The sequence below is a fragment of the Bacillus sp. BK450 genome, assembly GCF_004364885.1.
In the GTDB taxonomy this organism is placed as follows: domain Bacteria; phylum Bacillota; class Bacilli; order Bacillales; family Bacillaceae; genus Bacillus; species Bacillus safensis.
The window spans coordinates 1-45,544 of record NZ_SOBQ01000009.1; the positions used below are offsets into that span (position 1 = coordinate 1).

Consider the following 45,544-nt stretch of genomic DNA (forward strand, 5'->3'; position numbering starts at 1 on the left):
CAGCGCCGATGGTAGTTGGGGGTTTCCCCCTGTGAGAGTAGGACGCCGCCAAGCTTCTATAAAGATCAGTTCCAGTCGGAACTGGTCTTTTTTGTGTTTTTGAGAGGTTTGATACCATATAAATGTGGAAATAATATTGTTAGTTGAGCGATTATCTTGAAAAATCGATCGAAAAAATTTATAGTAAGATTAAAGTCAAATATAGTCAAAGTCAATGGAGGAGGAGGCGGAGTGGCACAAAATATTTCTGATATCATCGAGCAGTATTTGAAGGAAGTCTTGGATCAGAACGGTCGAGAAATATTAGAAATTAAGCGCAATGAAATTGCAGATAAATTTCAATGCGTACCTTCACAAATTAACTATGTTATCAATACACGCTTTACGAGCGAGAGAGGCTATATCGTTGAAAGTAAGCGTGGCGGCGGTGGCTATATCCGCATCATTAAAGTCAAAATGAATGATGAAGTCGACTTATTGAACAACATTATTTCCCAAATATATCATCGTTTATCACAGGCTGCATCTGATCATATCATCATGCGTCTTGTTGAAAATAACATTTTATCTGAAAGAGAAGCTAAGATGATGATTAGTGTCATGGACCGTTCTGTATTGCATATTGATTTACCTGAACGTGATGAACTGCGTGCTCGGATGATGAAAGCGATGTTAAATGCTTTGAAATTAAAGTAAAGCGGGTGAAAAGATTGATTTGTCAAGAATGTAATGAGAGACCAGCCACTTTTCACTTTACGAAAGTTATAAATGGAGAAAAACAAGAAATGCACATATGTGAACAATGTGCAAAAGAAAACAGTGATTCATATGCTATGAGTGGAAACCAAGGTTTCTCGATTCACAACTTATTATCAGGCTTATTGAATATTGATCCTAGCTTCACCACAAGTGCTAACAAGGGCTCGTCTATTTTTCAAGAAGCGAAAGAAGTGGATCAATGTCCTAAGTGTGGCTTAACCTTTCAGCAGTTCAGAAAAACAGGCCGATTTGGCTGTGCAGAATGCTATCGTACATTTGATCAGTATCTGAACCCTGTTTTACGGAAAGTCCATAGTGGAAATACAGTCCATAATGGGAAAGTCCCAAAACGAATTGCCGGCAGCCTGCATGTTCGCCGGAAACTTGAGTTAATGCAGCAAGAGCTGAAGCAGCTGATTGAACAGGAAGAGTTCGAAAAGGCAGCGGAAGTTCGAGATCAAATTCGTGCATTAGAGCATGAGCAATCTCAGCAGAGGGAGGGAGATTAACGACATGTCGCTCCAGCATTTTATTCAAGACGCTCTAAGTCAGTGGATGAAACAAAAAGGACCAGAAAGTGACATTGTTCTAAGCAGTCGCATCCGGCTAGCTCGCAATCTAGAGCATGTTCGTTTCCCAACTCAGTTTTCTCAAGCTGAAGCTGAAGCTGTTCTCCAGCAATTCGAGCAAAAGTTTGCTAGTCAGGAAGTGAAGGACATTGGAAACTTTGTTCTGATTCGAATGAATGAAACGCAGCCTTTAGCAAAGAGGGTACTTGTTGAAAAGCATTTGATTAGCCCCAATTTAGCTGAATCAAGATTTGGCGGCTGTTTGCTTTCTGAAAATGAAGAAATCAGTGTGATGCTGAATGAAGAAGACCATATTCGAATCCAATGCTTATTCCCAGGTTTTCAGCTAGCCAATGCACTAAAAGCGGCTAATCAGGTAGATGACTGGATTGAAGAGCAAGTGGATTATGCGTTTTCTGAAAAGCGAGGATACTTAACAAGCTGTCCGACCAATGTAGGTACAGGTATTAGGGCTTCGGTCATGATGCATTTACCAGCATTAGCGCTCACAAGACAAATGAATCGGATTATTCCGGCCATTAATCAATTAGGTCTTGTGGTCAGAGGAATTTATGGTGAGGGCAGCGAAGCAATAGGAAACATCTTTCAAATATCAAACCAAATGACACTTGGTCAATCAGAAGAGGACATTGTAGATGACTTGAATAGTGTGACCGCTCAGCTCATTGAACAAGAGCGATCTGCACGAAAAGCTTTATATCAAACATCTAAAATTGAACTTGAGGACAGAGTGTACCGTTCCTTAGGGATTTTGGCCAATTGTCGTATGATTGAATCAAAGGAAACAGCAAAGTGTTTGTCAGATGTGCGGCTTGGAATTGATTTAGGTATCATTAAGGGGCTTTCAAGTAATATACTGAATGAACTCATGATTTTGACTCAGCCTGGCTTCCTTCAACAATATTCAGGAGGAGCATTGAAGCCAAATGAACGAGATATAAAACGAGCAGCGATTATTAGAGAAAGGCTGCGCTTAGAAATGCATAGGAATGGACAGGAGGATGAAACGATATGATGTTTGGAAGATTTACTGAAAGAGCTCAAAAGGTATTAGCACTTGCACAAGAAGAAGCCATTCGCCTAGGCCATAAAAACATAGGTACTGAGCACATTTTACTTGGCCTTGTACGTGAAGGTGAGGGCATCGCTGCCAAAGCGTTAGAAGCACTGGGCCTTGTTTCAGATAAAATCCAAAAAGAAGTCGAAAGCTTGATTGGAAGAGGGCAAGAGGTGTCTCAAGCTATTCCTCATTATACGCCTAGAGCGAAGAAGGTCACTGAGCTTTCAATGGATGAAGCAAGAAAGCTAGGTCATTCCTATGTAGGGACAGAACATATTCTATTAGGTCTTATTCGTGAGGGAGAGGGTGTCGCTGCCCGTGTATTAAATAACCTTGGAGTGAGCTTAAATAAAGCACGTCAGCAAGTCCTGCAGCTGCTTGGAAGCAATGAAACAGGTGCATCTGCGGCAGGCTCTAATAGCAATGCCAATACACCAACACTAGATAGCTTGGCAAGAGATTTGACAGCTATTGCAAAAGAGGACAGCTTGGACCCTGTCATTGGCCGAAGCAAAGAAATCCAACGTGTCATTGAGGTTCTAAGTAGAAGAACAAAAAATAACCCTGTGCTGATTGGTGAGCCTGGTGTTGGTAAAACAGCCATCGCAGAAGGTCTTGCACAGCAAATTATTCATAACGAAGTGCCTGAAATCCTGCGCGATAAACGAGTGATGACACTGGATATGGGAACTGTTGTAGCTGGGACGAAATATCGTGGTGAATTCGAGGATCGTTTGAAAAAAGTGATGGATGAAATTCGTCAGGCAGGAAATATCATTCTCTTTATCGACGAGCTTCATACACTCATTGGTGCTGGTGGAGCAGAGGGCGCGATTGATGCGTCTAATATCTTGAAGCCATCCTTAGCACGTGGTGAGCTTCAATGTATTGGGGCAACAACGTTAGATGAGTACCGTAAATACATTGAAAAGGACGCTGCGCTTGAACGACGTTTCCAGCCAATTCAAGTAGATCAGCCGTCTGTTGATGAAAGTATTCAAATCTTAAGAGGGCTTAGAGACCGGTATGAAGCACATCACCGTGTGTCTATTACAGATGAAGCGATTGAGGCGGCGGTGAAGCTGTCTGACCGTTATATTTCTGACCGATTCCTTCCAGATAAGGCGATTGATTTAATTGATGAGGCAGGTTCGAAAGTCCGTTTACGTTCGTTCACAACACCGCCTAATCTAAAAGAATTAGAGCAAAAGTTGGATGAAGTACGCAAGGAAAAGGATGCGGCAGTTCAAAGTCAAGAATTTGAAAAAGCAGCTTCTCTTCGCGATACAGAACAGCGTTTGCGTGAAAAAGTAGAAGTGACAAAGAAATCATGGAAAGAAAAGCAGGGACAAGAGAATTCAGAGGTATCTGTAGATGATATCGCAATGGTTGTTTCCAGCTGGACGGGAGTGCCTGTTTCGAAAATTGCTCAAACGGAGACAGATAAGCTTCTGAACATGGAACAATTGCTCCACTCTCGCGTGATTGGACAGGATGAAGCGGTTGTCGCTGTAGCCAAAGCGGTGAGACGTGCGCGTGCTGGCCTGAAAGATCCGAAGCGTCCAATCGGCTCCTTTATCTTCTTGGGTCCAACAGGGGTTGGTAAAACAGAGCTTGCAAGAGCACTCGCTGAGTCTATTTTCGGTGATGAAGAAGCAATGATCCGTATTGATATGTCTGAATACATGGAGAAACACTCTACATCCAGACTTGTTGGGTCACCTCCAGGCTATGTGGGCTATGATGAAGGTGGACAGCTGACTGAAAAAGTGAGAAGAAAACCTTATTCTGTCGTTCTTTTAGACGAGATTGAAAAGGCTCATCCAGATGTATTTAATATCTTACTACAAGTGTTAGAAGATGGTCGTCTGACTGATTCTAAAGGGCGTACCGTTGACTTTAGAAATACGATTTTGATCATGACATCAAACGTTGGAGCTAGTGAGCTGAAGCGCAATAAATATGTTGGCTTTAACGTGCAGGATGAAAGTCAAAATTACAAGGATATGAAAGGCAAAGTGATGGGCGAGTTGAAACGTGCGTTTAGACCTGAGTTTATCAACCGTATTGATGAAATCATTGTCTTCCACTCGCTTGAGAAGAAACATCTCAAAGAGATCGTGTCTCTCATGTCTGATCAATTGACAAAACGATTAAAAGAACAAGACCTATCAATTGAATTGACGGAAGCAGCAAAAGCGAAAATTGCCGACGAAGGAGTAGATCTTGAGTACGGTGCGCGTCCGTTAAGAAGAGCGATTCAAAAGCATGTAGAAGATCGACTTTCTGAGGAGCTTCTGAAGGGGAATATTGAAAAAGGTCAACATATCGTATTAGATGTGGAAGATGGAGAAATTGTCGTAAAAGCGACGGCTGCTACGAACTAATATAGTAAGAAAAAAGTGTGAGGCATACCAGTAAGGTGTATGCCTCCCTTTACTTATTTTCTGACCAGTATAAGGAGTTGTATTCTTCAATCTATGGCTAAGACAAAATCAAAATTTATATGCCAATCGTGCGGTTATGAGTCAGCCAAATGGATGGGGAAATGTCCAGGCTGCGGCACGTGGAACAGTATGACAGAAGAGGTCGTTCGCAAAGAGCCGGCAAACCGTCGAAGTGCTTTTAATCATTCTGTTCAAACCATTCAAAAACCTTCACCTATATCTGCAATTGAAACATCCGAAGAACCCCGAATTAAAACAAATTTAGAAGAATTTAACCGAGTATTAGGAAGTGGAATTGTCAAAGGTTCTCTTGTTCTCATCGGCGGAGATCCTGGGATTGGGAAGTCCACATTGTTATTACAAGTATCAGCACAGCTCTCAGACAAAAATCAGAATGTGTTATACATATCTGGTGAGGAGTCCATTAAACAAACGAAGCTAAGAGCGGACCGCCTTGGCATTGAAAGCGCCTCTTTACATGTTTTGGCTGAAACCGATATGGAGTATATAACGTCTGCTATACAGGAGATGAAACCTGCTTTTGTTGTGGTGGATTCGATTCAAACCGTTTACCAAAGCGATATCACGTCAGCTCCCGGCTCTGTATCTCAAGTTAGAGAATGTACAGCGCAGCTGATGAAGATTGCCAAAACAAATGGTATTCCTATTTTTATCGTTGGTCACGTGACCAAAGAAGGCTCGATCGCAGGTCCACGCCTTTTAGAGCATATGGTGGACACAGTTCTTTATTTTGAAGGCGAGCGTCATCATACGTTTCGTATTTTACGGGCGGTCAAAAACCGATTTGGTTCAACGAATGAATTGGGAATTTTTGAAATGAGAGAAGAAGGGCTCACGGAAGTATTAAACCCATCAGAAATCTTTTTAGAAGAGCGGTCGGCAGGTGTATCTGGTTCGTGTGTTGTTGCCTCAATGGAAGGAACAAGACCCGTACTTGTCGAGATACAGGCGTTAATTTCCCCGACAAGCTTTGGGAATCCGCGAAGAATGGCCACTGGCCTTGATCATAATCGAGTATCGCTGCTCATGGCAGTTTTAGAAAAACGCGTGGGGCTGCTGCTGCAAAACCAAGATGCCTATTTAAAGGTCGCAGGCGGTGTGAAGCTTGACGAACCGGCGATTGACTTAGCTATTGCCGTCAGTATTGCATCAAGCTTTAAAGATGCAGCGCCGCATCAAGCGGATTGCTTTATAGGAGAGGTCGGTCTGACGGGAGAAGTCAGAAGAGTATCAAGAATTGAACAGCGAGTGCAGGAAGCTGCAAAACTAGGATTTAAGCGAATGTTTATTCCTCAGGCGAATATAGACGGATGGAAAAAGCCGAGAGGGATTGAGTTAGTTGGTGTAGAAAATGTAGCGGAGGCACTTCGAATTTCACTAGGGGGATCATAGAAATGGAAAAAGAGAAAAAAGGAGCGAGAGAACTCGATCTCTTAGATATTGTACAGTTTGTGGCACCAGGAACACCTCTGCGGGCAGGAATTGAAAACGTCCTGAGAGCCAATACTGGCGGGCTCATTGTTGTTGGTTATAATGACAAAGTAAAGAGTGTAGTAGATGGAGGATTTCACATTAATTCAGCCTTCTCCCCAGCACATTTATATGAATTGGCGAAGATGGATGGGGCCATTATTCTTAGCGATTCTGGTCAAAAAATCTTGTATGCGAATACACAGCTGATGCCAGATGCAACCATCCATTCATCGGAAACTGGCATGAGGCACCGGACGGCTGAACGTGTAGCAAAGCAGACAGGCTGCTTAATCATTGCTATTTCTGAACGGAGGAACGTCATTACCTTATACCAAGGGAATCGTCGTTATACGCTGAAAGATATTGGCTTTATTTTAACAAAGGCTAATCAAGCCATTCAAACACTTGAGAAATATAAAACGATTTTAGATCACGCCATTTCTGCATTAAGCGCCCTAGAATTCGAAGAACTTGTGACCTTTGGGGATGTATTATCCGTGCTGCACCGCTACGAAATGGTACTCAGAATCAAAAATGAGATCAATATGTATATCAAAGAGCTTGGAACAGAGGGACACTTGATCCGTCTGCAGGTCAATGAATTGATTACAGATATGGAGCAGGAAGCGGCTTTATTTATTAAAGATTACGTGAAAGAAAAGATCAAAGATCCGTATGTGCTGCTTAAACAACTTCAAGATATGTCGAGCTTTGAGCTGTTAGATGATTCCATTCTGTACAAGTTACTTGGATATCCCGCTTCTACAAATATTGACGAATATGTGTACACAAGAGGATACAGATTGCTCCATAAAATCCCTAGACTGCCAATGCCAATCGTCGAAAATGTGGTTGAAGCATTTGGTGTGCTAGATCGAATTATGGAAGCAGATGTACAAGAATTGGATGAAGTAGAAGGAATTGGAGAAGTAAGAGCGAAAAAGATAAAAAAAGGATTAAAAAGGTTACAAGAAAAACATTATATCGACCGTCAGCTTTAAGAAGAGAAATTTTCCTCTACTACGGTTAAAAATGGATGAATATGGGTATATTAATGATGGTTTTGTTTTCTGTTGTTCATGATAGGAAACTTAAACATATATCAATGTCAGATGAAGGTGGATTGACAGATGAAAAATAAAGGAGGTGAAGGTATGTTAAAAAGAATCGTTCAGGCGTTTTTTATCATTTTGGGTGCAGTTGTGGGGATTTTTATCATTCCAGAGTTATTTCTGCTTTTAAATGTAAAGGACATACCTTTCATAACAAATGCTTACTCTTCAGCACTAATAGGAGCCGTTGTGTTCTTCATCATTGGTAAATGGTGCACAGGTTATGTGGTAAATTGGGTGAAATGGATCGAGGATTCTCTATTGAAGGCGCCTCTTCCTGATCTTATATCTGGAAGTTTCGGATTAGTATTTGGACTTATTCTAGCATATCTTATTGTAAACGTGATCCCGCTAAACAATATCCCATATCATATTTTTGGTACCATTATTCCGATTTTCCTGGCTTTCTTTTTAGGATACCTTGGGTTTCAGGTAGGCTTTAAGAAGAAGGATGAAATGATAGGGCTGTTCTCCCGATCTGCAAAGGTCACAAAGAAAAAAGGAGCAGCTGATGATGAACCTGAAATAGAAGATAAAAAGCTGAAAATTTTAGACACAAGTGTTATCATTGATGGAAGAATCGCAGATATTTGCCAAACTGGATTCTTAGAAGGTGTCATGGTCATTCCTCAATTTGTACTCGAGGAATTACAGCATATTGCAGACTCTTCAGATGTATTAAAGAGAAATAGAGGCCGAAGAGGTCTTGATATTTTAAATCGTATTCAAAAAGAATTGGATATCAAAGTTGAAATTTACGAAGGTGACTTCGAAGACATTCAAGAGGTTGATAGCAAGCTTGTGAAGCTGGCGAAATTAACTTCAGGTGTAGTTGTGACCAATGATTTTAATTTAAATAAAGTATGCGAACTTCAAAAAGTAGCAGTGTTAAACATCAATGATCTAGCCAATGCCGTTAAGCCGGTTGTACTGCCTGGGGAAGAAATGAAGGTACAGGTCATCAAAGATGGGAAAGAGCATAACCAAGGTGTTGCTTACTTAGATGACGGGACGATGATTGTGGTCGAGGAAGGACGCAATTACATTGGAAAAGACATTGACGTGCTCGTCACAAGTGTGCTGCAGACTGCTGCTGGAAGAATGATTTTTGCGAAGCCAAAACTTCTGGAGAAGGCGCTCTAAAGGGAGAACGAACATGTATTATGAAGTAGTTATTCCGGCTGCGGGGCAGGGGAAACGAATGAAGGCCGGCCGCAATAAGCTTTTTATTGAGCTGAAAAGAATGCCGGTCATCATTCATACACTAAAGGTGTTTGACGCTCATGCGCAATGCAAACGAATGATCCTAGCGATCAATGAAGAGGAGCGTCAAGACTTTGAAAGGCTACTCAAGGTACACGCTTTTCAAACGCCTGTTTCACTTGTCACTGGCGGTGAAGAACGTCAGCAAAGTGTATACGAAGGATTAAAGGCTGTGAAAGATGCGGACATCGTGCTTGTTCATGATGGGGCAAGGCCTTTTATTAAGCATACACAGATTGACTTGCTCGTTAAAGCGGCGATTGAAAAAGGCTCCGCAGTTGTAGCGGTACCAGTGAAAGACACAATCAAACGCGTTCAAGAAGGCAAAGTGGAACAAACCATTGAACGTCAGAGCTTGTGGGCAGTCCAGACCCCACAAGCTTTTCGTCATTCTATTTTAAAAGAGGCGCATGAATATGCGGAGCGGACAGGCTTCCTTGGAACAGACGACGCCAGTCTTGTTGAACAATTACAAGGTGAGAATGTGTATATTGTCCAAGGAGACTATACCAATATTAAGCTGACAACACCGGATGATTTATTGGTTGCCAAGGCAATTATGGATGCGGAAAGAGGGTACTAGATCATGTTGAGAATAGGACAAGGTTTTGATGTACATCAATTAACAGAGGGAAGACCTCTAATTATCGGCGGGGTCACCATCCCTTATGAAAAGGGACTGCTAGGGCATTCAGATGCTGACGTACTGCTTCACACAGTGGCAGATGCATGCCTGGGTGCGATTGCTGAAGGAGATATCGGCAGACATTTCCCAGACACAGATCCTGAGTTTAAGGATGCAGATTCTTTTAAATTATTGCAGCATGTGTGGGCACTTGTGAAAGAAAAGGGCTACACTCTTGTGAATATTGACTGCACCATCATGGCGCAAAAGCCAAAAATGGCACCTTACATACAACCGATGTGTGAGAAAATTGCAGAAGCGCTTGAGGCAGATGTCACACAGGTGAATGTCAAAGCAACAACGACAGAGAAACTCGGATTTACAGGAAGAGGAGAAGGAATTGCCTCTCAGGCAACAGTGCTTCTTCAGAAAAAGTAAAATCCATTTTGATGAGAATAGGTTTTGATGATAAAATACGTTTATAAAAAATTGGTGTCAGACAACATGATGCAGATGAAAGGAAGTTAAACTCATGGGAAATGAAGTGCGTGTTCGTTATGCACCGAGTCCAACTGGTCATTTACATATTGGGAATGCTAGAACGGCTCTTTTCAACTATTTGTTCGCACGCAGCCAAGGCGGCAAATTTATTATTCGAATCGAGGATACGGACCAAAAGCGTAATGTAGAAGGCGGGGAGGAAAGCCAGCTTCGCCACCTGCAATGGCTCGGTATTGATTGGGATGAGAGCATTGATAAAGATGGCGGTTACGGTCCTTACAGACAATCAGAGCGTAATGATATTTACAAAAAATATTATGACGAACTGTTAGAGAAGGACTTGGCGTATAAGTGCTATTGTACGGCTGAAGAGCTAGAGGCAGAGCGTGAAGCACAAATCGCCCGCAGTGAAATGCCTCGATATTCTGGTAAATGCAGTCATTTATCAAAAGAAGAAGAGGACAAACTGATTGCTGAAGGAAGAGAGCCAAGCATCCGCTTCCGAGTGCCAAAAGGAGAAATCATCAAATTTGACGACATGGTCAAAGGTGAAATTTCATTTGAAACAGACGGCATTGGTGACTTTGTTATTGTGAAAAAAGATGGCACGCCAACTTATAACTTTGCCGTAGCCGTGGATGATCATTTGATGAAAATGACTCACGTTCTTCGCGGAGAAGATCATATTTCAAATACCCCTAAACAAATCATGATTTTTCATGCATTTGGCTGGGATGTTCCGCTATTCGGACATATGACGTTGATTGTGAACGAGAACCGCAAGAAATTAAGTAAACGTGATGAATCAATTATTCAATTCATCGAGCAATATAAGAATTTAGGCTATTTACCTGAAGCCCTGTTTAACTTCATTGCATTACTTGGATGGTCTCCAGTAGGCGAAGAAGAACTGTTTACAAAAGAGCAATTCATCGACATTTTCGATGTAAACCGACTTTCTAAGTCACCAGCTCTATTCGATATGCATAAACTAAAATGGGTGAACAACCAATACGTGAAAGCACTTGATCTTGATCAGGTAGTGGCACTAACACTTCCGCATCTTCAAAAAGCAGGCAAGGTAAGTGAGCAGCTGACTGAAGAAGAAAACACGTGGGTACGCAAGCTTATTTCTCTGTATCACGAACAATTAAGCTACGGAGCAGAAATTGTTGAGTTAACAGAGTTGTTCTTTAAGGAGCAAATTGAGTATAATCAAGAGGCAAAGGAAGTTCTAGCAGAGGAGCAAGTACCAGAAGTGATGGCATCCTTTGCACGTCAGCTTGAACAGCTTGAGTCTTTCACACCTGATGAAATCAAGGCTGCCATTAAAGCGGTACAAAAAGAAACAGGGCATAAAGGCAAGAAACTATTCATGCCGATTCGTGTGGCTGTCACAGGACAAACGCATGGCCCAGAACTTCCGCAAAGTATTGAATTACTAGGTAAAGAAACGGTATTAAACCGCATTAAACAAATATAAGGAAATCGTTGCGAGGGAGAAGTACAATGTACTCGTCCATCACAGAAAGAGTCTCCACCGGCTGAAAGAGACTTATGGACAGACATTGGAAATGCACCCTCAAGACCCTTGAGGAACACGTACGTTAGTATGCAAGGGCGGTACCCTCCGTTATGGGATTAAGTTGAGAAGGCTGAAAGATAAGTAGCTTTCTAAACAGAGTGGAACCGCGTTTTCAAAACGTCTCTGTCATTTGGCAGAGGCGTTTTTTATTTGTCCAAAAAAAGAGAGCAAGTCCTAAGAGAGATTCATGGGGAAGAACGGGGGGAGCATGTGTTTTTCAAAATGCTGAAAGAAGATATTGATACTGTGTTTGATCAAGATCCTGCTGCTAGAAGCTATATTGAAGTAGTGCTTACCTATTCAGGGCTTCATGCGATTTGGGCTCACCGTATTGCGCACGCATTTTATAAACGGAAGCTGTATTTTATTGCGCGGATCATTTCTCAGGTCAGCCGCTTTTTCACAGGGGTGGAAATTCATCCGGCGGCAACCATTGGCAGGCGGTTCTTCATTGATCACGGCATGGGCGTCGTGATCGGGGAAACATGTGAAATTGGAGACAACGTCACTGTTTTCCAAGGCGTGACATTAGGGGGAACAGGGAAAGAAAAGGGAAAGCGGCATCCGACCATTTTAGATGATGCCCTCATTGCGACAGGTGCCAAGGTGCTTGGTTCTATCACGGTTGGAAAAGGGTCCAAGATTGGTGCAGGGTCGGTCGTGTTAAAAGACGTCCCAGACCATTCCACTGTTGTAGGTATACCTGGGCGAGTGGTCGTTCAAAATGGAAAGAAAATCAATCGTGATCTCAACCATCAAGATTTGCCAGATCCAGTTTCCGATCGTTTTAAAGAATTGGAACGAGAAATGGAAAAGCTAAAAGGTGAGCTGGCTTCATTGAGCAGAAAGGAAGAACAATCATGACAATCAATATTTATAATACATTGACACGTAAGAAGGAAGAATTTGTCCCGCTTGAGCCAGGAAAGGTCAAGATGTATGTGTGCGGACCAACCGTTTATAACTACATTCATATCGGGAATGCTAGACCTGCTATTGTTTATGACACTGTACGTAAGTATTTAGAATACAGCGGTTACGATGTGAACTTTGTATCAAACTTTACAGATGTGGATGATAAACTCATCAAAGCAGCCAATGAACTCGGAGAAGATGTGCCGACAATTGCTGATCGTTTTATCCAAGCTTACTTCGAAGACGTCAGTGCGCTCGGCTGCAAAAAAGCAGACCTTCACCCGCGAGTGACGGAAAACATGGATGATATCATTGCGTTTATTGCGACATTGATTGAAAAAGGCTACGCCTATGAAGCAGATGGTGACGTGTATTACAGCACACGATCATTTGAAGGTTATGGAAAGCTTTCTCACCAATCAATTGATGAACTGAAGACGGGTGCTCGTATTCGTGTAGGTGAAAAGAAACGAGATGCGCTGGACTTTGCTCTTTGGAAGACTGCAAAGGATCAGGAAATCTCTTGGGATAGCCCGTGGGGCAAAGGACGCCCAGGATGGCACATCGAATGCTCGGCAATGGTCAAAAAATATTTAGGTGATACGATCGACATTCATGCTGGCGGACAGGATTTAACATTCCCTCACCATGAGAATGAAATTGCCCAATCTGAGGCTTTGACAGGGAAGCCTTTTGCGAAGTATTGGATGCATAACGGGTATATTAATATCGATAATGAAAAAATGTCAAAATCACTTGGCAACTTTGTGCTGGTGCATGACATTGTGAAAGAACAAGATCCTGATGTGCTCCGCTTCTTTATGTTGTCGGTTCACTATCGCCACCCAATTAACTACTCAATGGATTTATTAGAAAGTACAAAGAGTGCGTTTAACCGACTCAAGACATCGTATGCGAATTTACATCACCGTCTTGAGAGCAGTACGAATATTACGGAAGATAATGCTGAATGGCTGGAAAAAATTGAAGAGCAGCGTGCGACATTTGTTTCTGAAATGAATGATGACTTCAATACGGCAAATGCGATCTCTGTTTTATTCGAATTAGCAAAACAGGCGAATTATTATATGGAAAATGATCATACTTCGGAGGAAGTGATCAAGGCATTTATCGGCTTGTTCCAAGAAATTACGTCTGTTCTCGGCTTCTCATTAGAAGAAAAGCACACGCTTGACGAAGAGGTAGAAGCGTTAATTGAAAAACGCAATGAAGCTAGAAGAAATCGTGACTTTGCTCTATCTGATCAAATTCGTGATCAATTAAAGAACATGAATATTGTGTTGGAGGACACTCCTCAAGGTACTCGCTGGAAAAGAGGAGAATAGGCAATGTTGAATTTTGAAAAGCTGAAAGACGGTAAACAGCTGAACGGACTTGCGCTGGCTTATATGGGTGATGCCATTTTTGAAGTATATGTGAGGCATCACCTCCTCCAAACGGGGGCGACAAAACCCAATGAGCTGCACAAACGAGCAAGCAAAATTGTTTCAGCTAAATCACAGGCTGCTATTTTATTTACGCTTCAGCAGCAAGGCTTTTTCACTGAAGCAGAAGAAGCGGTGCTGAAAAGAGGAAGAAACGCAAAATCAGGCACAGTGCCTAAAAACACAGACGTTCAAACGTATCGTTATAGTACAGCGTTTGAAGCGCTTATGGGTTATTTATTTATCGAAAAGCAGGACGAACGCTTAGAAGAGCTGATTGGTCAGGCGATTGAAATCGGAACGTCAGGGAGGAAGACAAATGAGTCAGCAACATGATTATGTCATTGGGAAAAATGCAGTGATTGAGACACTGAAGTCAGATCGGGAGTTATACAAGCTCTGGATGGCGGAAAACACTGTAAAAGGACAAGCCCAGCAGGTCATTGAACTCGCTAAAAAGCAAAATATCACCATTCAGTATGTTCCGAGGAAAAAGCTTGATCAAATGGTTACAGGTCAGCACCAGGGAATCGTTGCACAAGTAGCAGCATATGAATATGCAGAATTGGACGATCTGTATCAAATCGCTGAAAAGCGGAATGAGCAGCCTTTCTTTCTGATTTTAGATGAAATTGAAGACCCGCATAATTTAGGATCTATTATGCGTACGGCAGATGCTGTAGGTGCACACGGGATTGTCATTCCGAAAAGGAGAGCGGTCGGTCTAACAACAACAGTTGCTAAGGCATCCACTGGAGCAATTGAGCATATCCCTGTTGCAAAAGTGACCAATCTTTCAAGAGCCCTTGATGAAATGAAAGAAAGAGGAATCTGGGTTGCGGGAACAGATGCGTCTGCTAAACAGGATTACAGACAATTTGATGGCACAATGCCGCTGGCTCTTGTGATTGGCAGTGAAGGAAAAGGAATTGGCCGATTGATTAAGGAAAAGTGTGATTTTCTGATTAAACTGCCTATGGCCGGGAAGGTTACTTCGTTAAACGCATCAGTTGCTGCTGGTCTATTGATGTATGAAGTGTATCGAAAACGTTATCCGTTAGGAGAATAGAGATGGATATCCTCTTAGTCGATGGATACAACATGATAGGTGCATGGCCTCAGCTGCAGCACTTAAAGGAAAACAGCTTTGAAGAAGCCAGAGACGTGCTGATTCAACATTTAGCAGAATATCAAGCCTACACTGGGTATCGAGTCATTGTCGTATTCGATGCCCATATGGTCAAAGGAATTGAAAAGAAGCGGACTAACCACCGAGTAGAGGTCATCTTTACGAGAGAGAATGAAACGGCAGATGAGCGGATTGAAAAGCTGGCGCAGGATTTGAATAATATTCGGACGCAAATTCATGTGGCAACCTCAGATTTTACGGAACAATGGGCTATTTTTGGACAAGGAGCTCTTCGGAAGTCGGCTCGTGAGCTTTTAAGAGAGATTGAAGTGATAGAACGAAAGATTGAAACGAGGGTCAAAAAGATTACGTCTGATAAACCAGCATCTAAGATTGAATTGTCAGAAGATGTATTGAAAACGTTTGAAAAATGGCGGCGCGGGAATCTGGAATAGCTTGACGATATTTCAACCATTAATGTATAATATTTCTATCTAGGTGCGGTCGGGGGGATCGAAGTGAATCTAAACAACAGCAAGGGTAAGTCCATCAGAGAGCAATTTTGCCAGTTGGAAGATGAACAAGTCATTGAAAGGGTTCATGTCGGAGATAGTGATGCGCTAGATTATTTAATAACGAAATACCGCAATTTTGTACGTGCGAAAGCAAGATCTTATTTCTTGATAGGAGCGGATCGAGAGGACATTGTCCAAGAGGGAATGATCGGACTTTATAAGTCTATCCGCGATTTCAGAGAGGACAAGCTTACTTCATTTAAGGCTTTTGCAGAATTATGTATTACCCGCCAAATTATCACCGCAATTAAAACAGCTACTCGCCAAAAACATATCCCGTTAAATTCCTATGTATCATTAGACAAGCCGATCTACGATGAAGAATCGGACAGAACATTATTGGATGTCATTTCCGGTGCTAAAGCGCTTAACCCAGAAGACTTAATCATTAGCAAAGAAGAATTTGATGATATCGAAATGAAGATGGGTGAACTGCTAAGCGAGCTGGAAAGAAAGGTACTTGTGCTTTATCTCGATGGCAGATCCTATCAAGAGATTTCGGAAGATTTAAACCGTCATGTGAAATCAATTGATAACGCACTCCAAAGAGTAAAGAGAAAATTAGAGAAATATTTAGAGCTTCGCGAGATTAGTCTCTAATCAAACCTATATTGACAGCTTTTTCGACACTGTGATAAGGTACTAATGAAATGATGTCGAGAAAATAGGTGTAAATATGAGGAAAAAGATTACTCTAGCCTGTAAAGACTGCGGAAGCCGCAATTATACGACAATGAAAAGTGTTGCTTCAGCAGCTGAAAGATTAGAAGTTAAGAAATATTGCAAGACTTGTAATTCACATAAAACACATTTAGAAACGAAGTAAGATTTGCGTTCTTTAATCTGTGGAGGTCTTTTACATGCGTATTATCAGTTTCTTAAAAAGTGTCGGAAAAGAAATGAAAAAGGTCAGCTGGCCAAAGAAGAACGAAATGGTCCGCTACACAATCACTGTTATTTTAACAGTCGTATTCTTTGCCATCTTTTTCTCTTTTCTTGATATAGGAATCTCACAATTAATCGAATTAATTCATTAATACTTGAATAATGGTCTGCTGAACGTGCTATAATAGATCATAATATGACTTGCCAAAAAACCCGTTTTACGGGTTTTTTCAATTGCTTGAAAATATTTACCGTTACTCGAGATTCGTCAAATAGACATTATGAAATGTGGGGAGGGAAGGACTAAATAGTCCTGAACGAAAATGGAAAAGAATTGGTATGTTGTGCATACGTACTCTGGCTATGAAAACAAAGTAAAAGCGAATTTGGAAAAGCGTGTTGAATCAATGGGCATGCAGGATAAAATCTTCCGCGTCGTCGTACCAGAAGAAGAAGAAACGGATATTAAAAATGGTAAGAAAAAAGTCGTCAAAAAGAAGGTATTCCCTGGCTATGTTCTAGTGGAAATTGTGATGACTGACGACTCTTGGTATGTTGTTCGTAATACACCAGGTGTCACTGGATTCGTTGGATCAGCTGGATCAGGCTCAAAGCCGACTGCACTGCTGCCAGGCGAAGCCGAAACCATTCTGAAGAGAATGGGTCTTGAAGAACGCAAAACAGAAATCGACTTTGAACTGAAAGAAACAGTTAAGGTCATTGATGGACCATTTGCTAACTTCACTGGATCGATTGAAGAAATTGATTACGATAAAAGCAAAGTCAAAGTATTCGTTAATATGTTTGGTAGAGAAACACCTGTTGAACTTGAGTTCACGCAGATCGATAAATTGTAATTTAAAAGAGCTTGAAATGAGTGTATAGAAGTGGTAATATAGCAAAGGTACGTCTTGAGTTCACTCAAGATCGCTAGCTAGTTATTTCGTCATTCATATAAAGAATGAAGTTGTTGAGTGGGAGGGGGATTCCCCTATTACCACATCACGGACTTTAAGGAGGTGTGTCTCGTGGCTAAAAAAGTAGTTAAAGTTGTTAAATTGCAAATTCCTGCTGGAAAAGCTAACCCAGCTCCACCAGTTGGACCTGCACTAGGTCAAGCCGGTGTTAATATCATGGGATTCTGTAAGGAGTTTAACGCTCGTACAGCTGACCAAGCTGGTCTTATCATTCCTGTTGAAATTTCGGTTTTTGAAGACCGTTCATTTACATTTATTACTAAAACTCCACCTGCTGCAGTTTTACTTAAAAAAGCAGCTGGTATTGAGTCTGGTTCTGGTGAACCTAACCGTAATAAAGTGGCAACTGTTAAGCGTGATAAAGTACGCGAAATCGCGGAAACAAAAATGCCTGACTTAAACGCTGCTAGCGTTGAATCAGCTATGCGCATGGTTGAAGGTACTGCACGCAGTATGGGTATTGTCATCGAAGATTAATTTTTTGTCTTGTTGGGTTGCGAGTTTGGTTTTGACAAGTTCGCAACCCTTATTCGTGGGAGGTTATTCCGCTAAAACCACATAAGGAGGATTTTTATAATGGCTAAAAAAGGTAAAAAGTATGTAGAAGCTGCTAAGCTGATCGATCGTACAAAAGCGTATGATGTAGCTGAAGCTGTTTCTCTTACAAAAAAAGCAAATACAGCTAAATTTGATGCGACTGTAGAAGTTGCTTTTCGTTTGGGCGTAGACCCTCGTAAAAACGATCAACAAATCCGCGGTGCAGTTGTACTTCCTAACGGAACTGGTAAAACTCAACGCGTTCTTGTGTTCGCTAAAGGCGAAAAAGCAAAAGAAGCAGAAGCTGCTGGAGCAGACTACGTTGGAGATTCTGATTACATCACTAAAATCCAACAAGGCTGGTTCGAATTCGATGTAATCGTTGCGACACCTGACATGATGGGTGAAGTTGGTAAGATCGGTCGTGTACTTGGACCAAAAGGTCTTATGCCAAACCCTAAAACAGGAACTGTAACGTTCGAAGTTGAAAAAGCAATCAATGAAATCAAAGCTGGTAAAGTAGAGTACCGCGTTGATAAAGCTGGTAACATCCACGCGCCAATCGGAAAGGTTTCTTTCGAGGACGAAAAGCTTGTTGAGAACTTTGCAACAATCTATGACACAATCCTTAAAGCAAAACCTGCAGCGGCTAAAGGTGTATACGTGAAAAACGTTTCTGTTACATCTACTATGGGCCCAGGCGTGAAAGTGGATCCATCTTCTTTCTCTGCAAAATAATTCTTGACTTATGACAACCATTTTGATAATATCAAAATGTTGTAAAATAGAATAATGTCCATTTATACCGTAGACAGCAGGGGCCTTATGGCTTAATTAACCCGCCGAGGTGTATATGTCACAGTCTTACGTTAACGTATGCTTGTATATACAGCCTCCATGTCTTAATGGAGGCTTTTTATATGGAGAACCGTTCGTTAGGAACGTGATGGCCTGATCGGTATAAGTGTTACACAAAGAATGTACAGGAGGTGTAACCATGAGCAATGCAATCGATACTAAAAAAGTTGTCGTTGATGAAATTACTTCTAAATTTAAAGATAGTATGTCTACTGTCATTGTAGATTACCGCGGTCTTTCAGTTTCTGAAGTGACTGAACTTCGTAAACAGCTTCGTGAAGCTGGCGTAGAATTCAAAGTTTACAAAAACACTTTGACTCGCCGTGCAGTTGAACAAGTTGAACTAACGGGTTTAAACGATTTCTTAACAGGTCCAAACGCTATCGCATTCAGTAACGAAGATGTTATCGCACCTGCGAAAATCATCAACGAATTTGCGAAAAGCCACGAAGCTTTAGAAATCAAAGCTGGTGTCATCGAAGGAAACGTAGCGACTGTAGAAGAAGTGAAGGCTCTTGCGGAACTTCCGTCTCGCGAAGGCTTACTTTCTATGTTGCTTAGCGTTCTTCAAGCTCCAGTTCGTAATCTTGCTCTTGCTACTAAAGCAGTTGCAGATCAAAAAGAAGAACAAGGCGCTTAATGCGTACTTTACGTTTACGTAAAAAAACTTAAAATGGAGGAATTACAAATGGCTTTAAATATCGAAGAAATCATTGCTTCAGTTAAAGAAGCAACTGTACTTGAGTTAAACGACTTAGTAAAAGCAATCGAAGAAGAATTTGGCGTAACTGCTGCTGCTCCTGTAGCTGTAGCTGCTGGTGGCGGTGCTGCTGCTGAAGAAAAAACTGATTTTGATCTAGTACTTGCTGGTGCTGGAGACCAAAAAATCAAAGTTATCAAAGTGGTTCGTGAAATCACTGGTCTTGGCTTGAAAGAAGCTAAAGAACTTGTTGACAACACTCCAAAACCACTTAAAGAAGGTATTGCTAAAGAAGAAGCTGAAGAACTTAAAGCTAAGCTTGAAGAAGTTGGCGCTTCTGTAGAAGTTAAGTAATCTTCGCCTAATCTTTTGGGAAAGCTCGCTTTTACTGGCGGGCTTTTTCTTTTCTAATCTCCTGAAACGATTGAATCCAGAGGAGGTCCATTCACCATGAGTGACCACTATTATACGGAAAAGCCATCAGTGAAAAGCAATAAACAGACATGGGACTTCACCTTGAGAAACCGTACCTTTACTTTTACAAGTGACAGTGGAGTGTTTTCTAAGAAAGAAGTCGACTTTGGTTCAAGGCTTTTAATTGAAGCTTTCGAAGAACCTGACTTGGATGGCGATGTCTTAGATGTCGGTTGCGGTTATGGACCGATCGGCTTATCGTTAGCAAACGAAATGACTAGCCGTACCATTCATATGATTGATGTGAACGAAAGAGCAGTCGAACTTTCAAAGGAAAACGCTAAACATAATCGCATTGATAATGTTCGCATCTATCAAAGTGATTTGTTCTCGAATGTTCATTCCTCAGCTGCTTTTGCCTCTATACTGACCAATCCCCCAATACGGGCAGGGAAGAAAGTTGTACATGCGATCTTTGAAAAAAGTGCTGATCATTTATTGCCGGAAGGTGAGTTGTGGGTGGTTATTCAGAAAAAGCAAGGTGGACCATCTGCGATTGAAAAATTAGAGCAGCTCTTTGGAGAAGTCGAGGTTGTGCTGAAAAAAAAGGGCTACTATATCATCAAAGCTAAAAAAGTTTGACGCAGTTTCCTAGCTGTGTTAACATTATAAAATGCCAATGTGTATATTTTGCTTGATAGGCTTAAAAAACAACTATTTTGTATAAATTATGCATACTTGGGAAAACTAATAAAATCGGTATTTGTTTTTGGATGTGGTTTTCTTATTTTAGAAACCCTTTTTTCTTTTGTCTTGTAAAAGTATTTCTTTACTGACATTTGAAAGACAGAAATACTTTTTACACATATAATACGCATGATTTGAGGGGTGAATCAGTTGACAGGTCAACTAGTTCAGTATGGACGACACCGCCAGCGCAGAAGCTACGCACGCATAAGCGAAGTGTTAGAATTACCAAATCTCATTGAAATTCAAACCTCTTCTTATCAGTGGTTTCTTGATGAGGGTCTTAGAGAGATGTTTCAAGATATATCCCCAATTGAGGATTTTACTGGTAACCTTTCTCTTGAATTCATTGATTACAGCCTAGGGGATCCTAAGTATCCTGTAGCAGAATCAAAAGAACGTGATGTAACTTACTCTGCTCCACTAAGAGTAAAAGTTCGTTTAATTAACAAAGAAACTGGAGAAGTAAAAGACCAAGATGTGTTCATGGGGGATTTCCCAATCATGACAGACACAGGTACTTTTATCATTAATGGTGCGGAACGTGTAATCGTTTCTCAGTTAGTGCGTTCTCCAAGTGTATATTTCAGTGGTAAAGTAGACAAAAACGGTAAAAAAGGTTTTACTGCGACTGTCATTCCAAACCGTGGCGCATGGTTAGAATACGAAACTGATGCGAAGGATGTAGTCTATGTACGCATCGATCGCACACGTAAGTTGCCGGTTACGGTTCTTTTGCGTGCTCTCGGCTTCAGCTCTGATCAAGAGATTCTTGACCTCATTGGCGAGAATGAATACTTACGCAACACACTGGAAAAAGACAATACAGAGAATGCGGATAAAGCACTTCTCGAAATCTACGAGCGCCTCCGTCCTGGAGAACCGCCAACTGTTGAAAATGCGAAAAGCTTGCTAGACTCTCGCTTCTTCGATCCGAAGAGATATGACCTAGCAAATGTTGGACGCTACAAGATTAATAAGAAGCTTCATATTAAAAATAGACTGTTCAATCAAAAATTGGCTGAAACGCTAGTTGATCCTGAAACAGGTGAAATTCTAGCAGAAAAAGGTCAAATTTTAGACAGAAGAGTTCTTGATAAAGTTCTTCCATACTTAGAAAACGGCATCGGATTTAGAAAGCTTTATCCTAATGGTGGCGTAGTAGAAGATGAAGTAGAACTTCAATCTATTAAGATTTATGCACCGACTGATCAAGAAGGCGAGCAAGTGATCAACGTGATTGGTAATGCATATGTAGAGGAAGCTGTGAAAAACATCACGCCTTCTGACATCATTGCGTCAATCAGTTACTTCTTCAACCTTCTTCATGGTGTAGGTGACACAGATGATATCGACCACCTTGGTAACCGTCGTCTGCGTTCTGTAGGTGAACTTCTGCAAAACCAATTCCGTATTGGTCTAAGCAGAATGGAGCGTGTTGTCCGTGAAAGAATGTCAATTCAAGACACAAACACGATCACACCTCAGCAGCTGATCAACATTCGTCCTGTGATCGCTTCTATCAAAGAGTTCTTTGGTAGTTCTCAGCTTTCTCAGTTCATGGATCAAACAAACCCGCTTGCTGAATTGACGCACAAACGTCGTCTGTCAGCGCTTGGACCGGGTGGTTTGACACGTGAGCGTGCAGGAATGGAAGTTCGTGACGTTCACTACTCTCACTATGGACGTATGTGTCCGATTGAAACACCAGAGGGTCCAAACATTGGTTTGATCAACTCTCTATCTTCATTTGCAAAAGTGAATCGCTTCGGATTTATCGAAACACCTTACCGCCGGGTTGATCCTGAAACTGGTAAAGTGACACCGAGAATCGATTACTTAACTGCTGATGAAGAGGATAACTACGTAGTAGCACAAGCGAACGCTCAGTTAGCTGATGATGGTTCGTTTATCGATGATAATATCATTGCTCGTTTCAGAGGGGAAAACACCGTTGTTCCTCGAAACCGCGTTGACTACATGGACGTTTCGCCAAAGCAGGTTGTTTCTGCAGCGACAGCATGTATCCCATTCTTAGAAAACGATGACTCTAACCGTGCTCTAATGGGAGCGAACATGCAGCGTCAGGCTGTGCCTTTGATGCAGCCAGAATCACCGATTGTTGGTACAGGTATGGAGTACGTATCAGGTAAAGACTCTGGTGCTGCTGTCATCTGCCGCTACCCAGGTGTTGTAGAACGTGTAGAAGCAAAAAATATTTGGGTTCGCCGTTATGAAGACGTTGACGGACAACAAGTCAAAGGAAACCTAGACAAATACAGCCTGCTGAAATTTGTTCGCTCTAACCAAGGGACTTGCTACAACCAGCGTCCTATCGTAAGTGTTGGAGATGAAGTCGTTAAAGGGGAAATCCTTGCAGACGGTCCTTCTATGGAAAAAGGTGAATTGGCTCTAGGACGTAACGTCATGGTCGGCTTCATGACTTGGGACGGTTACAACTACGAGGATGCGATCATCATGAGTGAGCGCCTTGTAAAAGATGACGTCTACACGTCTATTCATATTGAAGAATATGAATCAGAAGCTCGTGATACAAAGCTTGGACCAGAAGAAATCACTCGTGATATTCCAAACGTTGGGGAAGATGCTTTACGCAACCTTGACGAGCGCGGAATCATCCGTATTGGTGCAGAAGTAAAAGACGGAGACCTTCTTGTAGGGAAAGTAACGCCTAAAGGTGTAACTGAACTAACAGCTGAAGAACGTCTATTACATGCAATCTTCGGTGAAAAGGCTCGTGAAGTTCGTGATACGTCACTTCGTGTTCCACACGGCGGCGGCGGAATTATCCACGATGTAAAAGTCTTCAACCGTGAAGATGGAGATGAATTACCTCCAGGTGTAAACCAGTTAGTCCGCGTATACATCGTTCAGAAGCGTAAGATTTCTGAAGGTGACAAAATGGCCGGACGACATGGTAACAAAGGGGTTATCTCTAAAATCCTTCCAGAAGAAGATATGCCGTATCTTCCAGACGGAACACCGATCGATATCATGTTAAACCCTCTAGGGGTACCATCTCGTATGAACATCGGTCAGGTACTTGAGCTTCATATGGGTATGGCTGCACGTTACCTTGGCATCCACATTGCGTCACCAGTATTTGATGGTGCGCGCGAGGAAGATGTTTGGGAAACGCTTGAAGAAGCAGGTATGTCCCGTGATGCGAAAACAGTCCTTTATGACGGTCGAACTGGTGAACCATTCGACAACCGTGTATCTGTCGGAATCATGTACATGATCAAACTGGCTCACATGGTTGACGATAAACTTCACGCTCGTTCAACTGGACCATACTCACTTGTTACGCAGCAGCCACTTGGCGGTAAAGCACAGTTTGGTGGTCAGCGTTTCGGAGAGATGGAAGTATGGGCACTTGAAGCTTACGGTGCAGCATATACACTTCAAGAGATCTTAACAGTTAAATCGGATGACGTTGTGGGTCGTGTGAAAACATACGAAGCCATCGTCAAAGGGGATAACGTACCTGAACCAGGTGTCCCTGAATCATTCAAAGTGTTAATCAAAGAACTTCAAAGTTTAGGTATGGATGTGAAAATCCTATCTGGCGATGAAGAAGAGATAGAAATGAGAGATTTAGAAGACGATGAGGAAACGAAGAAAGCAGACGGATTAGCGTTATCTAATGACGAAGATGCTGCAGACCTCGCACCTGTCGATCTTGAACGTGACGCAGTCACAAAAGAATAGCAGAAACGATTAGAGCAAGTGACTAGGGTATAACCCGAAGATTAAAAGGGAGGTAGGCCCCTTGCTAGATGTGAACAATTTTGAGTATATGAACATCGGTCTCGCATCACCTGATAAAATCCGTTCTTGGTCTTTTGGTGAAGTGAAAAAGCCTGAAACGATTAACTATCGTACACTGAAACCTGAAAAAGATGGTCTCTTTTGTGAACGTATCTTCGGACCGCAAAAAGACTGGGAATGTCATTGTGGGAAGTATAAACGCGTTCGGTATAAGGGTGTTGTATGTGACCGTTGTGGTGTAGAAGTAACACGGGCAAAAGTCCGTCGTGAGAGAATGGGGCATATCGAACTGGCTGCCCCAGTTTCCCACATTTGGTATTTCAAAGGTATCCCAAGCCGTATGGGTCTTGTTCTTGATATGTCACCACGTGCGTTAGAAGAAGTGATCTACTTCGCTTCTTACGTCGTGACAGATCCGGGCAACACACCGCTTGAGAAGAAACAACTTCTTTCTGAGAAAGAATTCCGTGCTTATTTAGATAAATACGGTAATACATTCCAAGCAGCTATGGGTGCAGAAGCAATCAACAAACTTCTTCAAGATATCGATCTTGTAAAAGAAGTAGATACACTGAAAGAAGAGCTGAAAACTGCTCAAGGACAGCGCCGTACACGTGCGATCAAACGCCTTGAAGTGTTAGAAGCCTTCCGTAACTCAGGAAACAAACCATCTTGGATGATTCTTGATGTACTTCCGGTTATTCCGCCAGAATTACGTCCAATGGTTCAGCTTGATGGTGGACGTTTTGCTACTTCTGACTTGAACGACCTTTATCGTCGTGTCATCAACCGTAACAATCGTCTGAAGCGTTTATTAGATCTTGGCGCGCCAAGCATCATCGTTCAGAACGAGAAGCGTATGCTTCAAGAAGCTGTCGATGCCTTGATTGATAATGGACGTAGAGGCCGACCAGTAACAGGACCAGGAAATCGACCATTGAAATCTCTTTCTCACATGCTGAAAGGGAAACAAGGACGTTTCCGTCAAAACTTGCTTGGTAAACGTGTTGACTATTCTGGACGTTCCGTTATCGTCGTAGGACCACATTTGAAAATGTATCAGTGTGGACTTCCGAAAGAAATGGCTCTTGAATTATTCAAACCATTCGTGATGAAGGAGCTTGTTGAAAAAGGATTAGCTCACAACATCAAGAGTGCGAAGCGTAAAATTGAGCGCGTGCAGCCGGAAGTATGGGATGTTTTAGAATCAGTTATTCGTGAGCATCCAGTCTTACTAAACCGTGCACCGACTCTTCACAGACTTGGTATTCAAGCGTTTGAACCTACACTTGTGGAAGGACGCGCAATTCGTCTGCATCCACTTGTATGTACAGCCTACAACGCTGACTTTGACGGTGACCAAATGGCGGTTCACGTACCATTATCTGCTGAAGCTCAAGCTGAAGCTCGTATCTTAATGCTTGCTGCTCAAAACATTTTGAATCCGAAAGATGGAAAACCAGTTGTTACGCCATCTCAGGATATGGTGCTTGGTAACTACTACCTTACACTTGAGCGCAAAGGTGCTATCGGAGAAGGTATGGTCTTCAAAGATACTGACGAAGCCCTTCTAGCTTATCAAAATGGTTATGTGCATCTTCATACACGTGTAGCTGTTGCAGCTAGCTCATTGAAGAATGTCACATTTACTGATGAACAGCGTTCTAAATTGTTGATTACAACAGTTGGAAAATTGATCTTTAACGAAATCTTACCGGAATCATTCCCATACATGAATGAGCCGACAAAGAGCAATATTGAAGAAAAAACGCCTGATCGTTTCTTCCTTGAAAAAGGTGAGGATGTAAAAGCTGCGATCGAGAAACAAGAAATCAATGCGCCGTTCAAAAAAGGTATTTTAGGTAAAATCATTGCTGAAATCTTTAAGAGATTCCATATCACTGAGACATCTAAAATGCTTGACCGCATGAAAAATCTTGGTTTCAGATACTCTACTAAAGCCGGTATTACGGTTGGTGTGTCTGATATCGTCGTATTAGATGATAAGCAGCAAATTCTTGAAGAAGCACAAGCAAAAGTAGATAACGTCATGAAGCAATTCAGACGTGGTTTGATTACTGAAGAAGAGCGTTATGAGAGAGTTATTTCAATCTGGAGTTCTTCTAAAGATGTGATCCAAGGTAAACTGATGAAGTCCCTTGATGAAGTCAACCCAATCTACATGATGAGTGACTCTGGAGCGCGTGGTAACGCATCTAACTTTACTCAGCTGGCTGGTATGCGTGGTCTGATGGCCAACCCGGCTGGACGTATTATCGAACTTCCGATTAAATCTAGTTTCCGTGAAGGTTTAACCGTATTGGAATACTTTATTTCCACTCACGGTGCGCGTAAAGGTCTTGCCGATACAGCCCTTAAAACAGCTGACTCAGGTTACCTCACACGTCGTCTCGTTGACGTTGCACAGGATGTCATCATCCGTGAAACAGATTGCGGTACAGACCGTGGAATCTTGGCGAAGTCTATTAAAGAAGGAAATGAAATTATTGAGAAACTTGAAGAACGTCTGATCGGACGTTTTGCAAGAAAACCAATTGTTCATCCTGAAACAGGCGAAGTCATTGTAGCCGAAAACGAACTAATTGATGAAGATAAAGCACTTGAAGTAGTTGAAGCAGGAATTGAGGAAGTATGGATCCGTTCTGCATTTACATGTAACACGCCTCATGGTGTATGTAAACGATGCTACGGCCGTAACCTTGCAACTGGTACTGACGTTGAAGTCGGTGAAGCAGTTGGAATCATCGCTGCACAATCAATCGGTGAGCCAGGAACACAGCTTACAATGCGTACGTTCCACACCGGTGGGGTAGCAGGAGACGATATCACTCAAGGTCTACCTCGTATCCAAGAGCTATTTGAAGCGCGTAATCCGAAAGGGCAAGCGACAATTTCTGAAATTGATGGTGTCGTTGCTGAAATTAACGATGTTCGTGACAAGCAGCAGGAAATTGTGGTTCAAGGCGAAGTTGAAACTCGCTCATACACAGCTCCTTACAATGCGCGTCTAAAAGTTGTTGAAGGTGACACAGTTACTCGTGGTCAAGTACTGACAGAAGGTTCGATCGATCCGAAAGAACTTCTTAAAGTGACTGACATGACAGCTGTTCAAGAATATCTGCTTCATGAAGTACAAAAAGTATACCGTATGCAAGGGGTAGAAATCGGAGATAAGCACGTAGAGGTAATGGTTCGCCAAATGCTTCGTAAAGTGCGTGTCGCTGATGCAGGGGATACAGACGTATTACCAGGCACACTTCTTGATGTACATCAATTCACTGAAGCGAACAAAAAAGTACTATTCGAAGGCAAACGTCCTGCAACAGGCCGTCCAGTTCTTCTTGGTATTACAAAAGCTTCGCTTGAAACAGACTCATTCTTGTCTGCGGCATCCTTCCAAGAAACGACTCGTGTCCTAACAGATGCGGCGATCAAAGGAAAACGTGATGAACTGCTTGGCTTGAAAGAGAATGTGATCATTGGTAAACTTGTTCCTGCTGGAACGGGAATGCCAAACTACCGTAAAGTTAAGCCGGTTTCGCAAGTGCAGCCGTCTGACGATATGGTTCCTGTAGAGTAATCTTTCTCGTGAGATTCCTATAAAATCATCAAAAATGGTGAAGGATGTCAAGATAATCTGTCATACGATATTGACATCCTTCTGCCATGATGATAATATAACCAAGGTGCTCAAAATAAAACCTGTTACTTTGGAGGATATTCGATGTCTTATGATAAAGTATCACAGGCTCAATCCATTATTATCGGTACGAAGCAAACAGTAAAAGCTCTGAAACGAGATTCAGTAAAGGAAGTCGTCGTAGCGAAAGATGCTGATCCTGCTTTAACTGCTAGTGTATTGAAACTAGCACAAGAGAAGGGTGTAGACATTTTAGTGGTAGATTCCATGAAAAAGCTCGGCAAGGCCTGCGGAATTGAAGTTGGGGCAGCAGCTGTTGCCATTATGTTATAACGTACTTGTTTTGTTTTTGCATGCTTAAAATGCAAAAGCATTGTTTTTTGCCTTTTGATGAACCACCTGGGTATGTGGGTTATAAAAAAAGTAATGAAGGGAGGAATAACAACATGCCTACAATTAATCAGCTAGTACGCAAAGGACGCGTGAGTAAAGTTGAAAACTCAAAGTCACCTGCACTTAACAAAGGATACAACAGTTTCAAAAAAGAGCACACTAACGTAACATCTCCACAGAAGCGCGGGGTTTGTACTCGTGTCGGTACAATGACACCGAAAAAACCAAACTCAGCACTACGTAAATATGCTCGTGTACGTTTGTCTAACCTGATTGAAGTAACAGCTTACATTCCTGGTATCGGACATAACCTACAAGAGCACAGTGTAGTACTTATCCGTGGCGGACGTGTAAAAGACTTACCGGGTGTACGTTACCACATCGTTCGTGGTGCGCTTGATACTGCCGGAGTTGACGGTCGTATGCAAGGACGTTCTAAATACGGAACAAAACGCCCTAAACAAAGCAAATAATACAAACAAACATAAGGGTTTTTAGAAGTTGATATCAGATCAGTGGAGTCAGGTAACTGACAATGATATTGAGATGAGAGACAGATAGAAATCCTTTTAAAAGAGAAGGGAGGCTATTCAGATGCCACGTAAAGGTCCTGTAGCAAAAAGAGACGTATTGCCAGATCCAATTTACAATTCTAAACTTGTATCTCGTTTGATCAACAAAATGATGATCGACGGTAAAAGAGGAAAAGCACAAACAATTCTCTACAAGTCATTTGATATCATCAAAGAACGTACTGGTAATGAAGCGATGGAGGTTTTCGAACAAGCCTTGAAAAACATCATGCCAGTTCTTGAAGTTAAAGCACGTCGTGTAGGTGGAGCTAACTACCAAGTTCCTGTAGAAGTTCGCCCAGACCGTCGTACTACTTTAGGTCTTCGCTGGTTAGTAAACTACGCTCGTCTTCGTGGAGAAAAAACGATGGAAGAGCGTCTTGCTAACGAAATTCTTGACGCAGCTAACAACACTGGTGCTGCTGTTAAGAAACGTGAAGATACACATAAAATGGCAGAAGCGAACAAAGCATTCGCTCACTACCGCTGGTAGGATTTATACCAAACTAAAAAAACTATTCCCTAATGAGGAAGGAGAAATTACCCAATGGCAAGAGAGTTCTCCTTAGACAAAACTCGTAATATTGGTATCATGGCTCACATCGATGCCGGTAAAACGACAACGACTGAGCGTATCTTATACTACACTGGTCGTATCCATAAAATTGGTGAAACTCACGAAGGAGCTTCACAAATGGACTGGATGGAGCAGGAGCAAGAACGTGGTATTACAATCACTTCTGCTGCTACTACAGCACAATGGAAAGGTTACCGTGTAAACATCATCGATACACCAGGACACGTAGACTTCACTGTTGAAGTTGAACGTTCTTTACGTGTACTTGATGGTGCGGTTGCTGTTCTTGATGCACAATCAGGTGTAGAGCCACAAACTGAAACAGTTTGGCGCCAAGCAACAACTTACGGAGTACCTCGTATCGTATTCGTTAACAAAATGGATAAAACCGGTGCGGACTTCCTTTACTCTGTAAGCACATTAAGAGATCGTCTTCAAGCGAACGCTCATGCAATACAATTGCCGATCGGCGCTGAAGATCAATTCGAAGGAATCATCGACCTTGTAGAAAACGTAGCATACTTCTACGAAGATGACCTTGGAACTCGCTCTGATGCTAAAGAAATCCCTGCTGAGTATAAAGACAAAGCTGAAGAGCTTCGCAGCAGCCTAATTGAAGCTGTCGCTGAGCTTGATGAAGAGCTTATGGAAAAATACCTTGAGGGTGAAGAAATCACAATTCCTGAATTGAAAGCTGCAATCCGTAAAGGAACATTGAATGTTGAATTCTACCCAGTTCTTGTTGGATCTGCTTTCAAAAACAAAGGTGTTCAGCTTGTACTTGACGCTGTGCTTGACTACCTTCCTGCACCAACTGATGTTGCTGCAATCAAAGGTATCCTGCCAGATTCAAATGAAGAGGTTGTTCGTGAGTCTACTGATGACGCACCATTCGCAGCTCTTGCATTTAAAGTTATGACTGACCCTTATGTTGGGAAACTAACTTTCTTCCGCGTATACTCTGGAACACTTGATTCTGGTTCATACGTGAAGAACTCTTCTAAGAACAAGCGTGAACGTGTTGGACGTATCCTTCAAATGCACGCAAACAGCCGTGAAGAAATCTCTACTGTATATGCAGGGGATATCGCAGCAGCTGTAGGTCTTAAAGATACTTCTACTGGTGACACTCTTTGTGACGAGAAAAATCTTGTTATCCTTGAGTCTATGGAATTCCCAGAGCCAGTAATCGATGTAGCTATTGAGCCTAAATCTAAGGCTGACCAAGATAAAATGAGTATCGCTTTAGCTAAACTAGCTGAAGAGGATCCAACATTCCGTACACAAACAAACCCTGAAACTGGTCAAACGATCATCTCTGGTATGGGTGAGCTTCACCTTGATATCATTGTTGACCGTATGAAGCGTGAGTTCAAGGTTGAAGCTAACGTAGGTGCTCCTCAGGTTGCGTACCGTGAAACATTCCGTTCTGGTGCAAAAGTTGAAGGTAAATTCGTACGTCAGTCTGGTGGACGCGGTCAGTTCGGACACGTTTGGATCGAGTTCGAACCAAACGAAGAAGGCGCAGGATTCGAGTTTGAAAATGCAATCGTCGGTGGGGTTGTTCCACGTGAATACATCCCAGCAATTCAAGCAGGTCTTGAAGATTCACTTGAAAATGGTGTATTAGCTGGATTCCCATTAATCGACATCAAAGCAAAATTATTTGATGGATCTTACCACGATGTTGACTCTAACGAAATGGCGTTCAAAATTGCTGCATCTATGGCATTGAAAAATGCTGTCAGCAAATGTAACCCAGTTCTACTTGAGCCAATGATGAAAGTGGAAGTTGTTATCCCAGAAGAATACATGGGAGACATCATGGGTGATATCACATCTCGTCGTGGACGTGTAGAAGGTATGGAAGCTCGCGGTAACGCTCAAGTTGTTCGCGCTATGGTTCCACTTTCTGAAATGTTCGGATATGCTACTGCACTCCGTTCTAACACACAAGGACGCGGTACTTTCACTATGCACATGGATCACTACGAAGAAGTGCCTAAGAGCATCAGTGAAGAAATCATCAAAAAAAATAAAGGTGAATAATTGATTTTGCCTTTAAACTAAAGTATAACTACTATTGAAGATCAGAAAGTGAGAGGTAACTCTTCACTTTCTATCACTCTATACCAAATACAATGAACCTTTAAGGAGGATTTTTAGAATGGCTAAAGAAAAATTCGACCGTTCCAAATCGCATGCTAACATTGGTACAATTGGACACGTTGACCATGGTAAAACAACTCTAACTGCTGCTATCTCAACAGTTCTTCATAAGAAATCTGGTAAAGGTACAGCTATGGCTTATGACCAAATCGATGGTGCTCCAGAAGAGCGCGAGCGTGGAATCACAATCTCAACTGCACACGTTGAGTATGAAACTGAAACTCGTCACTATGCACACGTAGACTGCCCAGGACACGCTGACTATGTTAAAAACATGATCACTGGTGCTGCTCAAATGGACGGCGCGATCTTAGTAGTATCTGCTGCTGATGGTCCAATGCCACAAACACGTGAGCACATCCTACTTTCTCGTAACGTAGGTGTACCATACATCGTAGTATTCCTTAACAAATGTGACATGGTTGACGATGAAGAGTTACTTGAACTTGTTGAAATGGAAGTTCGTGACCTTCTTTCTGACTATGACTTCCCAGGTGACGATGTACCAGTTATCAAAGGTTCTGCTCTTAAAGCTCTTGAAGGAGATGCTGATTACGAAGCAAAAATCTTTGAACTTATGGATGCGGTTGATGAGTACATCCCAACTCCAGAGCGTGACACTGAGAAGCCATTCATGATGCCAGTTGAGGACGTATTCTCAATCACTGGTCGTGGAACAGTTGCTACTGGTCGTGTTGAGCGTGGACAAGTTAAAGTCGGTGACGAAGTTGAAATCATCGGTCTTCAAGAAGAAAACGGTAAAACAACTGTTACAGGTGTTGAAATGTTCCGTAAACTTCTTGACTATGCTGAAGCTGGTGACAACATCGGTGCACTACTTCGTGGTGTATCTCGTGAAGATATCCAACGTGGTCAAGTACTTGCTAAACCAGGTACAATCACTCCACACAGCCGTTTCAAAGCTGAAGTTTATGTACTTTCTAAAGAAGAGGGTGGACGTCATACTCCATTCTTCGCTAACTACCGTCCGCAGTTCTACTTCCGTACAACTGACGTAACTGGTATCGTACATCTTCCAGAAGGTACTGAAATGGTAATGCCTGGCGATAACACTGAGATGGAAGTTGAACTTATCTCTACTATCGCTATCGAAGAAGGAACTCGTTTCTCTATCCGTGAGGGTGGACGTACTGTAGGTTCTGGTGTCGTTTCAACTATCATTAAGTAATAAACATATAAAAGAGACTCCTTGCAAAAGGGTCTCTTTTTTTGCTTTTCCAGATCAGAACGGCTACTATAAGCTATAGAATCTAAATGGAACCGAGAGGATCGCTGGAATGGCAAAGACATATTTGAAAAAATGGTCGATCGGTGGAATTGACCAATGGATTAGGATGAAAGAAGATCAGACGAGTGAAACGAAGCCTGTACTTTTATTTTTACACGGCGGGCCCGGCTCGGCTCAAATCAGTTATATCGATTCCTTTCACGAGGAACTTGATCAGGACTTTACAGTTGTGCATTGGGATCAGCGGGGCGCAGGACTTTCTTATCAAAAGAATCTTCCTGATGCATCGATGACCATTCAGCAATTTATTGAAGACACGATTGAATTGACAGAGAAGATCCTATCTTATCTAGGTCATTCAAAATTGTATATCGCAGGATACTCGTGGGGATCATTAATTGCCATACAAGCAGTACATAAGCGTCCGGATCTTTATCATGCTTATTATGGGATTAGTCAGGTAGTAGATGTGTTAAAGGAAGATATCGTATCGTACGAGCTCCTTTTGAAGAAATACCATCGCAATCGGCTGTTTGCTGGGTGTCTGCGATTACTGACGCCTCCTCCATGGAAACGGACATCAGCTCATGCCTTGTTTTCTCTATATAAAGAGTTTGCGAGCGTAGGTCTCACACATAGATGGAAGCCGGTTTTTCAAATACTAAAAGGGTTTCTTTTTAGTAAGCAATATCAGCTGAAAGATAAATGGAAGTTCATAAAAGGGCAGAAGTTTAGTCAAGACAAGTTATGGGATCAGCTCATGAATGAGAGTATTCAATACCGAGTTTCTACTATATTAATACCGTGCTACTTTCTCATTGGCGATCACGACATGATTACACCGGCTGCTGTATCAAAACCGTATGTTGATCAATTAAAAGCGCCAATCAAAGAATGGTTTACCTTTAAAGACTCTGCACATTCTCCGCATATCGAAGAGCCAGATGAATTTATACGTATCATAAGAAAGACTGCTATACATCATCTTCAGGGAAAGCTTGATTTATAGGCTGAATCCCTGTATAATATGAAAAGTGTGCAAATCATAAATTTATCCGATTTATTATTGCAACACGCAGGCCAATTTGGTACAATAGTGCATGTTGGTCTTTGACTGCGATGAAGTGAGAGGTTGCTGACACACCCGGCCGCTTTGCCATGGCGAGGTGATCAGGTTTTTCTCACGGAGAACTGTCTAACGTAAGTAGGCGAAAAGGAGGGAAAATAATGGCAAAACAAAAAATTCGTATTCGTTTAAAAGCATATGATCATAGAATTCTTGATCAATCTGCTGAGAAGATTGTTGAAACGGCTAAGCGTTCTGGTGCTAGTGTATCTGGTCCAATCCCGCTTCCAACTGAAAAATCAGTTTACACAATCCTTCGTGCGGTGCATAAGTACAAAGATTCTCGTGAGCAATTCGAGATGCGTACTCACAAACGTCTAATCGACATCGTGAATCCAACTCCGCAAACAGTTGATGCACTTATGCGTTTAGATTTACCATCTGGTGTAGATATCGAAATCAAACTTTAATTCAAATAGAAAACACATATTATAGGAGGTGTGACTAATGACCAAAGGAATCTTAGGTAGAAAAATTGGTATGACGCAAGTATTCGCAGAAAACGGTGATCTTATCCCTGTAACTGTTGTTGAGGCTGCTGCTAACGTTGTTCTTCAAAAGAAGACTGTTGACACGGATGGCTATGAAGCAATCCAAATCGGTTTTGATGACAAACGTGAAAAGCTTTCTAACAAACCAGAGAAAGGCCACGTTGCTAAAGCGGAAACTGCTCCTAAGCGCTTCGTAAAAGAATTACGCGGTGCGGAGTTAGATGCGTATGAAGTTGGTCAGGAAGTCAAAGTTGATATTTTCGCAAATGGAGATATCGTAGATGTAACAGGAACATCAAAAGGTAAAGGATTCCAAGGGGCTATCAAACGCCACGGACAATCACGCGGACCAATGACTCACGGTTCACGTTACCACCGTCGTCCTGGTTCAATGGGACCTGTTGATCCAAACCGTGTATTCAAAGGTAAACTTCTTCCAGGTCGTATGGGCGGAGAGCAAATCACTGTCCAAAACCTTGAGATCGTTAAAGTTGATGCAGAACGCAATCTTCTATTGATCAAAGGAAACGTACCAGGAGCTAAAAAATCTCTAGTAACTGTAAAGAGTGCAGTTAAATCTAAATAACTCTCTTAGGAAAGGAGGAAACAAGTCATGCCAAAAGTAGCATTATATAACCAAAACGGTTCTACTAACGGTGAAATCGAATTAAACGCTTCTGTGTTTGGAATCGAGCCAAACGAAAGCGTAGTATTCGATGCTATTCTTATGCAAAGAGCTTCCTTACGTCAAGGAACTCACAAAGTAAAAACTCGTTCTGAAGTACGTGGCGGAGGTCGTAAGCCTTGGAGACAGAAGGGTACAGGTCGTGCTCGTCAAGGTTCTATCCGTTCACCACAATGGCGCGGAGGCGGTATCGTATTCGGTCCAACACCACGCAGTTATTCTTATAAATTACCTAAAAAAGTTCGCCGCTTGGCTATCAAGTCAGTATTGTCTTCTAAAGTAATCGACAACAACATCATCGTTCTTGAAGATCTGACTCTTGATGCAGTGAAAACGAAAGAATTCGCAGGCATCCTTAAAGGATTATCTGTTGAGAAGAAAGCGTTGATCGTCACTGCGGATGCAAACGAAACAGTTGCTTTATCTGCTCGTAACATCCCTGGAGTAACAGTTGTTGAAGCTAACGGTATCAACGTTCTTGACGTTGTCAACCACGACAAACTTCTGATCACTAAAGCAGCGGTTGAAAAAGTAGAGGAGGGACTTGCATAATGAAAGATCCTCGTGATGTTCTAAAGCGCCCTATCATTACTGAACGTTCTGCTGATCTAATGACAGAGAAGAAGTACACGTTCGAAGTTGATGTCAGAGCTAACAAAACAGAAGTGAAAGACGCTGTTGAAGAAATCTTTGGAGTGAAAGTTGAGAAAGTCAACGTTCAAAACTACAAAGGAAAATCAAAACGCGTTGGACGCTACACTGGTATGACTAGCCGTCGCAGAAAAGCGATCGTGAAATTAACTGCTGACAGCAAAGAAATCGAAATTTTTGAAGCGTAAATCTTAAAAAGAAGGAGGGAAATTCAAAATGGCGATTAAAAAGTATAAACCAACCAGTAATGGTCGTCGTGGCATGACTACTTCAGATTTTGCTGAAATCACGACTGACAAACCAGAAAAATCGTTGCTTGCACCGCTACACAAAAAAGGCGGACGTAACAACCAAGGTAGATTAACTGTTCGTCATCAAGGTGGCGGTCACAAACGTCAATACCGTATCATCGACTTTAAGCGTGATAAAGACGGTATACCTGGACGCGTTGCTACAATCGAGTATGATCCAAACCGTTCAGCTAACATCGCTCTTGTAAACTATGCAGATGGTGAGAAACGTTACATTCTTGCTCCGAAAGGAATCCAAGTTGGTACTGAAGTTACTTCTGGACCAGAAGCTGACATCAAACCAGGTAATGCTCTTCCACTTATCAACATCCCAGTTGGTACAGTTGTGCATAACATTGAATTAAAACCAGGTAAAGGTGGACAATTAGTTCGTTCTGCTGGTACTTCTGCTCAAGTTCTAGGTAAAGAAGGTAAATACGTTCTTGTACGTTTGAACTCAGGAGAAGTTCGCATGATTCTTTCTGCTTGCCGTGCGACTATCGGTCAAGTTGGAAACGAGCAACACGAATTAATCAACATCGGTAAAGCTGGACGTTCTCGCTGGAAAGGCGTACGCCCAACAGTTCGTGGTTCTGTAATGAACCCTAACGATCACCCACACGGTGGTGGTGAAGGACGCGCTCCAATCGGACGTAAATCACCAATGTCTCCATGGGGTAAACCGACTCTTGGATTCAAGACTCGTAAGAAAACCAACAAGTCTGATAAATTCATTGTACGTCGTCGTAAAAACAAGTAACGGGGTTGTCTACGGTTCATTTAGGACCGTAGTTCAATCACGAAGGGAGGTTCCACAATGGCTCGCAGCTTAAAAAAAGGACCATTTGTTGATGATCATTTGATGGCTAAAGTCGAGAAATTGAATGAAACTGACAAAAAGCAAGTCGTAAAAACTTGGTCTCGTCGTTCTACAATTTTCCCACAATTCATCGGTCACACAATCGCTGTCTATGACGGACGCAAACATGTACCTGTTTTCATTTCTGAAGATATGGTAGGTCACAAATTGGGCGAATTCGCACCAAGCCGTACTTACAAAGGTCATGCTAGTGACGATAAAAAAACAAGACGCTAATGAGAGGAGGCTTTTAAATGCAAGCTAAAGCTGTCGCAAGAACAGTCCGTATTGCTCCTCGTAAAGCACGTCTAGTAATGGACCTGATCCGAGGTAAGCAAGTAGGAGAAGCAGTTTCTATCTTAAACCTTACACCTAAGGCTGCTTCACCAATTATTGAAAAAGTATTAAAATCTGCTATCGCAAACGCTGAGCACAACTACGAGTTGGACGCTAACAGCCTAGTGATTACTCAAGCATTCGTTGACGAAGGTCCAACACTTAAGAGATTCCGTCCACGTGCTATGGGTCGTGCGAGCGCAATTAACAAACGTACTAGCCACATTACAATCGTTGTATCAGAAAAGAAGGAGGGATAATCCGTGGGTCAAAAGGTAAATCCAGTAGGTCTTCGTATTGGCGTCATTCGTGATTGGGAATCTAAATGGTTCGCAGGAAAAGATTACGCTGACTTCTTACATGAAGACTTGAAAATCCGTGAATTCATCAGCAAGCGTTTGTCTGACGCGTCTGTTTCTAAAGTAGAAATCGAACGTGCTGCAAACCGCGTAAATATCACAATCCACACGGCTAAACCAGGTATGGTAATTGGTAAAGGCGGATCTGAAGTTGAAGCACTTCGTAAAGCTCTTAACAGCCTAACTGGCAAACGTGTACACATCAACATTCTTGAAATCAAGAGAGCAGATCTTGATGCTCAGCTAGTTGCTGAAAACATCGCTCGTCAACTTGAAAACCGTATTTCATTCCGTCGTGCACAAAAACAAACAATCCAACGCACAATGCGTGCTGGAGCACAAGGAATCAAAACAATGGTTTCTGGTCGTCTTGGCGGTGCAGATATTGCTCGTTCTGAATATTACAGTGAAGGTACTGTTCCATTGCACACACTTCGTGCTGACATCGACTATGCTACTGCTGAAGCTGACACTACTTATGGTAAGCTTGGCGTAAAAGTATGGATCTATCGTGGAGAAGTCCTTCCAACTAAGAAGAATACTGCGGAAGGAGGAAAATAATATGTTATTGCCAAAACGCGTGAAGTATCGCAGAGAACATCGTGGAAAAATGCGTGGTCGTGCAAAAGGCGGTACTGAAGTACATTTCGGTGAGTACGGTATCCAGGCTCTTGAAGCTTCTTGGATCACAAACCGTCAAATCGAAGCTGCTCGTATTGCTATGACTCGTTACATGAAACGTGGCGGTAAAGTTTGGATTAAAATTTTCCCTTCTAAGCCATACACAGCTAAACCTCTAGAGGTCCGCATGGGTTCCGGTAAAGGTGCTCCAGAAGGATGGGTAGCTGTAGTAAAACCGGGCAAAGTTTTATTTGAAATTTCAGGTGTGTCTGAAGAAGTTGCTCGTGAAGCTCTTCGTCTTGCATCTCACAAATTGCCAATTAAAACGAAGTTCGTAAAACGTGAAGAAATTGGTGGTGAATCAAATGAAAGCTAATGAAATTCGTGACCTTACCACTGCTGAAATTGAACAAAAAGTAAAGTCTCTTAAAGAAGAACTTTTCAATCTTCGTTTCCAATTAGCGACTGGGCAGCTTGAAAACACTGCTCGCATTCGTGAAGTGCGTAAATCAATCGCACGCATGAAAACTGTGATTCGTCAAAGAGAAATCGCTGCTAATAAATAATAATTAGAGGGGAGGCCCCGCAAACATGAGCGAACGTAACCAACGTAAAGTGTATCAAGGTCGTGTTGTTTCTGACAAAATGGATAAAACCATCACTGTTGTAGTTGAAACATACAAAAAGCATTCACTTTATGGCAAACGTGTAAGATACTCTAAAAAGTTCAAAGCACATGATGAAAACAACCAAGCAAAAATCGGAGACATCGTAAAGGTCATGGAAACTCGTCCTTTATCTGCGACTAAACGCTTTCGTCTAGTTGAAGTTGTCGAAGAAGCCGTTATTATCTAATAAAGTTCGGATTTCTTTTTCCGAAAGGAGGTAACATTAATGATTCAACAGGAGACTCGTTTAAAAGTAGCTGACAACTCTGGCGCACGCGAAGTACTAACGATTAAAGTTCTTGGTGGCTCTGGACGTAAAACGGCTAACATCGGTGATGTCATTGTTTGTACGGTTAAACAAGCAACACCTGGAGGCGTTGTCAAAAAAGGTGAAGTTGTGAAAGCAGTTATCGTTCGTACTAAGAGCGGAGCTCGCAGAAACGATGGATCTTACATCAGTTTCGACGAAAATGCATGTGTCATCATCCGTGACGACAAGAGCCCACGTGGAACTCGTATCTTCGGACCAGTAGCACGTGAACTTCGTGAAAACAACTATATGAAAATTGTTTCTCTAGCACCAGAAGTACTTTAATGAATACAATCCGCGACTCAAGGAGGTGCGATTAAATGCATGTTAAAAAGGGCGATAAAGTAGTGGTTATCTCTGGTAAAGATAAAGGTAAACAAGGTGTCATCCTTGCTGCTTTCCCTAAAAAGGAACGTGTTTTAGTAGAAGGTATTAACCTTGTGAAAAAACACTCTAAACCAACCCAAGCTAACCCTCAAGGCGGAATTTCTGAACAAGAAGCGCCGATCCACGTATCAAACGTAATGCCGCTTGATCCTAAAACGGGTGAAGTGACACGTGTTGGGTATAAAGTTGAGGACGGAAAGAAAGTCCGTGTAGCGAAAAAATCTGGGCAAGTTCTAGATAAATAGTAAATAAGGAAGGGAGGTCTTTCTCATGAACCGCCTTAAAGAAAAGTATGTAAAAGAAATTACACCTGCATTAGTTTCTAAGTTTGAATACACTTCAGTAATGCAAGTGCCAAAAATCGAAAAAATCGTGATCAACATGGGTGTTGGTGACGCCGTTCAAAACGCTAAAGCAATCGATACTGCTGTTGAAGAATTAACGTTTATCGCTGGTCAAAAACCTGTCGTTACTCGTGCGAAGAAGTCTATTGCTGGATTCCGTCTACGTGAAGGAATGCCAATCGGTGCGAAAGTAACACTTCGCGGAGAGCGCATGTATGATTTCCTTGATAAACTTATTTCTGTGTCTTTACCACGTGTACGTGACTTCCGCGGGATTTCTAAGAAATCTTTCGACGGTCGTGGAAACTACACGCTTGGTATTAAAGAACAGTTAATCTTCCCAGAAATTGATTACGATAAAGTAACAAAGGTCCGCGGTATGGATATCGTTATCGTTACTACTGCCAATACGGACGAAGAAGCACGTGAGTTATTAACTCAAGTAGGTATGCCGTTCCAGAAATAATCAATGAAAGGGAGGCGAAATCGTGGCTAAAAAGTCTATGATTGCGAAACAACAACGCAAACAAAAGTTTAAAGTTCAAGAGTATACGCGCTGCGAACGTTGTGGACGTCCACATTCAGTTATTCGTAAGTTTAAACTTTGCCGTATTTGTTTCCGCGAACTTGCATATAAAGGACAAATTCCTGGCGTTAAAAAAGCCAGCTGGTAATCCCCATAAATGGGAAGGAGGTTATTAAATAATGGTTATGACAGATCCGATTGCAGATTTGCTGACTCGTATTCGCAATGCGAACATGGTACGTCATGAGAAGCTAGAAGTACCGGCTTCAAAAATCAAAAGAGAAATTGCTGAAATCTTAAAGCGTGAAGGTTTTATCCGTGACGTTGAGTACGTCGAAGACAGCAAACAAGGAATTATCCGTTTGTTCCTTAAATACGGCCAAAACAACGAACGTGTTATCACTGGTCTTAAAAGAATCAGTAAACCTGGTTTACGCGTATATGCGAAATCAAATGAAGTACCACGTGTACTTAACGGACTTGGAATCGCAATTATTTCTACATCACAAGGTGTTTTATCGGACAAAGAAGCCCGTGCTAAACAAGCTGGTGGAGAAGTACTTGCTTACGTATGGTAAAAAAAGTTTAAGATGAATGGAGGTGCTTGGTATGTCTCGTATAGGTAAAAAACTAATCGAGATCCCTTCAGGAGTAACTGTGACAAACAACGATAACACAGTGACAGTAAAGGGACCAAAAGGTGAACTAACTCGTGCATTTCACCCTGATATGGAAATTAAAATTGAGGACAACGTCTTAACTGTAAGCCGTCCGTCTGAAAATAAAGAACACCGTGCATTACATGGTACAACACGTAGCTTGATTGCAAACATGGTTGAAGGTGTATCTAAAGGTTTCGAAAGAGGTTTAGAACTTATCGGTGTCGGTTACCGTGCAGCTAAATCTGGAAACAAACTTGTTCTTAACGTTGGATACTCTCACCCAGTTGAAATCGTTCCTGAGGCTGGAGTTGAAGTAGAAGTTCCATCTCAAACGAAAGTAATCGTTAAAGGTATCGATAAAGAGCGTGTAGGAGCTCTAGCTTCTAACATCCGCGCTGTCCGTGCTCCAGAGCCTTACAAAGGTAAAGGAATTCGTTACGAAGGTGAATTCGTTCGCCGTAAAGAAGGAAAAACTGGTAAGTAAGATCGCTTAAAGTGAAGAAAGGAGTGACTCGGATGATTACGAAAACTAGCAAAAACGCTACTCGTCTTAAAAGACATGCTCGTGTTCGTGCGAAACTTTCAGGTACTGCTGAAAGACCTCGCCTTAACGTTTTCCGTTCTAACAAGAATATCTACGCTCAAGTAATTGATGATGTTAACGGTGTAACACTTGTAAGTGCTTCTACTCTTGATAAAGAGTTAAAGATCGAGAATAGTTCTGACACTGCAGCTGCTACAAAAGTTGGCGAACTTGTTGCAAAACGTGCTGTTGAAAAAGGAATCTCTAACGTGGTATTTGACCGCGGAGGATACCTATATCATGGACGTGTAAAAGCTCTAGCTGAAGCTGCTCGTGAGGCTGGACTTAAATTTTAATAAAAGAAGGAGGGACACATCCGAATGAGTCGTATTGACCCAAGCAAATTAGAGTTAGAAGAACGCTTAGTTACGGTTAACCGCGTAGCGAAAGTTGTTAAAGGTGGACGTCGTTTCCGTTTTGCAGCTTTAGTTGTTGTCGGTGACAAAAACGGTCATGTAGGTTTCGGTACTGGTAAAGCACAAGAAGTACCAGAAGCGATCCGCAAAGCTGTTGAAGATGCGAAAAAGAATTTAATTGAAGTACCAATGGTTGGAACTACAATTCCACATGAAATCATCGGTCGATTCGGTGCAGGAAACGTTCTATTGAAGCCTGCTTCAGAAGGTACAGGAGTTATCGCTGGAGGCCCAGTGCGTGCGGTACTTGAGCTTGCTGGTCTAGCTGATATCCTTTCTAAATCTCTAGGTTCTAATACACCGATCAACATGATCCGCGCAACACTTCAAGGTTTAAGTGAGCTTAAACGTGCTGAAGATGTAGCGAAGCTTCGTGGAAAATCTGTAGAAGACCTGTTAGGATAAGGAGGGAACAATAATGGCAAATAAATTAGAAATTACCCTCAAACGCAGTGTAATCGGTCGCCCTGAAGATCAGCGTGTCACTGTTCGTACTCTTGGTCTTAAGAAAACAAACCAAACAGTCGTACATGAAGACAATGCAGCGATCCGCGGCATGATTAACAAGGTGTCTCATTTAGTTTCTGTTAAAGAACAATAAAACATTTTTAATCGATAAGGAGGTGCCCAAATGAAACTTCATGAATTGAAGCCTTCAGAAGGTTCACGTAAAGTACGCAACCGTGTTGGTCGTGGTATTGGATCAGGTAACGGTAAAACTTCTGGTAAAGGTCATAAAGGTCAAAACGCTCGTTCTGGCGGCGGTGTACGCCCTGGTTTCGAAGGTGGTCAGATGCCTTTATTCCAACGCCTTCCAAAACGTGGTTTTACAAACATCAACCGTAAAGATTACGCGGTAATCAACTTAGACAGATTAAACAGTTTTGACGAAGGAACGGAAGTAACTCCTGAACTTCTTCTAGAGACTGGTGCAATAAGCAAGTTAAAAGCAGGAGTAAAAATTCTTGGCAACGGTAAATTAGAAAAAAAATTAACTGTAAAAGCCAATAAATTCTCTGCTTCTGCGAAAGAAGCGATTGAAGCTGCTGGCGGTACAGCCGAGGTGATCTAACTTGTTTAAGACAATCTCCAATTTTATGCGCGTGAAAGATATACGGAATAAGATTATATTCACACTTTTAATGTTAGTCGTCTTTCGTATAGGTGCTTTCATCCCTGTGCCTAATGTGAACGCCGAAGTTCTCCAGGCACAGGATCAAATGAGTGTTTTCGGAATCCTCAACACGTTTGGGGGCGGGGCACTTTTCCAATTCTCCATTCTTGCAATGGGGATTATGCCGTATATCACTGCTTCGATCATCATTCAGCTCTTGCAGATGGATGTTGTTCCGAAGTTTACTGAGTGGTCAAAGCAAGGAGAGGTTGGCCGCCGAAAATTAGCACAATTCACAAGGTATTTTACAATTGTTCTAGGATTTATCCAGGCGCTGGGAATGTCATATGGATTCAACAATATGGCAGGAGGCATGCTGATTGAAAACCCTGGTGTTTCAACGTATCTCTTAATTGCGGTCGTACTCACTGCGGGAACAGCATTTTTAATGTGGCTGGGTGAGCAGATTACTGCTCACGGTGTTGGTAATGGTATTTCGATTATTATCTTTGCCGGTATCATCGCTGGTATCCCTCAAACATTAAAACAAGTGTACGCTCAACAATTTGTAGGTGGAGATGGACAGCTGTTCATGCAAATCCTTAAAATTGCCCTTATTGTCATTGCCATTCTTGTCATTGTTATCGGTGTTATTTACATTCAAATGGCAGTGAGAAAGATTGCAATTCAATATTCAAAAGGAACTGGCCGTGCACAAATGTCTGCTAGCCAAGCAACGCACCTTCCATTGAAAGTGAATCCAGCAGGGGTGATTCCAGTCATCTTTGCCGTTTCTTTCATTATTACTCCGCAGACGATCGCATCGTTCTTCGGAACCAATAATGTGACAACTTGGATAACCAACAACTTTGACTATACTAAGCCAATCGGTATGACGATTTATGTAGCACTGATTGTTGCTTTCACATATTTTTATGCCTTTGTCCAAGTCAATCCTGAACAAATGGCTGAAAATCTGCAAAAGCAGGGTGGCTATATCCCGGGAGTTCGTCCAGGGAAAATGACTCAAGATAGAATTACGAGCATTTTGTACCGACTCACGTTTGTGGGCGCCATTTTCTTAGCCGTGATTTCAATACTTCCTATCTTTTTCATTCAATTCGCTGGATTACCTTCCGCTGCACAAATTGGCGGCACAAGTCTTCTCATTGTTGTAGGTGTTGCACTTGAAACAATGAAACAGCTTGAAAGCCAATTAGTGAAACGAAATTACCGTGGATTTATGAAATAAAACAGAGGGCTGGGCAGCTGCCCAACCTCTCTAAGTAAGGAAGGGGAAATCCGAAATGAACTTAGTCTTAATGGGGCTTCCGGGTGCTGGTAAAGGCACTCAGGCAGAACGAATTGTTGATGATTATGGGATCCCTCATATCTCAACAGGAGATATGTTCCGCGCTGCTATGAAAGAGGAGACACAACTTGGGCTCGAAGCAAAATCCTTTATCGATAAAGGAGAGCTTGTTCCTGATGAGGTCACAATCGGTATTGTTAGAGAAAGACTTGGCAAAAATGATTGTGAACAAGGTTTTCTTCTGGACGGATTTCCGCGAACAGTCGCTCAGGCTGAAGCTTTAGAAGAAATTCTAAAGGACCTTGGCAGAACGATTGATTATGTCATTAATATTAAAGTCGATAAAGATGCTTTGATGGAGCGTCTGACTGGCCGAAGAATTTGCAAAAATTGCGGAGCAACATATCATTTAGTATTCAATCCACCTGCGAAAGAAAATGTTTGCGACAAGTGCGGAGGCGAGCTTTATCAACGTGCAGATGATAATGCAGAAACCGTTTCGACTAGACTTGAAGTAAACGTAAAGCAGACTGAACCTTTACTGAACTTCTATTCAGAAAAAGGATATCTTGCAAACATTGATGGTGCGAAGCACATTAACGATGTATATGCAGATATCAAGGACCTGCTTGGAGGATTAAATAAATGATTATCTGTAAAACTCCTCGCGAGCTTGAGATTATGAGAGAAGCTGGACGTATTGTCGCACTGACTCATGAAGAGCTGAAGAAACACATAAAACCAGGTATTTCGACAAAAGAATTGGATCAAAT

55 protein-coding genes, 1 pseudogene and 2 other annotated features are annotated in these 45,544 nt (G+C 42.0%); all 56 genes and pseudogenes read left to right on the forward strand.

Annotation, left to right across the window (positions count from 1 at the left end; genetic code table 11):
* Nucleotides 1-231 precede the first annotated feature (231 nt).
* Complete coding sequence (locus EV579_RS18335; RefSeq protein WP_003217184.1) at nt 232-696, forward strand: CtsR family transcriptional regulator; 465 nt, start codon at nt 232-234, stop codon at nt 694-696.
* Nucleotides 697-710: 14 nt separating this feature from the next.
* Nucleotides 711-1,268: a protein-arginine kinase activator protein McsA gene (gene mcsA / locus EV579_RS18340; RefSeq protein ID WP_024425862.1), complete on the forward strand. Its 558-nt coding sequence runs from the start codon at nt 711-713 to the stop codon at nt 1,266-1,268.
* Nucleotides 1,269-1,272: 4 nt separating this feature from the next.
* Nucleotides 1,273-2,364, forward strand: coding sequence for a protein-arginine kinase McsB (gene mcsB, locus EV579_RS18345; RefSeq protein WP_073203486.1), 1,092 nt, complete (start codon nt 1,273-1,275; stop codon nt 2,362-2,364).
* Nucleotides 2,361-4,796: an ATP-dependent protease ATP-binding subunit ClpC gene (gene clpC, locus EV579_RS18350; protein ID WP_007496263.1), complete on the forward strand. Its 2,436-nt coding sequence runs from the start codon at nt 2,361-2,363 to the stop codon at nt 4,794-4,796. The genes mcsB and clpC overlap by 4 nt, the downstream gene beginning before the upstream one ends.
* Before the next feature lie 93 nt (nt 4,797-4,889).
* The gene (radA, locus tag EV579_RS18355) at nt 4,890-6,269 is read left to right on the forward strand and encodes a DNA repair protein RadA (RefSeq protein WP_025092231.1); all 1,380 of its coding nucleotides are present in this window, start codon (nt 4,890-4,892) and stop codon (nt 6,267-6,269) included.
* A 2-nt stretch (nt 6,270-6,271) separates the two neighbouring features.
* Nucleotides 6,272-7,351 (forward strand): DNA integrity scanning diadenylate cyclase DisA, encoded by a 1,080-nt coding sequence (gene disA, locus EV579_RS18360; RefSeq protein WP_024425581.1) that lies wholly within the window; start codon nt 6,272-6,274, stop codon nt 7,349-7,351.
* Between the two features lie 153 nt (nt 7,352-7,504).
* Complete coding sequence (locus EV579_RS18365; RefSeq protein WP_024425582.1) at nt 7,505-8,605, forward strand: PIN/TRAM domain-containing protein; 1,101 nt, start codon at nt 7,505-7,507, stop codon at nt 8,603-8,605.
* 13 nt (nt 8,606-8,618) lie between these two features.
* Nucleotides 8,619-9,308 carry a 2-C-methyl-D-erythritol 4-phosphate cytidylyltransferase gene (gene ispD, locus EV579_RS18370; RefSeq protein WP_024425583.1) on the forward strand — a complete coding sequence of 230 codons (690 nt, stop codon included), beginning with the start codon at nt 8,619-8,621 and terminating at the stop codon, nt 9,306-9,308.
* A gap of 3 nt (nt 9,309-9,311) precedes the next feature.
* Nucleotides 9,312-9,788, forward strand: coding sequence for a 2-C-methyl-D-erythritol 2,4-cyclodiphosphate synthase (gene ispF / locus EV579_RS18375; RefSeq protein WP_003216928.1), 477 nt, complete (start codon nt 9,312-9,314; stop codon nt 9,786-9,788).
* 94 nt (nt 9,789-9,882) lie between these two features.
* Nucleotides 9,883-11,334: a glutamate--tRNA ligase gene (gene gltX / locus EV579_RS18380; protein WP_133744999.1), complete on the forward strand. Its 1,452-nt coding sequence runs from the start codon at nt 9,883-9,885 to the stop codon at nt 11,332-11,334.
* Nucleotides 11,334-11,564 (forward strand) — a binding site (T-box leader). Its footprint overlaps the gene before it by 1 nt.
* Before the next feature lie 82 nt (nt 11,565-11,646).
* The gene (gene cysE, locus EV579_RS18385; protein ID WP_024425585.1) at nt 11,647-12,300 is read left to right on the forward strand and encodes a serine O-acetyltransferase; all 654 of its coding nucleotides are present in this window, start codon (nt 11,647-11,649) and stop codon (nt 12,298-12,300) included.
* Nucleotides 12,297-13,697: a cysteine--tRNA ligase gene (gene cysS, locus EV579_RS18390; protein WP_133745000.1), complete on the forward strand. Its 1,401-nt coding sequence runs from the start codon at nt 12,297-12,299 to the stop codon at nt 13,695-13,697. Before cysE ends, cysS begins: the two co-directional genes overlap by 4 nt.
* Before the next feature lie 3 nt (nt 13,698-13,700).
* Entirely contained in the window at nt 13,701-14,132 is a 432-nt protein-coding gene (locus tag EV579_RS18395; protein WP_024425587.1) for a Mini-ribonuclease 3, read from the forward strand.
* Nucleotides 14,116-14,865 (forward strand): 23S rRNA (guanosine(2251)-2'-O)-methyltransferase RlmB, encoded by a 750-nt coding sequence (rlmB, locus tag EV579_RS18400; RefSeq protein ID WP_024425588.1) that lies wholly within the window; start codon nt 14,116-14,118, stop codon nt 14,863-14,865. The genes EV579_RS18395 and rlmB overlap by 17 nt, the downstream gene beginning before the upstream one ends.
* A 2-nt stretch (nt 14,866-14,867) precedes the next feature.
* On the forward strand, nt 14,868-15,380 hold the full coding sequence (rae1, locus tag EV579_RS18405; protein WP_024425589.1) for a ribosome-dependent mRNA decay endonuclease Rae1/YacP: 513 nt from the start codon (nt 14,868-14,870) through the stop codon (nt 15,378-15,380).
* A 63-nt stretch (nt 15,381-15,443) separates the two neighbouring features.
* Nucleotides 15,444-16,100: an RNA polymerase sporulation sigma factor SigH gene (gene sigH / locus EV579_RS18410; protein WP_008345424.1), complete on the forward strand. Its 657-nt coding sequence runs from the start codon at nt 15,444-15,446 to the stop codon at nt 16,098-16,100.
* Between the two features lie 76 nt (nt 16,101-16,176).
* Nucleotides 16,177-16,326: a 50S ribosomal protein L33 gene (gene rpmG, locus EV579_RS18415; RefSeq protein WP_008356502.1), complete on the forward strand. Its 150-nt coding sequence runs from the start codon at nt 16,177-16,179 to the stop codon at nt 16,324-16,326.
* Nucleotides 16,327-16,360: 34 nt separating this feature from the next.
* Nucleotides 16,361-16,537 (forward strand): preprotein translocase subunit SecE, encoded by a 177-nt coding sequence (gene secE / locus EV579_RS18420; protein WP_008345422.1) that lies wholly within the window; start codon nt 16,361-16,363, stop codon nt 16,535-16,537.
* Between the two features lie 171 nt (nt 16,538-16,708).
* Entirely contained in the window at nt 16,709-17,242 is a 534-nt protein-coding gene (gene nusG / locus EV579_RS18425; RefSeq protein ID WP_003217197.1) for a transcription termination/antitermination protein NusG, read from the forward strand.
* A 171-nt stretch (nt 17,243-17,413) separates the two neighbouring features.
* The gene (gene rplK, locus EV579_RS18430; protein WP_003216956.1) at nt 17,414-17,839 is read left to right on the forward strand and encodes a 50S ribosomal protein L11; all 426 of its coding nucleotides are present in this window, start codon (nt 17,414-17,416) and stop codon (nt 17,837-17,839) included.
* A gap of 99 nt (nt 17,840-17,938) precedes the next feature.
* Entirely contained in the window at nt 17,939-18,637 is a 699-nt protein-coding gene (rplA, locus tag EV579_RS18435) for a 50S ribosomal protein L1 (RefSeq protein WP_017359164.1), read from the forward strand.
* Between the two features lie 49 nt (nt 18,638-18,686).
* Nucleotides 18,687-18,827 (forward strand) — a sequence feature (ribosomal protein L10 leader region).
* A gap of 69 nt (nt 18,828-18,896) precedes the next feature.
* A complete protein-coding gene (gene rplJ, locus EV579_RS18440) occupies nt 18,897-19,397 on the forward strand; it encodes a 50S ribosomal protein L10 (RefSeq protein WP_024425590.1) in 501 nt (166 codons plus the stop codon).
* A gap of 48 nt (nt 19,398-19,445) precedes the next feature.
* Nucleotides 19,446-19,811, forward strand: coding sequence for a 50S ribosomal protein L7/L12 (gene rplL, locus EV579_RS18445; RefSeq protein WP_008345418.1), 366 nt, complete (start codon nt 19,446-19,448; stop codon nt 19,809-19,811).
* 96 nt (nt 19,812-19,907) lie between these two features.
* Nucleotides 19,908-20,513: a class I SAM-dependent methyltransferase gene (locus tag EV579_RS18450; protein ID WP_024425591.1), complete on the forward strand. Its 606-nt coding sequence runs from the start codon at nt 19,908-19,910 to the stop codon at nt 20,511-20,513.
* A gap of 255 nt (nt 20,514-20,768) precedes the next feature.
* Complete coding sequence (rpoB, locus tag EV579_RS18455) at nt 20,769-24,350, forward strand: DNA-directed RNA polymerase subunit beta (RefSeq protein ID WP_024425866.1); 3,582 nt, start codon at nt 20,769-20,771, stop codon at nt 24,348-24,350.
* A gap of 61 nt (nt 24,351-24,411) precedes the next feature.
* Complete coding sequence (gene rpoC / locus EV579_RS18460) at nt 24,412-28,011, forward strand: DNA-directed RNA polymerase subunit beta' (RefSeq protein ID WP_024425592.1); 3,600 nt, start codon at nt 24,412-24,414, stop codon at nt 28,009-28,011.
* Between the two features lie 144 nt (nt 28,012-28,155).
* The gene (locus EV579_RS18465) at nt 28,156-28,404 is read left to right on the forward strand and encodes a 50S ribosomal protein L7ae-like protein (RefSeq protein ID WP_024425593.1); all 249 of its coding nucleotides are present in this window, start codon (nt 28,156-28,158) and stop codon (nt 28,402-28,404) included.
* Nucleotides 28,405-28,517: 113 nt separating this feature from the next.
* Nucleotides 28,518-28,937 (forward strand): 30S ribosomal protein S12, encoded by a 420-nt coding sequence (rpsL, locus tag EV579_RS18470; RefSeq protein ID WP_008356518.1) that lies wholly within the window; start codon nt 28,518-28,520, stop codon nt 28,935-28,937.
* Between the two features lie 121 nt (nt 28,938-29,058).
* Nucleotides 29,059-29,529, forward strand: coding sequence for a 30S ribosomal protein S7 (rpsG, locus tag EV579_RS18475; protein WP_008356520.1), 471 nt, complete (start codon nt 29,059-29,061; stop codon nt 29,527-29,529).
* A gap of 54 nt (nt 29,530-29,583) precedes the next feature.
* Nucleotides 29,584-31,662: an elongation factor G gene (gene fusA / locus EV579_RS18480; RefSeq protein ID WP_024425594.1), complete on the forward strand. Its 2,079-nt coding sequence runs from the start codon at nt 29,584-29,586 to the stop codon at nt 31,660-31,662.
* Nucleotides 31,663-31,780: 118 nt separating this feature from the next.
* Nucleotides 31,781-32,971, forward strand: a complete 1,191-nt coding sequence (gene tuf / locus EV579_RS18485) for an elongation factor Tu (RefSeq protein ID WP_034283892.1) — start codon at nt 31,781-31,783, stop codon at nt 32,969-32,971.
* Between the two features lie 109 nt (nt 32,972-33,080).
* Nucleotides 33,081-34,040: an alpha/beta fold hydrolase gene (locus tag EV579_RS18490; RefSeq protein WP_133745001.1), complete on the forward strand. Its 960-nt coding sequence runs from the start codon at nt 33,081-33,083 to the stop codon at nt 34,038-34,040.
* 218 nt (nt 34,041-34,258) lie between these two features.
* Nucleotides 34,259-34,567 carry a 30S ribosomal protein S10 gene (gene rpsJ / locus EV579_RS18495; RefSeq protein WP_003156464.1) on the forward strand — a complete coding sequence of 103 codons (309 nt, stop codon included), beginning with the start codon at nt 34,259-34,261 and terminating at the stop codon, nt 34,565-34,567.
* A gap of 37 nt (nt 34,568-34,604) precedes the next feature.
* Nucleotides 34,605-35,234, forward strand: coding sequence for a 50S ribosomal protein L3 (gene rplC, locus EV579_RS18500; protein ID WP_024425597.1), 630 nt, complete (start codon nt 34,605-34,607; stop codon nt 35,232-35,234).
* 27 nt (nt 35,235-35,261) lie between these two features.
* Entirely contained in the window at nt 35,262-35,885 is a 624-nt protein-coding gene (gene rplD / locus EV579_RS18505; RefSeq protein WP_024425598.1) for a 50S ribosomal protein L4, read from the forward strand.
* Entirely contained in the window at nt 35,885-36,172 is a 288-nt protein-coding gene (gene rplW / locus EV579_RS18510; protein WP_003217016.1) for a 50S ribosomal protein L23, read from the forward strand. Before rplD ends, rplW begins: the two co-directional genes overlap by 1 nt.
* A 28-nt stretch (nt 36,173-36,200) precedes the next feature.
* Nucleotides 36,201-37,034, forward strand: coding sequence for a 50S ribosomal protein L2 (gene rplB / locus EV579_RS18515; RefSeq protein ID WP_024425599.1), 834 nt, complete (start codon nt 36,201-36,203; stop codon nt 37,032-37,034).
* Between the two features lie 57 nt (nt 37,035-37,091).
* Nucleotides 37,092-37,370, forward strand: a complete 279-nt coding sequence (gene rpsS, locus EV579_RS18520) for a 30S ribosomal protein S19 (RefSeq protein ID WP_003216920.1) — start codon at nt 37,092-37,094, stop codon at nt 37,368-37,370.
* A 17-nt stretch (nt 37,371-37,387) separates the two neighbouring features.
* The gene (rplV, locus tag EV579_RS18525; protein ID WP_007496316.1) at nt 37,388-37,729 is read left to right on the forward strand and encodes a 50S ribosomal protein L22; all 342 of its coding nucleotides are present in this window, start codon (nt 37,388-37,390) and stop codon (nt 37,727-37,729) included.
* Nucleotides 37,730-37,732: 3 nt separating this feature from the next.
* Nucleotides 37,733-38,389, forward strand: a complete 657-nt coding sequence (gene rpsC / locus EV579_RS18530) for a 30S ribosomal protein S3 (RefSeq protein WP_003217241.1) — start codon at nt 37,733-37,735, stop codon at nt 38,387-38,389.
* A gap of 1 nt (nt 38,390) precedes the next feature.
* Nucleotides 38,391-38,825, forward strand: coding sequence for a 50S ribosomal protein L16 (gene rplP / locus EV579_RS18535; protein WP_003156478.1), 435 nt, complete (start codon nt 38,391-38,393; stop codon nt 38,823-38,825).
* Nucleotides 38,815-39,015: a 50S ribosomal protein L29 gene (rpmC, locus tag EV579_RS18540; protein WP_003217155.1), complete on the forward strand. Its 201-nt coding sequence runs from the start codon at nt 38,815-38,817 to the stop codon at nt 39,013-39,015. The genes rplP and rpmC overlap by 11 nt, the downstream gene beginning before the upstream one ends.
* Nucleotides 39,016-39,040: 25 nt before the next feature.
* The gene (gene rpsQ, locus EV579_RS18545) at nt 39,041-39,304 is read left to right on the forward strand and encodes a 30S ribosomal protein S17 (RefSeq protein ID WP_003216906.1); all 264 of its coding nucleotides are present in this window, start codon (nt 39,041-39,043) and stop codon (nt 39,302-39,304) included.
* Nucleotides 39,305-39,343: 39 nt separating this feature from the next.
* Nucleotides 39,344-39,712 carry a 50S ribosomal protein L14 gene (rplN, locus tag EV579_RS18550; protein WP_003216882.1) on the forward strand — a complete coding sequence of 123 codons (369 nt, stop codon included), beginning with the start codon at nt 39,344-39,346 and terminating at the stop codon, nt 39,710-39,712.
* A gap of 35 nt (nt 39,713-39,747) precedes the next feature.
* Nucleotides 39,748-40,059: a 50S ribosomal protein L24 gene (gene rplX, locus EV579_RS18555; RefSeq protein WP_008356538.1), complete on the forward strand. Its 312-nt coding sequence runs from the start codon at nt 39,748-39,750 to the stop codon at nt 40,057-40,059.
* Nucleotides 40,060-40,084: 25 nt separating this feature from the next.
* The gene (gene rplE / locus EV579_RS18560; RefSeq protein WP_024425600.1) at nt 40,085-40,624 is read left to right on the forward strand and encodes a 50S ribosomal protein L5; all 540 of its coding nucleotides are present in this window, start codon (nt 40,085-40,087) and stop codon (nt 40,622-40,624) included.
* Nucleotides 40,625-40,646: 22 nt separating this feature from the next.
* Nucleotides 40,647-40,832 (forward strand): 30S ribosomal protein S14, encoded by a 186-nt coding sequence (gene rpsN / locus EV579_RS18565; RefSeq protein ID WP_008356542.1) that lies wholly within the window; start codon nt 40,647-40,649, stop codon nt 40,830-40,832.
* 31 nt (nt 40,833-40,863) lie between these two features.
* Nucleotides 40,864-41,262, forward strand: a complete 399-nt coding sequence (gene rpsH / locus EV579_RS18570) for a 30S ribosomal protein S8 (RefSeq protein WP_007496327.1) — start codon at nt 40,864-40,866, stop codon at nt 41,260-41,262.
* Nucleotides 41,263-41,293: 31 nt separating this feature from the next.
* Entirely contained in the window at nt 41,294-41,830 is a 537-nt protein-coding gene (rplF, locus tag EV579_RS18575) for a 50S ribosomal protein L6 (protein WP_008345395.1), read from the forward strand.
* A gap of 32 nt (nt 41,831-41,862) precedes the next feature.
* A complete protein-coding gene (gene rplR / locus EV579_RS18580; protein WP_008356544.1) occupies nt 41,863-42,225 on the forward strand; it encodes a 50S ribosomal protein L18 in 363 nt (120 codons plus the stop codon).
* Nucleotides 42,226-42,249: 24 nt separating this feature from the next.
* The gene (gene rpsE / locus EV579_RS18585) at nt 42,250-42,750 is read left to right on the forward strand and encodes a 30S ribosomal protein S5 (protein WP_007496332.1); all 501 of its coding nucleotides are present in this window, start codon (nt 42,250-42,252) and stop codon (nt 42,748-42,750) included.
* Nucleotides 42,751-42,763: 13 nt separating this feature from the next.
* Nucleotides 42,764-42,946 (forward strand): 50S ribosomal protein L30, encoded by a 183-nt coding sequence (gene rpmD, locus EV579_RS18590; protein WP_003217067.1) that lies wholly within the window; start codon nt 42,764-42,766, stop codon nt 42,944-42,946.
* A gap of 30 nt (nt 42,947-42,976) precedes the next feature.
* A complete protein-coding gene (rplO, locus tag EV579_RS18595) occupies nt 42,977-43,417 on the forward strand; it encodes a 50S ribosomal protein L15 (protein WP_003216888.1) in 441 nt (146 codons plus the stop codon).
* Nucleotide 43,418: 1 nt separating this feature from the next.
* Nucleotides 43,419-44,711 (forward strand): preprotein translocase subunit SecY, encoded by a 1,293-nt coding sequence (secY, locus tag EV579_RS18600; RefSeq protein ID WP_007496334.1) that lies wholly within the window; start codon nt 43,419-43,421, stop codon nt 44,709-44,711.
* 55 nt (nt 44,712-44,766) lie between these two features.
* Entirely contained in the window at nt 44,767-45,420 is a 654-nt protein-coding gene (locus tag EV579_RS18605; RefSeq protein ID WP_103132744.1) for an adenylate kinase, read from the forward strand.
* Nucleotides 45,417-45,544: pseudogene (locus EV579_RS19215) on the forward strand (type I methionyl aminopeptidase); the annotation flags it as partial. The gene EV579_RS18605 and the pseudogene EV579_RS19215, both read left to right, overlap by 4 nt.

What these genes read in the sequence shown, in the direction of transcription:
- rpsJ (WP_003156464.1), top strand. Translation starts at nt 34,259, where the DNA reads ATGGCAAAACAAAAAATTCGTATTCGTTTAAAAGCATATGATCATAGA.
- rplW (WP_003217016.1), top strand. Translation starts at nt 35,885, where the DNA reads ATGAAAGATCCTCGTGATGTTCTAAAGCGCCCTATCATTACTGAACGT.
- disA (WP_024425581.1), top strand. Translation starts at nt 6,272, where the DNA reads ATGGAAAAAGAGAAAAAAGGAGCGAGAGAACTCGATCTCTTAGATATT.
- rpsQ (WP_003216906.1), top strand. Translation starts at nt 39,041, where the DNA reads ATGAGCGAACGTAACCAACGTAAAGTGTATCAAGGTCGTGTTGTTTCT.
- EV579_RS18450 (WP_024425591.1), top strand. Translation starts at nt 19,908, where the DNA reads ATGAGTGACCACTATTATACGGAAAAGCCATCAGTGAAAAGCAATAAA.
- tuf (WP_034283892.1), top strand. Translation starts at nt 31,781, where the DNA reads ATGGCTAAAGAAAAATTCGACCGTTCCAAATCGCATGCTAACATTGGT.
- EV579_RS18605 (WP_103132744.1), top strand. Translation starts at nt 44,767, where the DNA reads ATGAACTTAGTCTTAATGGGGCTTCCGGGTGCTGGTAAAGGCACTCAG.
- rplJ (WP_024425590.1), top strand. Translation starts at nt 18,897, where the DNA reads ATGAGCAATGCAATCGATACTAAAAAAGTTGTCGTTGATGAAATTACT.
- rpmD (WP_003217067.1), top strand. Translation starts at nt 42,764, where the DNA reads ATGGCAAATAAATTAGAAATTACCCTCAAACGCAGTGTAATCGGTCGC.
- rplA (WP_017359164.1), top strand. Translation starts at nt 17,939, where the DNA reads ATGGCTAAAAAAGGTAAAAAGTATGTAGAAGCTGCTAAGCTGATCGAT.
- rplR (WP_008356544.1), top strand. Translation starts at nt 41,863, where the DNA reads ATGATTACGAAAACTAGCAAAAACGCTACTCGTCTTAAAAGACATGCT.
- nusG (WP_003217197.1), top strand. Translation starts at nt 16,709, where the DNA reads ATGGAAAAGAATTGGTATGTTGTGCATACGTACTCTGGCTATGAAAAC.
- rpsL (WP_008356518.1), top strand. Translation starts at nt 28,518, where the DNA reads ATGCCTACAATTAATCAGCTAGTACGCAAAGGACGCGTGAGTAAAGTT.
- fusA (WP_024425594.1), top strand. Translation starts at nt 29,584, where the DNA reads ATGGCAAGAGAGTTCTCCTTAGACAAAACTCGTAATATTGGTATCATG.
- rplL (WP_008345418.1), top strand. Translation starts at nt 19,446, where the DNA reads ATGGCTTTAAATATCGAAGAAATCATTGCTTCAGTTAAAGAAGCAACT.
- secE (WP_008345422.1), top strand. Translation starts at nt 16,361, where the DNA reads ATGCGTATTATCAGTTTCTTAAAAAGTGTCGGAAAAGAAATGAAAAAG.
- rpsG (WP_008356520.1), top strand. Translation starts at nt 29,059, where the DNA reads ATGCCACGTAAAGGTCCTGTAGCAAAAAGAGACGTATTGCCAGATCCA.
- rplC (WP_024425597.1), top strand. Translation starts at nt 34,605, where the DNA reads ATGACCAAAGGAATCTTAGGTAGAAAAATTGGTATGACGCAAGTATTC.
- rpsE (WP_007496332.1), top strand. Translation starts at nt 42,250, where the DNA reads ATGAGTCGTATTGACCCAAGCAAATTAGAGTTAGAAGAACGCTTAGTT.
- EV579_RS18365 (WP_024425582.1), top strand. Translation starts at nt 7,505, where the DNA reads ATGTTAAAAAGAATCGTTCAGGCGTTTTTTATCATTTTGGGTGCAGTT.
- rpsH (WP_007496327.1), top strand. Translation starts at nt 40,864, where the DNA reads ATGGTTATGACAGATCCGATTGCAGATTTGCTGACTCGTATTCGCAAT.
- rplD (WP_024425598.1), top strand. Translation starts at nt 35,262, where the DNA reads ATGCCAAAAGTAGCATTATATAACCAAAACGGTTCTACTAACGGTGAA.
- rplV (WP_007496316.1), top strand. Translation starts at nt 37,388, where the DNA reads ATGCAAGCTAAAGCTGTCGCAAGAACAGTCCGTATTGCTCCTCGTAAA.
- rplE (WP_024425600.1), top strand. Translation starts at nt 40,085, where the DNA reads ATGAACCGCCTTAAAGAAAAGTATGTAAAAGAAATTACACCTGCATTA.
- ispD (WP_024425583.1), top strand. Translation starts at nt 8,619, where the DNA reads ATGTATTATGAAGTAGTTATTCCGGCTGCGGGGCAGGGGAAACGAATG.
- ispF (WP_003216928.1), top strand. Translation starts at nt 9,312, where the DNA reads ATGTTGAGAATAGGACAAGGTTTTGATGTACATCAATTAACAGAGGGA.
- radA (WP_025092231.1), top strand. Translation starts at nt 4,890, where the DNA reads ATGGCTAAGACAAAATCAAAATTTATATGCCAATCGTGCGGTTATGAG.
- rplO (WP_003216888.1), top strand. Translation starts at nt 42,977, where the DNA reads ATGAAACTTCATGAATTGAAGCCTTCAGAAGGTTCACGTAAAGTACGC.
- rlmB (WP_024425588.1), top strand. Translation starts at nt 14,116, where the DNA reads ATGAGTCAGCAACATGATTATGTCATTGGGAAAAATGCAGTGATTGAG.
- rplN (WP_003216882.1), top strand. Translation starts at nt 39,344, where the DNA reads ATGATTCAACAGGAGACTCGTTTAAAAGTAGCTGACAACTCTGGCGCA.
- EV579_RS18465 (WP_024425593.1), top strand. Translation starts at nt 28,156, where the DNA reads ATGTCTTATGATAAAGTATCACAGGCTCAATCCATTATTATCGGTACG.
- rae1 (WP_024425589.1), top strand. Translation starts at nt 14,868, where the DNA reads ATGGATATCCTCTTAGTCGATGGATACAACATGATAGGTGCATGGCCT.
- rplX (WP_008356538.1), top strand. Translation starts at nt 39,748, where the DNA reads ATGCATGTTAAAAAGGGCGATAAAGTAGTGGTTATCTCTGGTAAAGAT.
- rpsS (WP_003216920.1), top strand. Translation starts at nt 37,092, where the DNA reads ATGGCTCGCAGCTTAAAAAAAGGACCATTTGTTGATGATCATTTGATG.
- cysS (WP_133745000.1), top strand. Translation starts at nt 12,297, where the DNA reads ATGACAATCAATATTTATAATACATTGACACGTAAGAAGGAAGAATTT.
- rplP (WP_003156478.1), top strand. Translation starts at nt 38,391, where the DNA reads ATGTTATTGCCAAAACGCGTGAAGTATCGCAGAGAACATCGTGGAAAA.
- rpmG (WP_008356502.1), top strand. Translation starts at nt 16,177, where the DNA reads ATGAGGAAAAAGATTACTCTAGCCTGTAAAGACTGCGGAAGCCGCAAT.
- rpmC (WP_003217155.1), top strand. Translation starts at nt 38,815, where the DNA reads ATGAAAGCTAATGAAATTCGTGACCTTACCACTGCTGAAATTGAACAA.
- rplB (WP_024425599.1), top strand. Translation starts at nt 36,201, where the DNA reads ATGGCGATTAAAAAGTATAAACCAACCAGTAATGGTCGTCGTGGCATG.
- EV579_RS18490 (WP_133745001.1), top strand. Translation starts at nt 33,081, where the DNA reads ATGGCAAAGACATATTTGAAAAAATGGTCGATCGGTGGAATTGACCAA.
- rplF (WP_008345395.1), top strand. Translation starts at nt 41,294, where the DNA reads ATGTCTCGTATAGGTAAAAAACTAATCGAGATCCCTTCAGGAGTAACT.
- mcsB (WP_073203486.1), top strand. Translation starts at nt 1,273, where the DNA reads ATGTCGCTCCAGCATTTTATTCAAGACGCTCTAAGTCAGTGGATGAAA.
- EV579_RS18395 (WP_024425587.1), top strand. Translation starts at nt 13,701, where the DNA reads ATGTTGAATTTTGAAAAGCTGAAAGACGGTAAACAGCTGAACGGACTT.
- clpC (WP_007496263.1), top strand. Translation starts at nt 2,361, where the DNA reads ATGATGTTTGGAAGATTTACTGAAAGAGCTCAAAAGGTATTAGCACTT.
- gltX (WP_133744999.1), top strand. Translation starts at nt 9,883, where the DNA reads ATGGGAAATGAAGTGCGTGTTCGTTATGCACCGAGTCCAACTGGTCAT.